Source organism: Phascolarctobacterium faecium DSM 14760 (genome assembly GCF_003269275.1).
In the GTDB taxonomy this organism is placed as follows: Bacteria; Bacillota; Negativicutes; order Acidaminococcales; family Acidaminococcaceae; genus Phascolarctobacterium; species Phascolarctobacterium faecium.
In genome coordinates this window covers 346,029-403,699 of sequence record NZ_QLTS01000001.1, presented here as the reverse complement: position 1 = coordinate 403,699, position 57,671 = coordinate 346,029, and the positions used below count along the sequence as shown (strand labels likewise).

55 protein-coding genes (2 of these 55 cut by a window edge) are annotated in these 57,671 nt (G+C 42.5%); 48 read left to right on the top strand and 7 right to left on the bottom strand.

Going from position 1 to position 57,671, the window contains the following annotated elements; translation table 11 throughout:
• Both C8D73_RS01900 and C8D73_RS01895 read right to left on the bottom strand, forming a co-directional pair.
• Positions 1–1,009: the 5' portion of an acyltransferase gene (locus C8D73_RS01900; RefSeq protein WP_113077146.1), read on the bottom strand. 131 nt of this gene lie to the left of the window's left edge; 1,009 of the gene's 1,140 nt are visible here — the first part of the coding sequence; it begins with the start codon at positions 1,007–1,009; its stop codon lies beyond the left edge, outside the window.
• Between the two features lie 135 nt (positions 1,010–1,144).
• Entirely contained in the window at positions 1,145–2,323 is a 1,179-nt protein-coding gene (locus C8D73_RS01895; protein WP_113077145.1) for an ABC transporter substrate-binding protein, read from the bottom strand.
• A 364-nt stretch (positions 2,324–2,687) separates the two neighbouring features.
• Between C8D73_RS01895 and C8D73_RS01890 the strand changes: the two genes are divergently transcribed.
• The 13 genes from C8D73_RS01890 (at position 2,688) to C8D73_RS01830 (ending at position 17,050) form a co-directional block, all read left to right on the top strand.
• Positions 2,688–4,082 carry a sodium:solute symporter family protein gene (locus C8D73_RS01890; protein ID WP_113077144.1) on the top strand — a complete coding sequence of 465 codons (1,395 nt, stop codon included), beginning with the start codon at positions 2,688–2,690 and terminating at the stop codon, positions 4,080–4,082.
• Positions 4,083–4,237: 155 nt separating this feature from the next.
• The gene (locus C8D73_RS01885) at positions 4,238–7,642 is read left to right on the top strand and encodes a DNA polymerase III subunit alpha (RefSeq protein WP_113077143.1); all 3,405 of its coding nucleotides are present in this window, start codon (positions 4,238–4,240) and stop codon (positions 7,640–7,642) included.
• Positions 7,643–7,747: 105 nt separating this feature from the next.
• Positions 7,748–8,545, top strand: coding sequence for an electron transfer flavoprotein subunit beta/FixA family protein (locus C8D73_RS01880; RefSeq protein ID WP_021717625.1), 798 nt, complete (start codon positions 7,748–7,750; stop codon positions 8,543–8,545).
• Between the two features lie 11 nt (positions 8,546–8,556).
• Complete coding sequence (locus C8D73_RS01875; RefSeq protein WP_021717626.1) at positions 8,557–9,747, top strand: electron transfer flavoprotein subunit alpha; 1,191 nt, start codon at positions 8,557–8,559, stop codon at positions 9,745–9,747.
• 24 nt (positions 9,748–9,771) lie between these two features.
• The gene (locus tag C8D73_RS01870; protein ID WP_021717627.1) at positions 9,772–9,966 is read left to right on the top strand and encodes a hypothetical protein; all 195 of its coding nucleotides are present in this window, start codon (positions 9,772–9,774) and stop codon (positions 9,964–9,966) included.
• A gap of 18 nt (positions 9,967–9,984) precedes the next feature.
• Positions 9,985–11,733: a pyruvate kinase gene (pyk, locus tag C8D73_RS01865; protein WP_113077142.1), complete on the top strand. Its 1,749-nt coding sequence runs from the start codon at positions 9,985–9,987 to the stop codon at positions 11,731–11,733.
• A gap of 18 nt (positions 11,734–11,751) precedes the next feature.
• Positions 11,752–13,116: a hypothetical protein gene (locus tag C8D73_RS01860; protein WP_113077141.1), complete on the top strand. Its 1,365-nt coding sequence runs from the start codon at positions 11,752–11,754 to the stop codon at positions 13,114–13,116.
• Between the two features lie 166 nt (positions 13,117–13,282).
• Positions 13,283–14,485: a type II secretion system F family protein gene (locus C8D73_RS01855; protein WP_021717630.1), complete on the top strand. Its 1,203-nt coding sequence runs from the start codon at positions 13,283–13,285 to the stop codon at positions 14,483–14,485.
• Positions 14,486–14,495: 10 nt separating this feature from the next.
• The gene (locus C8D73_RS01850; protein ID WP_113077140.1) at positions 14,496–14,879 is read left to right on the top strand and encodes a type II secretion system protein; all 384 of its coding nucleotides are present in this window, start codon (positions 14,496–14,498) and stop codon (positions 14,877–14,879) included.
• A complete protein-coding gene (locus C8D73_RS01845) occupies positions 14,860–15,336 on the top strand; it encodes a pilus assembly FimT family protein (RefSeq protein ID WP_113077139.1) in 477 nt (158 codons plus the stop codon). The genes C8D73_RS01850 and C8D73_RS01845 overlap by 20 nt, the downstream gene beginning before the upstream one ends.
• A gap of 10 nt (positions 15,337–15,346) precedes the next feature.
• Positions 15,347–15,646, top strand: a complete 300-nt coding sequence (locus C8D73_RS01840; RefSeq protein WP_146739213.1) for a hypothetical protein — start codon at positions 15,347–15,349, stop codon at positions 15,644–15,646.
• Positions 15,630–16,133 (top strand): hypothetical protein, encoded by a 504-nt coding sequence (locus tag C8D73_RS01835; RefSeq protein ID WP_021717634.1) that lies wholly within the window; start codon positions 15,630–15,632, stop codon positions 16,131–16,133. The genes C8D73_RS01840 and C8D73_RS01835 overlap by 17 nt, the downstream gene beginning before the upstream one ends.
• On the top strand, positions 16,130–17,050 hold the full coding sequence (locus tag C8D73_RS01830; RefSeq protein ID WP_113077137.1) for an LbetaH domain-containing protein: 921 nt from the start codon (positions 16,130–16,132) through the stop codon (positions 17,048–17,050). Before C8D73_RS01835 ends, C8D73_RS01830 begins: the two co-directional genes overlap by 4 nt.
• Before the next feature lie 56 nt (positions 17,051–17,106).
• Here the strand turns inward: C8D73_RS01830 and C8D73_RS01825 are convergent, their stop codons facing one another.
• Positions 17,107–17,772 (bottom strand): metal-dependent hydrolase, encoded by a 666-nt coding sequence (locus C8D73_RS01825; RefSeq protein WP_021717636.1) that lies wholly within the window; start codon positions 17,770–17,772, stop codon positions 17,107–17,109.
• Between the two features lie 147 nt (positions 17,773–17,919).
• Here C8D73_RS01825 and C8D73_RS01820 point away from each other — a divergent pair, with 147 nt between their 5' ends.
• The 8 genes from C8D73_RS01820 to pepT all read left to right on the top strand — a co-directional run bounded on the left by C8D73_RS01820 (position 17,920) and on the right by pepT (position 24,800).
• Positions 17,920–19,014, top strand: coding sequence for a glucosaminidase domain-containing protein (locus C8D73_RS01820; protein ID WP_197714919.1), 1,095 nt, complete (start codon positions 17,920–17,922; stop codon positions 19,012–19,014).
• 64 nt (positions 19,015–19,078) lie between these two features.
• Positions 19,079–19,543, top strand: coding sequence for a tRNA (uridine(34)/cytosine(34)/5-carboxymethylaminomethyluridine(34)-2'-O)-methyltransferase TrmL (trmL, locus tag C8D73_RS01815; RefSeq protein ID WP_021717638.1), 465 nt, complete (start codon positions 19,079–19,081; stop codon positions 19,541–19,543).
• A gap of 18 nt (positions 19,544–19,561) precedes the next feature.
• Positions 19,562–19,921: a 6-carboxytetrahydropterin synthase QueD gene (gene queD / locus C8D73_RS01810; protein ID WP_021717639.1), complete on the top strand. Its 360-nt coding sequence runs from the start codon at positions 19,562–19,564 to the stop codon at positions 19,919–19,921.
• A complete protein-coding gene (gene folE2 / locus C8D73_RS01805) occupies positions 19,921–20,700 on the top strand; it encodes a GTP cyclohydrolase FolE2 (protein WP_113077136.1) in 780 nt (259 codons plus the stop codon). The genes queD and folE2 overlap by 1 nt, the downstream gene beginning before the upstream one ends.
• On the top strand, positions 20,697–21,890 hold the full coding sequence (folP, locus tag C8D73_RS01800; RefSeq protein ID WP_113077135.1) for a dihydropteroate synthase: 1,194 nt from the start codon (positions 20,697–20,699) through the stop codon (positions 21,888–21,890). The genes folE2 and folP overlap by 4 nt, the downstream gene beginning before the upstream one ends.
• On the top strand, positions 21,872–22,339 hold the full coding sequence (gene folK / locus C8D73_RS01795) for a 2-amino-4-hydroxy-6-hydroxymethyldihydropteridine diphosphokinase (RefSeq protein WP_021717642.1): 468 nt from the start codon (positions 21,872–21,874) through the stop codon (positions 22,337–22,339). Before folP ends, folK begins: the two co-directional genes overlap by 19 nt.
• Before the next feature lies 1 nt (position 22,340).
• On the top strand, positions 22,341–23,564 hold the full coding sequence (locus tag C8D73_RS01790; RefSeq protein ID WP_170123150.1) for an ATP-binding protein: 1,224 nt from the start codon (positions 22,341–22,343) through the stop codon (positions 23,562–23,564).
• Between the two features lie 12 nt (positions 23,565–23,576).
• Positions 23,577–24,800, top strand: a complete 1,224-nt coding sequence (gene pepT, locus C8D73_RS01785) for a peptidase T (RefSeq protein WP_211305763.1) — start codon at positions 23,577–23,579, stop codon at positions 24,798–24,800.
• 345 nt (positions 24,801–25,145) lie between these two features.
• Here pepT and C8D73_RS01780 read toward each other — a convergent pair whose 3' ends face one another.
• On the bottom strand, positions 25,146–25,838 hold the full coding sequence (locus C8D73_RS01780; RefSeq protein ID WP_113077133.1) for a DNA alkylation repair protein: 693 nt from the start codon (positions 25,836–25,838) through the stop codon (positions 25,146–25,148).
• Positions 25,839–25,919: 81 nt separating this feature from the next.
• Between C8D73_RS01780 and C8D73_RS01775 the strand changes: the two genes are divergently transcribed.
• Complete coding sequence (locus C8D73_RS01775) at positions 25,920–26,753, top strand: deoxyribonuclease IV (RefSeq protein WP_113077132.1); 834 nt, start codon at positions 25,920–25,922, stop codon at positions 26,751–26,753.
• Positions 26,754–26,802: 49 nt separating this feature from the next.
• On the opposite strand, the gene C8D73_RS01770 is transcribed toward C8D73_RS01775, so the two are convergent.
• Positions 26,803–27,009 (bottom strand): DUF1858 domain-containing protein, encoded by a 207-nt coding sequence (locus tag C8D73_RS01770; RefSeq protein ID WP_021717647.1) that lies wholly within the window; start codon positions 27,007–27,009, stop codon positions 26,803–26,805.
• Positions 27,010–27,175: 166 nt separating this feature from the next.
• On the opposite strand from C8D73_RS01770, the gene C8D73_RS01765 reads away from it, so the two are divergent.
• The 19 genes from C8D73_RS01765 to C8D73_RS01675 all read left to right on the top strand — a co-directional run bounded on the left by C8D73_RS01765 (position 27,176) and on the right by C8D73_RS01675 (position 50,232).
• Positions 27,176–27,670: a YbaK/EbsC family protein gene (locus C8D73_RS01765; RefSeq protein WP_197714921.1), complete on the top strand. Its 495-nt coding sequence runs from the start codon at positions 27,176–27,178 to the stop codon at positions 27,668–27,670.
• Positions 27,671–27,798: 128 nt separating this feature from the next.
• The gene (gene rlmD / locus C8D73_RS01760) at positions 27,799–29,175 is read left to right on the top strand and encodes a 23S rRNA (uracil(1939)-C(5))-methyltransferase RlmD (RefSeq protein WP_021717649.1); all 1,377 of its coding nucleotides are present in this window, start codon (positions 27,799–27,801) and stop codon (positions 29,173–29,175) included.
• Between the two features lie 99 nt (positions 29,176–29,274).
• Positions 29,275–30,399, top strand: coding sequence for a radical SAM protein (locus tag C8D73_RS01755; RefSeq protein ID WP_113077131.1), 1,125 nt, complete (start codon positions 29,275–29,277; stop codon positions 30,397–30,399).
• 14 nt (positions 30,400–30,413) lie between these two features.
• Positions 30,414–31,220 carry a TrmH family RNA methyltransferase gene (locus C8D73_RS01750; protein WP_046430047.1) on the top strand — a complete coding sequence of 269 codons (807 nt, stop codon included), beginning with the start codon at positions 30,414–30,416 and terminating at the stop codon, positions 31,218–31,220.
• Positions 31,221–31,317: 97 nt separating this feature from the next.
• Positions 31,318–31,965 carry a CatA-like O-acetyltransferase, family 3 gene (locus C8D73_RS01745; RefSeq protein ID WP_021717652.1) on the top strand — a complete coding sequence of 216 codons (648 nt, stop codon included), beginning with the start codon at positions 31,318–31,320 and terminating at the stop codon, positions 31,963–31,965.
• A 124-nt stretch (positions 31,966–32,089) separates the two neighbouring features.
• Positions 32,090–32,206: a hypothetical protein gene (locus C8D73_RS11515; protein ID WP_349196054.1), complete on the top strand. Its 117-nt coding sequence runs from the start codon at positions 32,090–32,092 to the stop codon at positions 32,204–32,206.
• Positions 32,207–32,246: 40 nt separating this feature from the next.
• Positions 32,247–33,533 (top strand): L-cysteine desulfidase family protein, encoded by a 1,287-nt coding sequence (locus tag C8D73_RS01735; protein ID WP_113077130.1) that lies wholly within the window; start codon positions 32,247–32,249, stop codon positions 33,531–33,533.
• A 38-nt stretch (positions 33,534–33,571) separates the two neighbouring features.
• Positions 33,572–34,972, top strand: coding sequence for an AsmA family protein (locus C8D73_RS01730; RefSeq protein ID WP_113077129.1), 1,401 nt, complete (start codon positions 33,572–33,574; stop codon positions 34,970–34,972).
• Between the two features lie 34 nt (positions 34,973–35,006).
• On the top strand, positions 35,007–35,585 hold the full coding sequence (locus C8D73_RS01725; RefSeq protein ID WP_113077128.1) for a cache domain-containing protein: 579 nt from the start codon (positions 35,007–35,009) through the stop codon (positions 35,583–35,585).
• 23 nt (positions 35,586–35,608) lie between these two features.
• Positions 35,609–37,273, top strand: coding sequence for a bifunctional diguanylate cyclase/phosphodiesterase (locus C8D73_RS01720; protein WP_113077127.1), 1,665 nt, complete (start codon positions 35,609–35,611; stop codon positions 37,271–37,273).
• Positions 37,236–37,715, top strand: a complete 480-nt coding sequence (locus C8D73_RS01715; protein ID WP_113077126.1) for a GNAT family N-acetyltransferase — start codon at positions 37,236–37,238, stop codon at positions 37,713–37,715. The genes C8D73_RS01720 and C8D73_RS01715 overlap by 38 nt, the downstream gene beginning before the upstream one ends.
• A 103-nt stretch (positions 37,716–37,818) precedes the next feature.
• On the top strand, positions 37,819–40,896 hold the full coding sequence (locus C8D73_RS01710) for a PD-(D/E)XK nuclease family protein (RefSeq protein ID WP_113077125.1): 3,078 nt from the start codon (positions 37,819–37,821) through the stop codon (positions 40,894–40,896).
• Entirely contained in the window at positions 40,889–44,236 is a 3,348-nt protein-coding gene (locus tag C8D73_RS01705) for a UvrD-helicase domain-containing protein (RefSeq protein WP_113077124.1), read from the top strand. The genes C8D73_RS01710 and C8D73_RS01705 overlap by 8 nt, the downstream gene beginning before the upstream one ends.
• A 587-nt stretch (positions 44,237–44,823) precedes the next feature.
• Complete coding sequence (locus tag C8D73_RS01700) at positions 44,824–45,021, top strand: hypothetical protein (protein WP_113077123.1); 198 nt, start codon at positions 44,824–44,826, stop codon at positions 45,019–45,021.
• A 271-nt stretch (positions 45,022–45,292) separates the two neighbouring features.
• Positions 45,293–46,603, top strand: coding sequence for an ABC transporter substrate-binding protein (locus C8D73_RS01695; protein WP_021717659.1), 1,311 nt, complete (start codon positions 45,293–45,295; stop codon positions 46,601–46,603).
• Between the two features lie 69 nt (positions 46,604–46,672).
• On the top strand, positions 46,673–47,551 hold the full coding sequence (locus C8D73_RS01690) for a carbohydrate ABC transporter permease (RefSeq protein ID WP_021717660.1): 879 nt from the start codon (positions 46,673–46,675) through the stop codon (positions 47,549–47,551).
• Positions 47,541–48,368 carry a carbohydrate ABC transporter permease gene (locus C8D73_RS01685; RefSeq protein ID WP_113077122.1) on the top strand — a complete coding sequence of 276 codons (828 nt, stop codon included), beginning with the start codon at positions 47,541–47,543 and terminating at the stop codon, positions 48,366–48,368. Before C8D73_RS01690 ends, C8D73_RS01685 begins: the two co-directional genes overlap by 11 nt.
• Before the next feature lie 3 nt (positions 48,369–48,371).
• On the top strand, positions 48,372–49,475 hold the full coding sequence (locus C8D73_RS01680) for an ABC transporter ATP-binding protein (protein ID WP_113077121.1): 1,104 nt from the start codon (positions 48,372–48,374) through the stop codon (positions 49,473–49,475).
• Positions 49,459–50,232: a sugar phosphate isomerase/epimerase family protein gene (locus C8D73_RS01675; RefSeq protein ID WP_021717663.1), complete on the top strand. Its 774-nt coding sequence runs from the start codon at positions 49,459–49,461 to the stop codon at positions 50,230–50,232. The genes C8D73_RS01680 and C8D73_RS01675 overlap by 17 nt, the downstream gene beginning before the upstream one ends.
• Positions 50,233–50,340: 108 nt before the next feature.
• Here C8D73_RS01675 and C8D73_RS01670 read toward each other — a convergent pair whose 3' ends face one another.
• Both C8D73_RS01670 and C8D73_RS01665 read right to left on the bottom strand, forming a co-directional pair.
• Positions 50,341–51,219, bottom strand: coding sequence for a DMT family transporter (locus C8D73_RS01670; RefSeq protein WP_113077120.1), 879 nt, complete (start codon positions 51,217–51,219; stop codon positions 50,341–50,343).
• 52 nt (positions 51,220–51,271) lie between these two features.
• Positions 51,272–52,144: an SPL family radical SAM protein gene (locus C8D73_RS01665; protein WP_113077119.1), complete on the bottom strand. Its 873-nt coding sequence runs from the start codon at positions 52,142–52,144 to the stop codon at positions 51,272–51,274.
• A 347-nt stretch (positions 52,145–52,491) separates the two neighbouring features.
• Between C8D73_RS01665 and C8D73_RS01660 the strand changes: the two genes are divergently transcribed.
• The 7 genes from C8D73_RS01660 to C8D73_RS01630 form a co-directional block, all read left to right on the top strand.
• Positions 52,492–52,998 carry a helix-turn-helix domain-containing protein gene (locus C8D73_RS01660; protein WP_113077118.1) on the top strand — a complete coding sequence of 169 codons (507 nt, stop codon included), beginning with the start codon at positions 52,492–52,494 and terminating at the stop codon, positions 52,996–52,998.
• A 153-nt stretch (positions 52,999–53,151) separates the two neighbouring features.
• On the top strand, positions 53,152–53,628 hold the full coding sequence (locus C8D73_RS01655; protein WP_021717667.1) for an NfeD family protein: 477 nt from the start codon (positions 53,152–53,154) through the stop codon (positions 53,626–53,628).
• A gap of 16 nt (positions 53,629–53,644) precedes the next feature.
• The gene (floA, locus tag C8D73_RS01650; RefSeq protein ID WP_021717668.1) at positions 53,645–54,646 is read left to right on the top strand and encodes a flotillin-like protein FloA; all 1,002 of its coding nucleotides are present in this window, start codon (positions 53,645–53,647) and stop codon (positions 54,644–54,646) included.
• Between the two features lie 44 nt (positions 54,647–54,690).
• A complete protein-coding gene (locus C8D73_RS01645) occupies positions 54,691–55,128 on the top strand; it encodes a hypothetical protein (RefSeq protein WP_113077117.1) in 438 nt (145 codons plus the stop codon).
• A 46-nt stretch (positions 55,129–55,174) separates the two neighbouring features.
• On the top strand, positions 55,175–55,855 hold the full coding sequence (locus C8D73_RS01640; RefSeq protein ID WP_113077116.1) for a hypothetical protein: 681 nt from the start codon (positions 55,175–55,177) through the stop codon (positions 55,853–55,855).
• A gap of 27 nt (positions 55,856–55,882) precedes the next feature.
• Entirely contained in the window at positions 55,883–57,367 is a 1,485-nt protein-coding gene (gene pap, locus C8D73_RS01635; RefSeq protein ID WP_113077115.1) for a polyphosphate:AMP phosphotransferase, read from the top strand.
• A 35-nt stretch (positions 57,368–57,402) separates the two neighbouring features.
• A protein-coding gene (locus tag C8D73_RS01630) for a radical SAM protein (RefSeq protein ID WP_113077114.1) crosses the window boundary here: on the top strand, positions 57,403–57,671 show its start. Its footprint extends 1,468 nt past the window's final position; the window shows 269 of its 1,737 coding nt (coding positions 1–269); its start codon is at positions 57,403–57,405; its stop codon lies off the right edge, out of view.

Sequence of the window (57,671 nt, the reverse complement as noted above, 5' to 3'; positions counted from 1 at the left end):
AAAGAATTTTTTTGCTTGTCATAACAATTCCGCCAACGTGACAAAGCCTGCTGATGATATCCATCCAAAAGGGATGGATAAGATAAACAATAAGCGAGTTTACTGATAAGAGATGAATAAACTTTCTGATAGGATTCGAAAGACTTGTTTTGGCAAAGACTGCACAGAAAAAAATCAGAGAACCTATTGTGTAAAGGAACCCCTGCAGACTTAATTGCTGAAGAGTGTTTACCAGAATGATCAGACTGGAATTATGATAAAAATAATAATAGTAATAACTGCCCCCGATAAACAAGAGCGTAAAGATGTAGAAGACACTTACTTTTGTGAAATGTCTGATAATAAATTTTATAAAAGTATTATAATAAACTGCTGCCAGGCCGCCTGACATAAAAATAAATAAATAATGCAGAGGCAGGTAATTTAGACGATAGTTAAAAAGGTTTTGTAAAAATACTGGTAAGTCAGTACTTTTAAGATTGGGATGACAGGTCCAGTAGTTGAAGACGATCTGCAGTAAGAACAGCAGCATAAAACCAAGTTTAAGACTGCTGTTTTGGAAAAAAGAAAATAATTTATGCCATAATGGGAAAGTAAAATAAAACCATAGCAGTATGACCATAAAATATAAGTGGTAGCAGGCTAAACCATAAAAGAGCAGGAAAAGGATATTTGCTGGCTGCCAGTTTATACATCCTGGCATAACAGCAGAAAAGTAAAGCAGATAAAACAGTGACCAGATAACATAGGGAAGTCCGACACTTTGCAGCCGTTTTTTTAAAAAAGGCAGATAAGCTATAGTAGTTTCTGGTCGGTATTGGCAGAATAAACCATAACCGGAGATAAAAAAGAATGCGGGAACACTATAGCGTGAAAGTATTTCCAGCAGCATATATAAGAAACTATTGGGATAAGGTGCTTCTAGGACAAAAGAACCAACGTGGATACCGATGACTCCAAGCATACAGATACCGCGCAGGTCGTCAATTATTTGATTGCGTTCCGGCATAAGATACTCCTTTTGAAAGTAGATTTATTGATTTATATATTATACTCTAAGCCTGCAGGGATGGCAAAGGAAAGTATGAACAAATAAAAAAACAGACTCGTAAGAGTCTGTTTTTAGGAGGTTATAAAACAATGTTTAAGGATTAACTGTTGCGCGGTAAACCTGTTTGCCATCTTTAAATCCAACTATAACAGCACTTTTTACTGCATCGTGGGAAGCGTCTAAAGAGGTTTTGCCTGTTACTGCCTGAAAATCTTTGGTAGCAGCTAATGCTTCTGCTACTTTTGCTGATTCATAGACACCTGCGCGTTTGATGCTGTCGGCTAAAAGCATGGCTCCATCATAGCCAAGCACTGCGGGCGCGTCAGGTTTTTGCTTATAAGTTTTAGCATAAGTATCTACGAAAGCTTTGGAAGCTTCATTGGTAGAATCCGGGCTGTAATGGTTTGTGAAATAGGTATTGTTAAGAGATGATGCACCTGCTATTTCGACTAATTTAGGACTATCCCAGCCGTCACCGCCGATAATAGGAACAGTAATACCTAGTTCACGGGCTTGCTTGCATATTTTACCTACTTCTTCATAATAACCAGGTACATAAATTACTTCAGGCTTTGCCGCAGCTATTTTTGTCAAAACAGCTTTAAAGTCCGAATCTTTTTGCAGATATGATTCTTCAATGACAACTGTACCGCCTTTTTCTGTATAAGCTTTTTTGAAAAATTCAGCCAGACCTTTGGCATAGTCACTGCTGTTATCAATGTAAACAGCAGCTTTTTGGAGCTTCAGTTCATTTAAAATAAAATTAGCACCGACAGTACCCTGAAACGGATCGATGAAGCAAACTCTGAAGGTATTTGGTTTTACCTTACCTGTTTTTTCATCTAAGGTTACTTTTGGATTAGTGGCTCCAACTGCAAGAAAAGGAACCTTAGCGGCTTCACTTACGTTAGAGGCAGCTATGGCACTGGAACTGGCAAATAATCCCATAACAACGGGAGCTTTATCCTGATTGACCAGTTTACTCATTGCATTAGCAGCTTCTGCAGGTTCAGATTTATTATCGGCAACGACCAGTTCAATTTTTTTGCCAAGCAGACCACCGGTATCATTTAGCTGCTGTACGGCAAGTTTGATTCCATTTGTAATGGATGTTCCGTAAGTAGCGTTATTACCTGTCAGCTCAGCAACAACGCCTATTTTAATAGTGTCTGCTTTCTTGTCGCTGCCTGTACTGCAGCCGCTGACTAAAACTGACATGGTTATAAGGGCACCGCCTATGGCAAGAGCCAGTTTTTTCTTAGTAAATTTCATGATAAATCCCCCTCATAAATAAATTAATAATTACGAAGAACAACAAGGTATTGTACTGGAGAGAAAAAGTCGAATTAAAAGCTTTGACTTCTCGAAGCTGCAGTACTGGAAAACAGTACGATAAAAGTACCTTGATACTATTCGATGAGATAATTGTACTTTGCAAAAAAGCAAAAAGCAAGAAAAACTTGATAAAGCATAAAAAATGAAGAAAAGTGTAAACAAAGGTATAGTTTCCATATCAGAATAGTATAATGAATTACCAGATTTACGGCAGGATTTAAATATTTAACAGCGAATTAAGATTTATAAAACAATATATATTCAAAGATGAAAGCAATATTTTAACAAGGGTGTGGAAGGTATGCAGTTAACAACAGTACAACTTGTGAGTATAGTTATAACACTGGTTTTAACGATTTTGCCAGGTATATATGCCGGTCGTAAAATAAAATCTGCTGATGACTATGCCTTAGGTGGACGCAGTGCCGGGATTGGTATGGTCGCAGGCAGTATTATAGGAACTATTGTTGGCGGTGCTGCTACCATAGGCACAGCACAGTTAGGCTTTCAGCTGGGACTAACCGCTTGGTGGTTTACTTTAGGATCTGGCATTGGGTTTATCATCATGGGACTGTTTTATGCCCGTCCGCTGCGTAATAGCGGTCTGATGACGATTTCTGAGTTTTTAGTTGTAAACTTCGGGAAGAAAGCTGGTCCGATAGCGAGTTTATCGGCTACGGCAGGTATATTTTTCAGTATTGTTGCAAGCATGCTTACGTCAATACATTTAATAGTGGGCCTTTTTCATGTAAGCCTGGTGGCTGCTGCGTCAATAATAATTGTTATTGTTGCGGCACTGGTTTTTTTTGGCGGTATCAACAGTTCTGGAATGGCTGGTATTTTTAAAATATTACTGGTTTTTGCAACTGTTTTTGTAGGAGGCATTCTTTCTTATAATGATTTGGGAGGATTGACGGGAATTCGTGAAAGTTTTCCTGCGTTTCCATGGCTCAGTCTTTTTGGTAAGGGCATTGAAGACAGTCTTTTTAGTTTATTTTCTATGGTGATTGGGGTTATTTCTACACAGACCTATGTACAGGCTCTGTTTTCGGCCAAGGATAGTGCAACGGCAGCAGCAGGCTGTGTCACAGCTGCATTGATTGTTATTCCTGTCGGGTTACCGTCAGTGATGATAGGTATGTATATGCACGCGATGCATCCGGAGATTAACGCTATTGATGCACTGCCGTTTTATCTATGTATATATTTGCCTGAATGGCTGGGGGGCATTGGTATTGCAGCATTGCTGCTGTCTTCGCTTGGTTCTATTTCTGGTCTTGCATTAGGAATTGGGACGATGATTTCACGAGATATTTTTAATGATTTATTCGGTCTTCGCGATGTAAAAAGATTATTGTGGATTAGTAGATTTTCAGTGCTGGCAGTTACATTTGGCGCAGTAATATTCGTTTTTCATTATCTTGATTCACTGGTTTTGCATTGGAATTATTTGTCAATGGCATTGCGGGGGGCAGGAATATTTTTACCATTGACATTTATTGTGTTTTTTAAAGGCTTAGTGCAAAAAGAGGCTGGCTTTGCCGCAATGATTGCTGGTATAATGGTAGCCTGCCTTTGGCCGTTTATTTTCCCGGATTCGGCAAATGCCTTATTCCCAAGCTTGGCTTTTAATTTGTTGTTTTTAGTACCGGGAGTATTATGGAGTTTATATAAAAATAAAGATAGGAGAGTTTGATGTTCAGCATCACTTTGCCGCTATTGGCAGGTGATGCTTTTGCTTGAGTAGCAGTGCATCCTTAAAGCAACTGGTGTTTGCCTATATCTGTTGTGGTATAATATATGGTATAAAATTAATAAAAAAATCGATGCTTTTTCGGAAGGAGGACTGTTGTGAGCGTAAATTTTACACATCTGCATGTCCATACTCAATACAGCCTGCTTGACGGTGCCGCAAAAATAAGTGATCTGGTTGCTTATGCTAAAGAAATCGGAATGAAGAGCCTGGCGATAACAGATCATGGTGTAATGTATGGTGTCGTTGATTTTTATCAGGAGGCAATGAAGCAGGGAATCAAGCCTGTTATAGGCTGTGAAGTATATTTGACAAATGGATCACGATTTGAAAAAACTAACCGTGATGGGATGTACCATTTGATTTTACTGGCAGAGAATGACGAAGGTTATCACAATCTGATGAAGCTGGTTTCACTTGGACATTTAGAAGGGTTTTACTATAAACCTAGAATTGATAAAGATATTCTAAGACAATACAGTAAAGGTATTATCTGCATGAGCGCATGCATTGCCGGTGAGATTCCTGTGCAAATACTGCGAGGCAATTTAGAAGGAGCTGAAAACAGTTTAAAGGATTATCTGGACATTTTCGGGAAAGACAATTTTTTTCTGGAAATTCAGGATCATGACCTTGAAGAAGAACATACTGTTAATACTGAACTGAAACGCCTGGCAAAAAAATATGATCTTGGTTTAGTGGCTACTAATGATTCTCATTATGTGAAGCGCGAAGATGCAGATGCACAGGATGTATTGCTGTGTATTCAGACAACAAGTACTGTAGATGATCCTAAAAGAATGAAATTTCCTAATGATCAATTTTATTTAAAAAGTGAAGCTGAGATGCGCGAAAAGTTCGGTGATTGTCCTGAAGCTTTAGAAAATACAGCGAAGATAGCAGAGCGCTGCAACGTGGAATTGAGTTTTGGTCATTTATTGCTGCCGGAATTCCCTATTCCAAATGGATTATCGGCAGAGGAATATTTGCGTAAGCTGTGTTTAGATGGGATGCCGGGGAGGTATCCTGAGCCGACGCAGCAGGTTTTAGATAGGCTGGAATATGAATTAGGTATTATCAATAAAATGGGCTATGACTGTTACTTTCTGATTGTTTGGGATTTTATAAGTTACAGCCGCAGAAATGACATACCTGTAGGACCTGGCCGCGGAAGTGCGGCAGGCAGTATTGTCGCTTATCTTTTAGGGATTACTAATATTGATCCGCTGAAATATGATTTGCTGTTTGAACGTTTCTTAAATCCTGAACGTGTAAGTATGCCTGATATAGATACAGATTTCTGTTATGAAAAAAGGCAGCAGGTTCTGGATTACATTATTAATCGTTATGGACAGGAGAAGGTTGCCCAGATCATAACTTTTGGTACCTTACAGGCTCGCGCGGCGGTTCGTGATGTTGGCAGAGCGTTGGAAATGCCTTACAGCATGGTGGATAATGTAGCAAAACTTATTCCGCGTGATTTGGGTATTACATTAGAGAGAGCGCTGGAGGCCAGTAATGAGCTGAGAAGTTTATATGAAAACGATGCGAACATCAAACGCCTGATTGATCTTGCTCAAAGCGTGGAAGGCATGCCGCGTAATTCAGGTACTCATGCGGCGGGAGTTGTTATTGCCCCGGATGATTTGAAAAAGTATGTGCCGCTGCAGTTGTCGAATGAAAATTTTATTACAACTGAATATGATAAAGATAAGATTGAAAGTCTCGGACTTTTAAAGATGGATCTTTTAGGGCTGCGTACTTTGACAGTAATTGGTGATGCAATCAAGTTTATTTATGAAACTACTGGTGATAAACTTGATATTGATAAAATTCCTCTTGATGATGAAGCAACGTGCAGCATGCTGAGAAAGGGCGATACTCAAGGGGTATTTCAGCTTGAATCAGGCGGAATGACGAAACTGGTTATGGATTTGGGACCGGAAAGTTTTGAAGATCTTATTCCTTTAGTTGCATTGTATCGTCCTGGACCATTAGGAACGGGAATGGTAGAAGATTTTATTGCAGGACGTCATGGTGAAAAAACTGCAGAGATGCTGCATCCTTTATTGGAACCGGTTTTAAAAGATACTTTTGGCGTTATTCTTTATCAGGAACAGGTTATGCAGATCACTTCCGTTCTGGCAGGCTTCAGCCTCGGGCAGGCAGATATTCTGCGGCGGGCTATGGGCAAGAAAAAGGCTAAGGAACTGGATTCTATGCGTGAAGCCTTTATTGATGGAGCTCAACAAAAACATGGTATCAGCCCGCAGCTGAGCAGTGAAATTTTTGCTCTCCTACAGCATTTTGCCGGTTATGGGTTCAATAAATCGCACTCTGCCGCGTACGCATTAGTTGCTTATCAGACTGCTTATCTTAAAGCACACTGGCCTGCAGAATTTATGGCAGCTTTTTTGACCAGTGTCATCAGTGACAGCGAAAAGCTGAGCTGGTATATAAGTGTGTGCCGCAGTATGGGGCTGAAGATTTTACCGCCGGATGTTAATGAAAGTGGCCGAAGCTTTTCTGTAAATAAAGACAGGGTTATCCGTTTTGGTTTAGCAGGTGTGAAAAATGTAGGTGAAAATGCGATCGGCAGCATTTTACAGGCACGTAAAGAGGGACCTTTTAAATCTTTGATGGATTTCTGTAAACGGGTGGATAATAGAGCTGTTAATAAACGAATGTTGGAAAATTTAATAAAATGTGGCGCGATGGATTCCTTTGGTTATAAACGTTCCGAGTTGTTAGCCGTTGCAGAACAGGCTATGGACATGGGCAGTAATTATCAAAAAGATTATCAGAGCGGACAGATGGGGCTATTTGGTGATGACAGTTTTGCTGATGTTAATGAGCTAAGAATACCTGAATTGGAAGAAATCCCCAAACGCACGATTTTGCAATATGAGAAGGAACTGATCGGTTTTTATGTAACCGGTAATCCTTTAGACGCTTATGTCGGTTCCTTGTATTATTACACTCCATTGCGTAAAATATCAGATGCCAGTGAAGTGCTTGACGGTAAATATTTCAGTGTTGCCGGCATAATTTCGGATTGCCGGATAAGAAATACGCGTCAGGGTGACAGTATGGCGATTTTAACATTAGAAGATTTTAACGGAAAGATGGAGATTGTGGTTTTTCCAAAAGTTTACCGTGACGCTGCCAGGCTGCTTTATCAGGAGAATGCAATCAGCGTGGAAGGAAAACTCAGTATCGATGAACGTGAACGAAAAATTCAGGCGTTAAAGATTAAACCTCTGCAGGAAGTGCCTCCTGATTTACATATAAAGATCATGAAAAAGGATGAAAATGGTATTGTCCAAAAAGGCTTAAAACAGATTTTTGAAAGTTTTTCGGGCGATACACCTGTCTATCTGCATCTGATAGATTCAGGAAAGATGATCAAAGTGGAGCGCTGCTTTTGGGTGGATGGGAAGAATGCCGGTGTTTACCAGGCTTTAGATGATTTATTGGGAGAAAATTGGTATTTAAAGGGGTGAAACCTTGTTGAAAAACAGGGTTTTGCTTGCCACAGTCAAGTAAAGAATGTTACAATAATAAATATGTAGTTAAAACCTTTGGCATAAATATAGAGGAGGGCTCACATGAATATCGTAGTATGTATCAAACAAGTTCCTGATACGGCAGAGGTAAAAATTAATCCTGAAACCAACACACTTATTCGCGATGGTGTTGAAAATATTATGAATCCTTTTGACCGTCAGGCATTGGAAACTGCCTTGATCCTTAAGGACACCAGCGGAGCGAAGGTTACCGTCGTTTCGATGGGACCGCCGCAGGCGACGGATATTTTGAAAGAGGCCATTGCGATGGGCGCTGACGACGCTGTTTTAATCAGTGACAGGGCTTTGGCTGGTTCTGATACTCTGGCTACAAGTGTTGCTTTAGCAGCTGCTGTACGTAAGGTAGGAGAGTGCGATTTGGTTTTATGCGGTAAACAGGCAATTGATGGTGATACTGCTCAAGTTGGACCTGAAATGGCCGAACATCTTGGCATTCCACAGGTTACCGGGGCTTTAAAAGTAGCGTTGGGAGCAGATGGAAGACTGCTTGTTGAACGAGAGAATGAAAGCAGCTGCCAGACTTTGGCTGTTACATTGCCGGCTGTAGTTACTGTTACTAAATCTGAAAAAGAACCTCGTTTTGCCAGTATCAAAGGAAAAATGAAAGCAAGAAAAGCAGAGATTCCCGTAATGGGTGCGGCTGAGTTGGAGATTGATCCGAAAGTGATAGGGTTATCAGGTTCTCCGACTAAAGTTTTGAAAATCTTCACCCCGTCCGTACCACAGATCGAAAGCGAAATAATCAATGAAGAAGATACAGACAAAGCTGTTGATATGCTGATCGAAAAATTGGTACAAGCGAAAATTATTACTCATTGAGGTGAATGAAGATGGCTATTTGTGTAGATAGAGAAAAATGTATCGGCTGTGAATCCTGTATAGCAGTATGCCCGGTTGGCGCGCTCAATATGGTTGACGGTAAGGCTAATATCGATCAGGACACCTGTATCGCCTGTGGCGCCTGCATAGGGGAATGCCCTGTTGAGGCAATTGAACGTGAAGAGATTGTCCGTGAGGTAAAGAATAAAGAAGGTAAAGATTTATGGGTCAATGTTGAATTAGAAGACGGAGAGCCTGTTGGTGTTGTTTATGAATTGCTTGGTGTCGGCGCCGAATTGGCGGCTAAAGCAGATCAGAAATGCTGCGCTGTTTTGATTTGTAAAGAAGCTGGCAGCTTGCCGCAGAAACTATTTGCAGCCGGTGCTGATATTGTTTATGTTGTCAGCGGACCTGAGTATGCAGAGTATAATACTGATATTTATACTAATGCTTTTTGTGAATTGGTTGAAACCTATAAACCAAATGCTGTTTTATGCGGAGCTACTGTAGATGGCCGAGATCTTGCTCCTCGTATCGCCGCACGTTTAGGCACAGGTCTTTGTGCTGATTGTACGGCATTGGATATCAATGGAGAACTGGTAGAATGGACACGTCCTGCTTTGGGCGGTAATATTCTGGCTACGATAATCTGTGATGAGCATCGTCCGCAGATGGGCACTGTACGTCCTAAGGTCTTTAAGGCAAAGGATGTCGATGCATCTAGAAGCGGCGAAATTGTAAATTATACTGTAAAAAATGCTGTTACATCTAAGGTAGAGTTGGTTCGCAAAGAGATTTTGGGGGCCAGTGGCGCTATTAAAATAGAAGATGCGGAGATTATTTGTTCAGGCGGTCGTGGATTAGGCAGCTGTGATAATTTCAAAATGCTTGAAGAATTGGCTGCTTTATTTGAACATGGCAGTGTTGGGGGGTCTCGCGCTGTTGTCGATGAAGGTTGGGTAGATCATGCGCATCAGGTTGGTCAATCTGGAAAAACTGTAACGCCTAAAATTTATTTTGCGTTTGGTATTTCCGGTGCTATACAGCATTTAGCTGGTATGTCTGCTTCTGATATTGTTATTGCCATTAATAAAGATGCCAATGCACCAATTTTCAAGGTTGCTCAATATGGTATCGTAGGCGATGCACGTGAAATTTTGCCCAAGCTGATCGCTAAAATCAAAGCTGTTAAAGAGGCTTAAGCTTTAAACTTGGAGGAAAAACCTGTGTGGAAGGTAGTATACATTGCGCAGACCGCTGAAGCGGCTGCCAGGATCAAAGAAGTATTAGCCGCGAACGGTTTTTTGACGCAGACTAAAACTACGAATTCCAAGCACGGTGGCGTATATGAAATCAGTGTGCCGCTTTCCGAAGCTGAAGATGCGTATGAGGTCATTTGCGAAAACAAGTTTCAGTTGTAATTCTAAGGAGGCCGGGCAATGAAGAAAACAAAAATCATTTGCACCGTTGGTCCCAGTACTGATAATATCCCGCTTTTAGTTTCTATGCTGAAAGCGGGAATGGATATGGCCCGCTTTAATTTTTCACATGGAAGCCATTCTGAACATGCCCAAAGATTGGGGCTTGTCAGAGAGGCGGCTGAAAAAGTCAATAAACCGATCGCTATGATTGCCGATACCCGGGGGCCTGAGATGCGCCTGGGTATTTTTGAACATGATAAAATTACGTTGCAGGAGGGCGAATCTTTTTGTCTGACAACGAAGGAGCAGATCGGTAATGAACAGATTGCTTCAGTTAATTATTCAGGTTTACCTGATGAATTAAAAGTAGGCGATGCTATTTTATTGGCTGATGGATTACTTTCTTTAGAGGTAGAACGCATCAACGGAACTGAAATCTATACGAAAGTAGTGCATGGTGGACAGCTGGGCTCACGTAAAAGAGTCGCCTGTCCGGGTGTGGAATTAAAACTGCCTTTTTTGTCTGAGCAGGATATAAAAGATATTACTTTTGCAATAGAACATGATATGGATTATATTGCAGCGTCTTTTGTACAAAAGGCAGAGGATGTTCTTGCGATTCGTAAGGTTTTAGAAGCCGCAGGATCGGGGATGGGGATTATTTCCAAAATTGAGAATCAGGCAGGTTTTACGCATATTGATGAAATCATAGAAGTTTCTGATGGCGTGATGGTTGCGCGTGGTGATTTGGGAGTAGAGATTCCCGCTGAATATGTTCCTTTGGTGCAGAAAGAAATTATCAGGCGCTGTAATAAGGCTGGTAAGCCTGTGATTACAGCTACGCAGATGCTGGAAAGCATGGTCAACAGTTATCGTGCAACCCGTGCAGAGGCCAGTGACATCGCTAATGCTATTTTTGATGGAACTGATGTTATTATGCTGAGCGGTGAAACTGCTTCAGGTTCATATCCGCTGGAAGCAGTTCAGACGATGGCCAAGATAGCATTGCGAACAGAAGAGGCATTGGATTATGCCGCTATTTTTAAAGGAAAAGGGATTAGTGATAAAATACATTCTACTGAGGCTATAAGTCATGCTACAGTGCAGATTGCACAGGAACTGGATGCAGACGCTATTGTTACGGTTACTGAATCTGGTTTTACGGCTCGAATGATTGCTAAATACAGGCCTAAGTGTTATGTTGTAGGCGTTTCACGGATACCTGCAAGGGTAAGGGCGATGCAGTTTTACTGGGGAGTAAGGCCGCTTTTGGGGCCTTCTAGTGATAATACTGATGAAATGATTGAGATATCATTGAAATGTGCACGTGAACACGGTTATGTCAAAGACGGTGACTCGGTTGTCATTACAGCTGGAGTTCCTGTCGGTAAACCAGGTTCAACGAATTTGATTAAGGTGGTTAATGTGGGAAATAAATTAGTAAGCGGTGTTGGTATAGGTAAACGTTCGGTTACAGGTAAAATATGCACTGCTGTTACATTGACAGATTTTAAAGAAAAGTTTAAACCTGGTGATGTTTTAGTAGTTGGAGTATTGCCGGATGAAGCGGCAGCTTATGCGTCTAAAGCAGCTGCTATTATTGCAGAGGAGGGTGGACTGACATCTTCAGTAGCCATCATAGCAATTAATTGTAGTATTCCTGTAGTTGTTGGCGCTGAAAATGCGCTTAACCTGCTTAAAGACGATATGGAAGTAACTGTGGATACTGTAAGCGGTATCGTTTATGAAGGTGCTATCAATATTTAATAGAGGATAGAGGTAGAGATGGCTGAAGAATCAACCAGGATAGTTCATGGTCCTACGTTTAAAAATCTTTTAGATAATGTAACTAAGCTGGAAAAACAGACACAGAAAAAAGACCTGTCTTCAGATGAGAAAAGTGTTCTGGCACAGGATCTGCTCAGTTGTCTTCTGGATGCGTTAGATATGCAGTCTGAGGCGGTTATGTCGCAAAGCGTCAAGGAACAGATGTCATTGACGATTGAGCGAATAGTACGCCGTTTTAAGCTTTTGGCAGAACAAGGAATAGCCTGCGAAGCCTGTTTGGAGAAATTAAAGAACTCCTGCATCTATTTCATGCGTGCTAAACATGAAATTTTAGCAAAAGAGATAGTAGCTGTTTTTCAGCCTGTTTTAGTGACAAATTCGCATCTGCGTGCAGAAGGCATACGTAAATTGGGTATGCTTGGCTGCCTGGCAATGAAAGATGGACTGCCGGAGGTAACGATACAGTGTGCGAATATAGTGGTTATTGTAAGCAATGAATTAACAGAAACAGATGCTGATTTGGAACAGGAATTGCTGCAGATGCTGCAGGATATGGCAGTTATGGCTGCTAGAATGCGTGATGAAGCCAGATTTTCTGCTATTGTATCCAAAGCTGTTGTACGTTACAGTGCAGAGAGTACTGTCTATGCCGGTTCTAAAATGGTAGAATTTTTGCTGACGCTATTTTTTACGGCTTCGGACAGACGTTATGTTAATGCATTACCAATGTTGCGTTGGATGAGTTTGTTATTGACCAATAATAAATCATTAACTGCAGGAGAATTACAGTATTTTGTGCGTGAATGGACACAGCTGATTGCACAGATTGCCCGGAGAAAATGGGAAAATGAGACCAGGCAGTTAATGGACGGATTATTTGTTTTTCTGGTGCGTGAAAAAGATTTTGCCTTAACGCGTAGTACGCTGATGAATATTGCCTTACATTTTCAAATGTATGCAGGCTGGGATGGTTTTGCTAACGCGTTTAAATTATATGCTCCGTGGCAGAATTTTATGCTGGTTTTACTTGATCAGGCTGTTTCCAGCAGGCGCAGTCAGCAGCAACGGGAACAAATAGGCAGTTTGGTGCTGCGTACTCAGCGGGATTTGATAACTGCTGTGGCGAGACTGACTATGCAGGAAGAAATGACTGTATACGGAGAGTGGCTGCAGTTTGGTTTATTTGCTGCTAAAAGTGAAAAAAATAAGATCAGAGTACGCAGACTGGTACAGTTAACAGTGGGCTATTGGGCTTCTCAGCAGCCGCGTACAAGCAGAGAACAGCTTAAACATTTACTATATGTCTTTGAACCAGATTTGGTAAAGGGAAAATATCTGGAGCTGTTGGAGAAAGTAAGATAGCTTAAATATCTGAATTGGTAAAAATAATAGTTAATAAAAAAGACGTTTTTCCTTGGAAAGACGTCTTTTTTATTTTCTCGTTCACTATTTTTTCACAAATATCATTAGAATGAGAGGGAGTATAGTGCAAGAATAAAGAATACCTGAAAATAATGGAGGTGTAACAATGCAGTTGTACCGCTGGCGAGCACGCAGTATGGCAGGAAAACTTTACCAGGGAAGTTATTTAGCTGACAGTAAACAGGAAGTAGCAGCATTTTTACACGAAAATTATGATTATATTACTGGGATAGAAGAAGTACAAAGTTTCACTGTTAAAATAAGCCGTTTGTTTAATAGTGGTAAAGTTAATGACAAAGAACGCAGCCGTTTTTTTCAGCAATTGGCAGCCATGATTGGCAGCGGTATTCCGTTGTGCAGAGCATTGGAACTTTTAAAAACACGCTGCCCGGTTTCTTTAACAAATGTCTGCTGTTTATTGATTGCTGATTTACAAGCTGGAAAAGCGTTGTCTGCTGCGATGAAAAAACACGTACATATTTTTAGACCTGTTACTGTGTCAGTAATTGAGGCAGGAGAACAAGGGGGCATCTTACAGGAGATGTTGTCTGAACTGGCTGTTTATTTTGGGCAGAAGGAAGAAATAAACAGATTTTTAAAGAATATCTGCTTATATCCATGTTTGGTATTATCATTAGCTATAGTAACTGGCTGCTTATTTGTAGTTAAATTACTACCATTGTTTGCCGACTTATATCAGTCTTTTGACCTTGTTCCAACGTTGCCTTTACAGGTAATGATGTTTGTACGTGAAATTGCTGTTAAATATTGGCAGGCAGCAGCGTCTTTAAGTTTATTTATTTTATATTATTTATGGCAGCGAAGGTATAGTCTGCTGAAATGGTGCTTCTGCCTGCCTCTTATCGCAGGTTATCGACAGACGTTTTTGGAAATACGATTTTGCAAAATACTGTCGTTGCTTCTTAATAGTGGAATTTCGTTACCGGTGTCGATAAAAACTGCTGCTGCTGGAAGTGCGGATAAAAAAATGACTGCAAAAGCAATGCTTTTTTCAGAAGCGATCGTTCGCGGCAGCGATATTACCAAGGCAGCAGCATTAGCTTCTCCGCTTTTTAGTTCACTGACCATAGAATTTTTAATCGTCGGAGAAAGTTCAGGGGCTTTAGCAACGATGCTTAAGGAAGCAGCATTATTACTGGAGCAGGATTTTACCGCAAGTTTAAAAAATTTTAAAGTTTTATTGGAACCTGTACTTTTAATTATTATATCGTTAGTGATTGGTGCTATGATTTTTACAGTAGCGTCACCTTTACTGACTTTTTTAACGGAAATACCTGAATACGAATGATGGAAGTGTTATGATGAATTTTTATAAAAATTTATGTGGAAGAAAAGGTTTCACTTTGATTGAACTGGTGGCTGTAACGGCTATGTTGGGTGTGTTGGCTGGAATGCTTCTGCCGTCTATTGATTCAGCTAATAAAAAAGCTAAAAATGCCAAACTGAAAAATGATCTTTTAACAGTGGACAGTGCGATTCAGTTATATAAAATGGAAAAGGGTAAATGCCCAGAAAAATTAGAAGATTTGGTGAGTGAATACATTGCCAGAAATAAAGGTTTTCAAGATGCTACTAATACTGTTTTTTCTTATGCCATTGCTGATAATGGACTGAATTACATCCTTAAAGGTAATAATGCCGAAGGAAAAGAAGTTGTTTCAGATGGCAGCAAGCAGTCGTAATAATTATGGATTTACACTTGTTGAAATACTGCTTTATATCAGCTTTTATGGCTTAGTTATGGCATTATTGATTCCTTGTGCAGAGGGTATTATTAAAGTAGACAACCGTTTGGAGATGGAAGGGTTTTGTCAGCGACTGGCGGCGGAAGTAACTGCGTTGCAGCAGGCAGCTCTTTGGGGAGCGGGCTTACAGAATAAGTTGACTGTTGATTTAGACCAACAGTGTTATTATGTTTATCGCGAAGGTAAAATTGTAAAAAAAGTAAGGCTTCAGGAAATCGGGCAGGGAAGTCTGTATTTTTACAGTCCTAATACTTCAATAATACGCTTTTCTGCAGAAGGTGCACCGCAGGTTTATTTTTCGGTTTTAATAAAAAATAGACGGCAGCCACAGCTGGTAAAAAAGTTTGAAGTACAGCCTGTAACTGGAAGGGTCGTTGTAAGTGAAATTAAATAAGCAGGGATTTATGTTGATTGAGGTGATGATGGTTTTACTGCTTGTCAGTATTACCTGCTGTTCATTATTGACAGGTTATAAGGCTTGCGTTTTAGCAATGCAGCAATATAATCGGCTGGAACTGGCATTTGAATTGTTGGAAGTAAGGAACGTGGAGGCGGCAGATGCTTTAGCGGCAGAGCAGGGGCTGTTTATTGAACGTAAGGAATTTATTGATAAGTTGCAAATTAAACAGGAAATAATTACAGTCAGAGAATGCAGAAATCAAAAGGTGCTTGTTAATAAGGTGCGTTATGCATTGTCGGAATAAAGGATTTTTATTAGTCGAATTAAATTTGGCTTTAATATTTATTATAACGACGAGCCTGCTGTTTGCAGGCGGGGTGCGACAGCTGCTGCAGGGCTGGCAGCGTATACAGTCTGACATTATGCTGCGGCGGGCTGCAAATTACAGTTTCTCATTACCTGAGAGAGAATTGTTTTTACATGCAGCAACAGTAACAATCAGTAATACAGGGTATAAAGGCAGCAGTAAAATAATTTGTCAGGATGTTTTTGGCAGTCGTCAGATAACATTTTATCTGAGTGGTAATATTTTATATCGTCAAACTAAAAGTAATTCTTTGAAAGGCGTTAATGTTTTGTCTTTAGCATCTGTAAAGATCGAAGAGTTTCGGGCAGAACGTTTGAATTACAGAGAATTGATGCTGACCATAAAAATCCAGGATACTAAAAGCGGAAGAAGGATAACCAGCAGTAAGGTACTGCTTTTAGGTAATGGAGTCATTGAAGGATGAAAATAAACAGATATAGCAGAGGCAGTGTAAGCATTGTTGTATTGTTGGCATGTGTTGTGTTGAGCGGAGCTGTTCAGGCATTATATTATTCGTTGCGCGAAGAAATTGAGGCTGAAAGCAAAATTGTTTTACATAATCAGCTGCAGGCTGCAACTGGTGATGTTATGAGTTGTGTGCTGAGAAAAGAGCAGAGTAGTAATCTGACAGAAAGCTTTAGGCTTGAAGAGCAAATGTTATATCCTGGTCAAAAAGTAATGCAGACAGAAGTTGTTTTAGAAAGAGCTGAAAGTCTGCCAGGGCGTAAAGTGAGTGTTATTTCAATAGCAGATGATATGCAAATAAGATTGGCAGAGGTTTGTTTACAGCCGCCGTTAGGACGCGGACAGGAGTTTTACGAAAATACTTTAACTGCTGGTCGTAAGATAAATGGTGATTTCAATAAGTATAATGATTTAATCTGTGTTGGTGAAGCAGGTGATATTTTAGAGACATTGGACATAGGCGCTTATAAAAAATGGAGCCGCTATAGTTTTTTGACCGATGACGAATATCGCCAGTTGGGGTTCGGTAAGGGAATTTATTATAGTGATGATTTATATGGGGCAAGGTTACCTTGTATAGTGGAAGCATTAAAGGGGGATGCTTTCCTGATTTCCGAAAAGAATATTACTATAGAAAACAATTTACATTTGTTGGGAAGAGTAACGATAGTAGTTGGTGATAATCTGATTATTGGTGATAATGTGCAAATGGAACGGGCGTTACTGATAGTGAAAAATAATTTAAGGATTGGTACTAATTGCAGAATAAAAGGGATTGTAGCAGCTGGAGGTGAAATAACTATTGGTGTTAATTTTTCACTGCAGCGTCGTGAGGATGTTTTGGAACCTTATTTTGCAGCGATGTATTTAGAATGAATATAAAAATAACCTTGCCTATGGCAAGGTTATTTTTATATTTAATTATATCTAAATTATTTTAATTCAATACTTTCACCTGGTGCTACAATTAAAACTTTAGATTTAGTGCTTTTTTCGACAGCTTCTTTAAATTTAACTGGATCCTGAGCAATCAAAGGCCATGTATTATAATGGATTGGAATTACATATTCAGCTTGTAAGAATTCGGCTGCAATAGCTGCGTCTTTTGGTCCCATTGTGAAATTATCACCAATGGGGAGAACTGCATAATTAAAGGCATCCAATCGTTGTAAAAGCTGCATATCGCCAAATAAAGCGGTATCGCCGGCAAAATAAAGTTTAGTACCATAGAAATCGACAATAAAACCGCAGGCATGTCCACCAGGAATGCCGCTGCCATGGAATGCTAAAGTAAGGCGCACTTTACCAAAAGGAAATTCGTGCGTCCCACCCAAATGCATAGCATGGTTTTCCACGCCGGCTTCACTAACAACTCCGCAAACCTCAGCCGTGGAAATAATTGTTGCATTGCACGCTTTAGCAAGCTCTATTGCACTGCCAAGATGGTCGAAATGGCCATGAGAAACAAAAATATATTCAACTTTAAGATCATTGATATCCTGGGTGCTGCCATCGAGATAAGGATCAAAAATAATAGTATGTCCTTCATGTGTCATAGTGAAACAAGCATGATTGATGAACTTAAAAGTAGTGGGCATAATTTATCAACTCCTTAAAAAATTCTTTATTTATATTATAACATAGAAGATGCGTATTTTTTGTGAAGAAGCTGAATAAAACTTTACAGTATCAGTAGAAATGGGGTAAAATTTAACTATCAATATATAATAAGCAGGAGAAGTGACGTGAACTTAAAAAAACAACAATTAATAGCTATTTCTTTGGCTTTTTGCTGTGCTGCGGTGATGCCGCTTCAGGCAGAAGCGAGGAAGAAAGAGAATAAAACCAATGAAACTCAGCCTGTAGTATCATCTGTACCGCAACCACGCAGTCAGAAGCAGGTATTGATACAGAATACCCCGACCGAATCGCGGCGTATTACAACGCCTAATCAATCTAAGGTACAGGTGCGTACTATTGCGGCAGCGCCGCAGTTGACTGCGAAAGAAGCTAAAAAGGCGGCTAAAGAGAAAGAAAAAGAAGCGAAAAAGAAGTCTAAAGAAAAAAATAAAACTAAGCAGCAAAAAAACGAGACTCCAATAATCAACAGAAATAATGATAAAGCAGGCAGTTCTGCCACCGCTCAAGGAACTTTGCCTAAGACGGTTGTAAGTCCTGCCTTGCCGGTCGGTTATCAGGAAATTGGTATTTTTGGAGAAGCGGTCGCCAGTAAATCTCAGGCTGTGGCTTTGCTAAAACAAAATAATCCGGATTTAAAATTGACCTGCAGTGCAGAAGAAATTGTTGATTTATACTGGCAGGAAGCCAGTCGCGAAGGAGTGCGCCAAGATCTTGCTTTTGCCCAGGCTCTTGTAGAAACAGGTTTTTTCCGTTTTGGCGGCGATGTGAAGCCGGAACAGAATAATTTCTGTGGACTTGGTACTACAGGCGGCGGTGTAAAAGGGGCACATTTTAAGACTCCTGAAATTGGTGTACGTGCACATATTCAGCATTTATTAGCCTATACTACGCAGAAGCATCCTTCGACGAAGATCGTTGATCCGCGTTATGATTTGGCTCATGCTATCAGATTAGAGCGTGGATTGTGTGATACCTGGTATAAGTTGAACGGTACCTGGGCCATGAGCCCTAATTATAGTGAAAAAATTATGGGAGTATGGCAGAGAATGCTGGGAATAGAAGCTGTAGAAACAAAATCTGAAAAATATAAAAATGAGCATGATAAAAAAGATAACAAGGTGAAAGAGGAAGTAAATACGACAGAAGATCAGCATAAAATGCGTGAACTTGTTGATGAACTGTTGAAGAAAAATAAATAATGTAAGTGCACAGTCAGGTGACTGTGCATTTTGCGTTTCTAAAATTTGAAGAGGTGAACATTTTATGCATATCGTTTTAGTAGAACCAGAAATTCCGGGTAATACGGGAAATATTGCACGTTTATGTGCAGCGACAGGTTGTCATTTGCATTTAGTGCGGCCGTTAGGATTTTCGGTCGAAGATAAATATTTAAAACGTGCTGGATTGGATTATTGGGACCTGGTAGATGTGCACTACTATGACAGCGTTTATGAAGTGCTGGAAAAGTATAAGGATAATGCTAAGTTTTTGCTGACAACAAAAGCACATAAGCGGTATACTGAAGTATGCTACGAAAAGGATAGCCTGTTGATTTTTGGTAAGGAAACGGCAGGATTACCTGAGAAACTGCGTATGGAATACGAAGACTGCTGTGTGCGTATCCCGATGATTGCTGAAGCAAGATCGCTTAACTTATCAAATTCAGTTGCTATCGTTGCTTATGAAGCTTTGCGGCAGCAGGATGATTTTGCCGGCTTGACAGTTTAATTATTTTGGAGGTGGGCTATGTTTGTTTTAAAAGAGTTTGAATTTGATGCGGCTCATTATTTACCAGAATATAATGGTAAATGCGAAAGACTGCATGGGCATACTTATAAATTAGTCGTGAAAGTAGAGGGAACTCCTGATAAGGAAGGCATGGTAATCGACTTTATCCGTCTTAAGAATATTGTCAAGGAAGAGGTTTTAAGTAAATTGGATCATGCCTGTCTTAATGATATTTTAAAGCAGCCTTCAGCAGAAAATATTTCTGTTTGGGTGTGGCAACGTTTACAAAAAATGCTGCAGGGGCCCAACTATAAGCTTTATGAAGTTGAAGTCTGGGAAACTAAAACCAGCGGCTGTATTTACCGAGGTGATCTATAATGAAGGATGTACAGGGTGAATTAGATCGTCGTAATATACCGTTGAAGCATGTTGGCATCAAAGATCTGCGCTGGCCGATAGCATTGAAAGATAAAGAAAGGGGAACGCAGAACACGGTCGCTACAGTAAGCCTGGCGGTTGATCTTCCTCATGATCTGCGCGGAACGCATATGAGTCGGTTTGTAGAGTGCCTGCAAACGCTAGGACCAGTGACATTAGGTTCTTTAGAAAATATTCTTGACCATTTGAAGGACCGGCTGCAGGCAGAAAAGGCTTTTCTGCAATTAAATTTTCCATATTTTATTTATAAAACGGCTCCTGTCAGCGGTCAGAGAGCACCGCTGGATATCGATTGTGTTTATACGGCTGAAAAGGATGAGCAGTTTTCATTGCGCATTTCTGCGGAGATTCCTATTCAAACCTTGTGCCCATGCTCGAAAGAGATCAGCGCTTATGGCGCTCATAACCAAAGAGCTTTGGCTAAATTGGAAATTAGATCTGCTGAAATGGTTTGGCTGGAAGAACTGGCTGCTATTGCTGATGCAGGAGCAAGCGCGCCTGTTTACGGTCTTTTGAAACGTCCTGATGAAAAGTTTGTAACTGAGCAGGCCTATGATAATCCGCGTTTTGTTGAAGACGCGGTCCGCGAAATTGCTTTGCGTCTGGAAGCCGATAAACGCATAATATGGTATAAAGCAACTGTGGAAAGCATTGAAAGTATCCATAATCATAACGCTTTTGCTTGTGTCGAAAAGGGTTGGAAGGACGTGGGGATATGATTCTGAAGCTGGAACCGCAAACACTGGCCAATGAATTCAGTCAATTGGGTATTCATCCTGCCAGTGAAGCGATTTTTTTGCATAAAAGTGAAATTGTTCCCTTAAAAATTTTGGATATCCGTACTCCTGCTGCCAATATTATCAAACAGGAAATGCTGGCTTGTGGTGGAGATTGTGCAATTCCAGCCGGGTGTGTAGTTTGTGCTGAAGAACGGGTAGATGTAATTCTTCTGGGAACATATAAACATTATGCTAGGCTGCTGGAAAAATTAACGCAGATGCCTTATTTTGGTATGGCAGGAATAAAAAGTGAATTGATGGCTATATTAGATGCGCCGATTCCTCAAACTATTTTATCTGACGGCAGGACACTGAATTATGATAAAATGTTGGTGATGGGTATTTTAAATATTACACCAGACTCGTTTTACGCAGGTTCGCGTGTGCCGCAGTTGGAACAGGTAGTGGAAAAGGCAGGCGAAATGCTTAGACAAGGGGCGGCTGTTTTAGACATTGGCGGGGAATCTACCCGCCCTGGCAGTGATGCCGTAACTGCAGACGAGGAACAAAAGCGCATTGTTCCTGTTATCAAGGCATTGAAAGAGCGTTATCCGGCTTGTGTTATTTCTATCGATACTTATCGTGCCTCGACGGCAGAGGCGGCTTTAGCAGCCGGCGCAGATATCATTAACGATGTTACTGCGATGGAAGGTGATGCTGCTATGTCTGACTTAGTTGTCGGCAGTAAAGTACCGATTATTTTAATGCACATGCGAGGCACGCCTAAAAATATGCAGCAAAACTGCGAGTATAAAAATGTAGTAACAGAGGTTGCAGCTTATTTGCTGCAACGGGCTAAAATCCTGGAAAACCGTGGCGTGGCAAAAGAAAAAATAATTTTTGATCCCGGCATTGGTTTTGCTAAAAATATTGAACAAAATCTGCAATTGATGCAGGGGCTGAAATCACTGACAGGTTTAGGCTATCCTGTATTGCTTGCTGCTTCACGCAAAAGTACTATTGGAAGTGTACTCGGCGGAATTCCAGCAGAAGAACGCCTGGAAGGTACGATTGCTGCCAGTTGTCAGGCTGTGTATGCAGGAGCTCAAATGGTACGAGTGCATGATGTACAGGAAAATCTGCGGGCTATAAGGATGCTGGAGGCAATTTTATGTCCATCGCATATATAGCTTTAGGCAGTAATTTAGGTGATAAGGAAGCTAATCTCAGACAGGCTTTAAAAATGCTGTTGGTCAAAGGACTGCAAATAAGGTCTGTATCAAGCTTTTTTAAAACTGAACCTTATGGTGTGACAGATCAACCTGAATTTATTAACGCTGTTGCTTGTGTGAAAACTGATTTAGCACCAGAAAAGTTGCTGAAGCTGCTTTTGGATACTGAACTGGAAATGGGTCGGGTGCGATTACGGCATTGGGGTGAAAGAAATATAGATTTAGATTTACTTTTGTATGATGATCTGATCTATTATAGTGAAAAACTGGTGCTGCCGCATCCTGATATGCAAAACAGACTTTTTGTACTGCAGCCGCTGTCAGAAATTGCTGCAGATAAAATACACCCTGTTTATAAAAAAAGTATTCAGAACCTTCTAAAATCTTTGACAGACGGAGATGAATGAGATGAATTGCTGCGCTAATTTAAGTAACCTGGTGATCTACCGAGCTCTGTTATCCGACCCGATCGTAAATGCTCTGCGCAGGCCTAAAGAATTTTTTGCGCCGGAACTGGAAGGTTTGCTGCTGGTTGCTGCTGAAGAAAAAGGCCTGACAGGGATTATTCCTTTGGAGTATTTGCTGTCGGCAATCGTGCATGAGCAGAATGTGTTTTCTGCTGTTGCCGAAAAAAATGACGGTAAAATTGGTGAAGGACTGGCAAGAGCTGCAGCGCATGATATTGTAATTATGCGCGAGTTCGTCGATGATGTTTTTAATCGTTATAAAAACCATCCACTGCTGGGAAACTATACGCCGACAGTGTTCAGACCTTTGCCGGGACGCAGTAAGCTGGAAAAAATTTTACTGCATGCTGAAGGTGATGCAAACGGGCGGCAAGCGGTAGAAATTTTATGCAGTTATTATAATGACTATGGTTATGGCGCAATGCTGGACAACGGTGCCTTTGCCTGGAATGGCGAACTGGAATGCCTGTCTGGTACTAAAAACTATTCTGATATGACTTTTGATAAGCTGTATGGTTATGATTATCAGAAAGAAGAATTGATACGCAATACGGAAGCTTTTTTAGAAGGAAAGCCTGCTAATAATGTATTGCTTTTTGGCGATCGTGGTACTGGCAAATCATCATCTATCAAAGCTCTCGGCAATGCATTTTTTGAAAAAGGTCTGCGGATGGTTGAAGTAAAACGCCATGACTTTGCCGGATTGCCAAAGGTGATGCAGGAATTGAGCCGTTGGGGCAAAAAATTTATCGTTGTTTTAGATGATTTGTCTTTTGAAGAATTTGAAGTGGAATACAAAGCGTTAAAATCCATTTTAGATGGTGGGCTTGAAGTAAAACCTGATAATGTGTTGTTCTATGCTACTTCCAATCGCCGTAATATTATCAAGGAAGTGTGGCAGGATCAGAATATGAACGAGCTGCATAGCCGCGACAGTATTAACGAAAAAATTTCTCTGGCTGACCGTTTCGGTATAAAATTATTTTTTGATTCGATGGATCAGGAGCAGTATTTCCGTTTGTTGGAAAATAAAGCTGAAGCCGAAGGGCTGGATATTCCAAAAGAAGATCTGCGTGCTGCTGCGGTAAAGTGGGAAATGAGTCACACCGGGCGCAACGGCAGGATTGCGCGACAGTTGTTAGACTATCTGCACGGCAGATCTTAGGAGTATATAAAAATGATTGAACTCAGTAAAGATAAGATTATTGAACGTTTTCGAAGCTACGTCGCTTTGGATACGGCTTCTGATGATAAATCAGAAACTTCGCCCAGTACGGCAAAGCAGTTAAAGCTGGCAAAACTACTGAAGTCTGAACTTTCAGGTTTGGGTTTGGATGACGTAGCACTTACAGAATATGGTTACGTACTGGCTGTATTGCCGGCTAATACGAATGAAAAACTGCCTGTTATCGGGTTGCTTGCTCATATGGATACCAGTAATGAAGCATCGGGAGCGAATATCAAAATGCAGGTGCATTCTGCCTATGACGGCAGTGAGCTGGACCTTGGCAAAGGGGTTAAATTGAGCCCGAAGGAGTTTCCAGAATTAAAAAATTATCTGGGACAGGAAATTATAACCTCGGACGGTACGACTTTGCTGGGAGCCGACGACAAGGCTGGAGTATGCGCTATTGTTTCAGCCTGTGAGTATTTACTTGCACATCCGGAAATCAAGCATGGCAAGATACTTTTGGCGTTTACCCCTGACGAAGAAATAGGACGGGGAACGGAGCATTTTCCTCTGACAGATTTTAGTGCTGATTTTGCCTACACAGTTGACGGCGGCGCTGTTGGTGAATTGAATTATGAAACCTTTAATGCCTGCAATGCCACGGTGACATTTTATGGAGTTTCGGTACATCCTGGTTCTGCTAAAAATAAGATGCGCAACGCTGTGACGATGGCAGCCAAGTGGCAGATGCTGCTGCCTGCCGGCGAGTGTCCTGAATATACTGAGCTGTATGAAGGGTTTTATCACAGTCTGCGTATCAATGGCGGTACGGATAAAGTTGAGCTGGAAATGATTTTGCGCGATCATGACAGGAAGAAGCTGGAAGATCGTAAAACACTGCTGCTGCATATGGTGGATTGTCTGAATGCTGAATACGGCGCGGGCAGCGTTGTTTGTAAAATGGAAGATGTCTATTGTAATATGAAGGAATATATTATGCCTGTTTATGAAATAATTGAACGGGCTGAAAATGCAATGCGTGCAGCTGGAATCGAGCCGCATCTAGTACCGGTACGAGGTGGTACTGACGGTGCAAGGCTTTCAGAAATGGGGTTGCCATGTCCCAATATCTTTACCGGCGGGCATAATTTCCACGGGCGTTTTGAATATTTGCCGGTGCCTTCCCTGCTAAAATGTGTGGAAGTGCTGGTTAAACTGGTGCAAAAGTAGGCGGAATGATGGGCGCAGAGAAATAAAACAGAAAAACTGACATTTGCAGCTTTGCTGACGGCAGTATTTGCCGTTACGGCGCTGCTCTTTAAAGGTTTTGTTATTATACCTATACCATCAATAACGGAATTAAGGCCTGTTAATGCATTTCCTTTGATTTTTGGTCTGTTGTTTGGCAATTAGGAGCTGTTGCCTCGGCTTTCTGTATTCTTTTTCTTCAACTATTCCAATGAAATCGGTCAGTTGGCGATTTTGATACCCATGAGTATTTTAGCAGTAGCGATGCTGCTGAGCATGGCAAAATAATAAAACTCCCGTCTTGAATAAAGACGGGAGTTTTATTATTTATTTACGCTTCATATTTTGCAGCAGGGCTTTATCTGCATCGCTGACACGGAAGGATTCACGACATTTCTGAAGGGCTTTGTTGTAAGTAAAGTCATCAAGTTCATTATTTTGAAAAAGTACCATTGTTTTAGCTCGCTGCTTGACGAAGCACAGCGATAAAGCCCAGGCTACGGCCATTTTTACGTAATAACCTTCGTGTCGTACATTGTTCAGTTCTTTCAGTGTACTGTCGATATATGTGTCATCATTGTAATAATTCATCAGCATTACAACAGCAAACCGCAGTTCATATTCTCTGGGAGAAGCAAGATATTGCTGCAGAAATTCGCGTCCCTGAGCCTGATTTTTTTTGAAAACTTTCAAACCGCCGCAGGTAACATCACAAACAGCCCAATTGTCGATGCGGGGAACAAAAATATTGAGATTTTCCAGCAGCTCAGTAAAATCAATTTTCAGTAAACCTAAAATCATACCGCATAAGGTTGCTTCTTCACTGTAGACAAAAGGTTCGTATAAGGCTTTCTGCAGATAAGTAGGGTAATCTCCATCCCGGAGGATTTCATTTGCCAGTTTTCTCAATACAGGGATACGGATGCCGATGATGTTATCGATACCGGGACAAAGGGCACTGTGAAATTTCTGATATTTGGTGTCCTGCAGGCTCAGCAGGTGTTCTCGTAATGCTTGCATGGTCAAACTTTTCCTTTCAACAGGCTTGATATGTTATAATTATAACGTATTTTTAAAAGCTTTGTAAATCTAGGAGGGTCTATGCTCAATATTGGTTGTCATTTATCGTCGGCAAAAGGCTATTTGCATATGGGAGAGGAGGCACTGGCTCTTGGTGCCAACACCTTTCAGTTTTTTACACGTAATCCACGCGGAGGCAGAGCCAAAGCGATCGATACAGAGGATATCAGGGCTTTACTGGCGCTGATGCGGGAGAATTCTTTTGCGCCGCTCCTGGCACATGCGCCTTATACACTCAATGCCTGTTCGGCAGATTCTAAAATAAGGGATTTTGCACGTATGGTAATGACTGAGGATTTGCAGTTGCTGGAGCTGCTGCCTGGTACAAGATATAATTTCCATCCTGGCAGTCATGTAAAACAGGGAGCAGAGCAGGGAATAATCATGATAGCAGAATTGCTGAATGAAATCCTGCGTCCTCAGCAGCAGACAATGGTGCTGCTGGAGACTATGGCTGGTAAAGGCAGTGAAGTTGGGCGAAACTTTACGGAACTGCGTTCGATTATCGACAGAGTGGAGTTGCAGGGAAAACTGGGGGTATGTCTGGATACCTGTCATGTTTTTGACGGCGGCTATGATATAGTTAATGATTTGGAAAGTGTTTTGGAGGAATTTGATAAAATTATTGGTTTGAAACGTCTTTTAGCTGTTCATATCAATGACAGCCTGAATATTTTGGGCAGCCATAAGGACCGGCATGCAAAAATAGGTCAGGGGAACATTGGATTGGAAGCGCTCAGCGCTGTCACTAATCATCCTCAGCTGAAAGACTTGCCCTTTTATTTAGAAACACCGAATGAATTGCCTGGGTATAAAGCTGAGATAGCTTTATTGAGATCATTGTACAAGTGGTAATAAAAAACAGTCTGACGTTTAAACGTCAGACTGTTTTTTATTAAGAAGATCATTTTGCAGCAGCAACAGCCTTGTTGATGTCGGCAATAAGCGCTTCAACATCAATGCCGTGAGCGCCTGCTCCCTGGCCGATGGTTTCGTAATGAGCTGCCATGCAGCCAACACAGCCCAGACCATATTTAGCAAACACTTCCAAAATTTCAGGATGTTGTTGAACAGCATCGATGATGCCGGTATCTTTAGTAATGATATCCATGGATAAACCTCCTTTAACAGGTACTTTGATTTGTCAGAGAGACTTGTCTGTGTTAAAATTACAACAGATGCCTGTATGACTTCATGTATGGATATATTATAGCACAGAAAGTATAAAAATAAAGCTGTTAGTTGTGGCAGAATTGCAAAAGAAATGTGAGGGATGGATGATGGAAATGGAAGAGCATGCAGAAGAATATGAAACAAGTTTGAAAAGAGTGCAGGAAAGCCTGCAGGCTTATCCGGAACTGGAAATAAAAATATTGCCGGGATCAACACATACTGCGGAATTGGCGGCTCAGGCTTTGGGCACAACGCCGGGACAGATAGCCAAAACCTTGTGTTTTTTAGCTGATGGCAAGCCGATTTTGATTGTTGCCTGCGGCGATAAGAAAATAGACACAAAAAAATGGGGCCGTGCCATCGAAGCGAAAAAAATCAAAATGGCAGATGCGGAAACTGTAATGCAAATCACAGGTTTTGCGCCCGGAGGAGTATGTCCGTTTGCCTTGCGTCAGCAGGTTTCAGTTTATCTGGATAATAGTTTGAAAGAGTATGACATTACTTTTATTGCTGCAGGGACACCTCATTCAGCTTTGCCGATCAGTGCTGAAATGCTGGAAAAGGTAACTGGAGGTAGTTGGGTAGATGCAACTAAATAATAGCTGATTATTTTGGCAGAAGGTGAAAAAGTTCGCTTTTCTGCCATTTTATTTAAACTGTAAAATGAAGAAACTGTATAGATTTGTGGTATAATTTAGTTGTTGAAAATTTAATTTAGGAGAATTTTATGAGCGTTGATAATAAATTTTTAGTGCGTGATAAAATAACTTTAAAAGTAACAGGATTAGGAAGCAGCGGTGAAGGTGTGGGCAAGACTGATGGATTTACGGTCTTTGCACATGGCGCCTTAGCAGATGAGACAGTAGAAGTAGAGCTGGAACAGGTGAAGAAAAATTATGCGTCAGGGAAAGTAACGGCCATTCTGGAAGCATCACCTGAGCGGGTAGAACCATTATGTCCTGTTTATGAAGCCTGCGGTGGTTGTCAGCTGCAGCATTTAAACTATACGGGGCAATTAAAGGCTAAAGAACAGCAGGTTCGCGATGCGCTTTTTCGGATCGGGCATTTACAGGAAGTCAAAGTTCTGCCGATCATCGGTGAAGAAGATCCATGGCATTATCGTAACAAAATGCAGTTCCCGGTTGCATTTGAAAATGGAATTTTGGAAATCGGATGTTATGCTGCGGCTACACATAAAGTAGTCGGCGTTGAAAACTGTCTGATCCAGAAGCAGCGTAACAATGACATTATTGCTGTTGTCCGTCAATGGATGCGGCAGTATGAAATCTCTGCTTATGATGAAAAAACAGGTAAGGGCGTAGTCCGCCATGTTATGGGCAGGGTTGGTGTTAACACTGGTGAGGTTATGGCAGTTATCATTACTGCCGGTTACGATATTCCACATGGCAAAGAGCTGGTCAAAATGCTGCGTGATGCTGTTCCGGGCTTGAAAAGTGTAGTGCAGAATATCAACAAAAAACAGACCAATATCGTGATGGGTAATAAAACACGCTTATTATATGGTAAAACGACGATCAAAGACCGTTTGGGAACTTTAAAATTCAATATTTCTGCGCAGTCGTTTTTTCAGGTAAACAGTGCCCAGGCTGAAAAACTTTATAACAAAGCGATTGAATTTGCGGCTTTGAGCGGTGGTGAAACCGTTGTTGACTGTTACTGCGGAACCGGTACAATTTCTCTGTATTTGGCAAAACATGCCCAAAAAGTTTATGGAATTGAGATTATAGCTTCTGCTATTGAAGATGCAAAACGTAATGCTGAAGATAATCGCTGTGATAATGCTGAATTTATTTTAGGGGATGCTGCTGTTAAAATGCAGGAACTGGTAGAACAGGGTGTGCGTCCCGAAGTTGTGCTGCTTGATCCGCCTCGTGCTGGCTGCGAAGAAAAAGTGCTGGCTGCTATTGCGCAGGTCATGCCACAGCGTATAGTTTATGTTTCCTGTAATCCGGCTTCGCTTGCCCGCGATTTGGCTTATCTGGAACAGAACGGTTATCAGGCTGAAGTTGCCCAGCCGGTAGATATGTTCCCGATGACGCATCATGTAGAGACTGTTGTATTGATGACAATAGTAAAAAAATAAAATTATGGAGCCCGGTTGCCAGGCACTGCAATTTACGCAGAGCGGAGAGCAATGGATTGATTAAGTAGATTGTATTGTAGACAAGGAGCAGTAACAGATATGAAGATTTCTAAGAAGGATGCTTTGTCATGGTTTGAATTTTTTGCACAATTGCCTGCAGGGGAACAGCTTCTGGTTAAACAGCAGGAAATTGTTTATGCCACATTCGCACAGATTGAGGCAGTTGTTATAAAAAGAAAAGAAGAGCTTATGGAACAAATTCCCGGTTTGAAAACATTAAAGGACAGAACACTTTTTGTGGGACCAGATGAAAAATTTCCTGATGGGTGCCGTTCATGTCTGTTGGGCAGCGGGCTGACAGCTATCAGAAAAACCAATAAATGCAATCTGCAGTGCAGGTTTTGCTATAATTATGGCGAGCTGGATGCTATTGAACCGGTAGGAGAGGGGATTTGGGTCATTGGCGGGACCAAGTTTTATGAAAATGACATTGATCTGTTGTTGGAAATCCATAAAAAACCTACAGGGGTTGCCTATGTATATTTAGAACCTTTTATGGAAATCGAGAAATATTATAATATTATTCAAAAATTTAACAAGGCTGGTATTTATCAGCATCTATATACTAACGGCACTCTGGCTACGGAAACAACGCTTAAAGCATTGGGGGAGGCTGGCCTGAATGAGCTTAGATTTAATTTAGGAGCTTCCGGTTGTGCTGATAAGGTCATTGAAAATATTGGCATAGCAAAAAAGTATATCAAAAAAGTCGGCATTGAAACGCCTATGACCAATGAGTTTTTTGAAAAATTCTTTTTGAAAAAACAGGCTGTTTTGGACACGGGATTAGATTTTATTAATTGTGCGGAGCTGCATTTGAATCCCAATAATATTGAGAATTATTGGGGTGAAAAAATGTATATTGCCCGCCATGGATATATATCACCAATCTGGAGCCGCGAACTGACACTCAGATTTATGGCAGCCGCAGCAAAAGAGAAATGGAATTTGGTTGTACATGATTGCTCTAATGATACCAAGTTTGCCAGAGATTTGAATTTAGGTACCAAAGAGGGTAAATGGTTCGGGGCCAGCAGTTATACGTCTGAATTTTTAGAGATCCCCTATGCCGTATTTTTGCCGGTCCTGCGTGATGAAGAATTTCATTTTTTAGTTGAAGAAGAGCTGCCAAGCGGCTATAACCCGGGAGAGATGCTTTTCTAAGAAAGAGTGGCATAATGGCAAATATTATAGAAATAAATGACATTTCTGCTCCTGAACTGGAAGTATTCACAAAATTGACTGAAAAGCAGCTGCGCCATAAGCTGGAACCGGAAAAGGGCATCTTTATCGCTGAAAGCGGCAAAGTCATAGAGTTGGCGCTTGCTGCTGGCTGTGAGCCGATTTCCTTGTTGATGGAGCGCAGACATATCACGGGACAGGCCCAAAATATTCTTGCTCGGTATGAGGATGTTACAGTCTATACCGGGGACAGGGATGTGCTGGCTGGACTGACAGGATATAAGCTGACCCGCGGTATCCTGTGTGCTATGCGTAGGCCCAGGCTGCCTTCAGTACAGCAGATATGTTTTCAAGCCAGGCGGGTGGCGGTATTGGATAATATCACGGATGCAGCCAACATAGGAGGAATATTCCGATCGGCAGCGGCGTTAGGTGTTGATGCGGTACTTGTGATGCGCTCCTGCTGTGATCCTTTATGCAGAAAAGCAGTACGTGTCAGTATGGGAACGGTATTTCAGATACCTTGGACTTATATAGAAAACAATGTCAAAGAGCTGGGAGAATGGGGCTTTAAAACAGCTGCAATGGCTTTGTGTGAGCATGCTGTCAGTATAGATGATCAGGCGCTGATGGCAGAGGGCAGGCTGGCTTTGGTTTTTGGTACAGAGGGCTACGGCTTATCTCAGGCTGCGATTGATGCGTGCGATTATGTTGTGAAGATCCCTATGGAGTACAATGTGGACTCACTTAATGTAGCTGCTGCAAGCGCTGTGGCGTTTTGGCAATTGCGATGTCAACAATAAATTGGAAAAAAGATTCTTTGGAATTATTTGAATACTTAATTTATGCAAACTTGTTAAACGGCCAAAGTTGATTTGTGTTGTGTAAAAGGTGGTAATTATGGATTATAAAGTTTTAGATATGGAAAAGTATTATCGTAAGGATATTTACAGGCATTTTACGATGGACTGTAAATGTTCGGTTATGATTACATCCAAGATCGATGTTAGTGAACTTGTTGCATATTCAAAACAAACTGGAACTAAATTTTATATCAATTTTCTGTATGTCCTGACCAAGGCGCTGAATACCAGAGATGACTACAAAATGCGGTATTTGTATCAGGAAGATAAGTTAGTCGTATTTGATAAAATCAACACTGCGCATTATGTTTTCCACGAGGATACGGAGACTTTTACAGTAGTTTATACAGAGTTCAGCGAAGATTACCAGGCTTTTTATGACAGATGCTGCGCTGATATGGAAAAGGCTAAACAGACCCGCAGTTATGGTCTGGACGGCAGTAAATTAAACTATTTTGATGCTTCCTATATTCCCTGGTTGTCATATGAAGCACTACATGTAGAACTGCCTGACGGACATCTGCATTTCCCTCCGATTATAAACTGGGGAAAATATCACAGTGAAAATGGCAGATTGCTGATGCCTGTGACGGTGAGAATGAATCATGCGATTGCTGATGGTTATGTAGTTTCCAAAGCATTTTTATTGCTTGAGAAAGAAATTGAAAGATTGGTTGAAGACTGAACTAATGGATTAGAACCATCGTTTCACATTGCTTTTAGAGTTATGTTATTTTAAAGCGCTGTAGCTTGGCGCTGCTTCGAAAGTAGTTCCGGTGGATAAATTCAGTATAGTCATCACTTTGGTGATGGCAGCGGTATTTTTACATGAACAATTTACTGTAAAAACAATTATCGGTTCTGTCCTTATTACTTTTGGGGACTTTTATTATGATTTTATAAAGAGTCACAGGTCAGATGTATAGAATAATTAAGAATAAATCATAAATACAGAGGGGTAAGCAGATGATAACAAGGCAAAAATACCAGGATTATATCAATGTGCTGAAAGAGGAATTGATTCCGGCGATGGGGTGTACTGAGCCTATTGCTATTGCTTATGCCGGAGCTATTGCCAGAGAGCATTTAGGCTGTTTGCCTGAACGTGTAGAAATTGAGGTCAGCGGTAATATCATCAAGAATGTAAAAAGTGTTATTGTACCGAATACAGGGGGACTGCGCGGTATTGAAGTGGCAGCGGCAGCAGGTATTGTGGCAGGAGATGCCGCGAAGGAGCTTAAAGTTATTTCGGAAGTGAGTACAGAAGCAGTTGCCGTAATTCATAAATTTTTAGAAAGCACACCAATAACAGTTAATTTTTCTGATAGTAAAAAAATCTTTGATATAATGATCACTGTTTATGGTAATGGCCATTCTGCTTATGTACGCATCTGTGAGTTTCATACAAATATAGTGGAAATAAGAGAAGATGATAAATATGTGCTGCAGAAAGATATTGCAGTCGAAGACAGTTTGGGCTTTACAGATCGTGGATTTATGAATGTACAGGAGATTATTGAATTTGCTGATACTGCAAGAATAGAAGATGTTAAGGATATTCTTGATCTTCAGATCGAATGTAATGTTAATATTTCAGAGGAAGGCTTGGCTGGCGATTATGGAGCTAATATCGGTAAGGTCCTTTTAAAGACTTATGGAACGGATGACGTAAAAATAAGAGCTAAAGCCAAAGCAGCTGCCGGTTCTGACGCCAGAATGAACGGCTGCGAGATGCCAGTCGTGATCAATTCCGGCAGCGGTAATCAGGGGATTACTGCCTCCATACCAGTTATAGAGTATGCTAAGGAGTTGGGTGTTTCTGACGAGAAACGTTATAGGGCCTTGCTGGTATCTAATCTGATCACGATCCATTTGAAGTCAGGTATCGGCAGGCTGTCGGCTTACTGCGGTGCAGTCAGTGCCGGCTGTGCCAGTGGTGCCGGTATTGCGTATCTGTATGGAGGCGGTGTTGATGAAGTTTCTCACACGATCGTCAATTCTCTGGCAATAACTTCCGGTATTATCTGCGACGGCGCTAAAGCTTCGTGCGCTGCTAAAATAGCTACGGCTATCGATGCAGGTATATTAGGTTATCATATGTATAAAGAAGGGCAGCAATTTTACGGAGGCGATGGTATCGTCAGCAAAGGTGTTGAGAACACTATAAAAAATGTGGGGCAGCTGGCTAAAGAGGGAATGGCTACTACTGATCAGGAAATTTTGAAGATTATGACGAAAACACAGAGTATTTAAGCGTAGCTGAAACAGTCCGCTCAAAGGATAGTGATAATATGCAGATAAAAAAGAAATATATTTATATCGCTTTGGGACTGTGGGCGCTTGTGACAGTTACTTATTTTACTTTGTGTAAAATAGCCAGTGATCAGGCTATGCTTATTTTTAATAAAACTATGTCTGCTCAAAAAGTGCTCAAAGGCTCGGTGACGCTTGGCAGTATTGATGCCGACATTTGGGGGCGGGTAGAGTTTCAGAATCTTGTCTGGCTTGATATTGACGGTCAGCCTATCGTACATGTGCCGCAGGGACGTTTCAAGGTGCGGACATGGGATATTATTACCAGAAGTATCAGTACATCTACTATTAAGGAACTGGAATTGGACAACGCTTTGTTTGCCGTAAGATTCAACAGAAAGATGCAGTTGGATATTTTTGAGCAGGCACAGGCCAAAAGAGTTATTGACCGGGCTGAACAAAAGGAAGCTGTTTTGTCAGGAAACGAAACAGCAGCTGAACTTGAACATATAGCGCAGGAAAAGATCGTAGTAAAGGAAAGGCATCCTGGAGACAGGCATGAATTGAATCTGGATTTAGAAAATAAGCGGCTGAAAATGCGTGTTGTTTTTAATAACTGTACCTTAACTGCCGGTTATCATAACCGTTATTTTGTACTGAATGAAGTTAATGCAATAATTGATATTGATACGCAGAAAAAGCTTACGATTGATTTTGTGACTGGAAAATTTGGCGGCACTATGGTTGGCGATGGGGTGGAAATAAAGGGAAACATCAATTTAGCGCAGCAGATTCCCCATTACGATCTGCATTTGGAACTGTATAATGTGTTACCTGCCTCATTGGGGATCGCAGATATCAAAGATACGGTTTCTATCACTGCTGCCGTCACCGGCGAGCTTCCAAGCCCTGTTATCGATGGTCATTTGACTTTTAAAGAATTGAATATTCCGGGATTGCATTTTTCTAAGGTCAGAGGTGATTTGCATTATGAAGATGCACTGCTGAAATTCACTAATGTAACAGGAAATGTTTTTGGCGGCACAGTCGAAGCTTTTGGCGATTATCATCTGGATACAAAATATTATAATATTGATGCTTTGGGACATGATTTGCTGGGCAGCATTGCTGCACGTAACGGTAAAATAAAATGCAAGGTAGAACTGGATTTTAAGATTCGTTCCCAAGGTGACCCTAAAACTGCTTTGACCTATGGCAGTTTTAGGTCTGGAAAAGGGTCATATTATATAATACCTTTCGACAGTATCAGCGGCGAGTTTTCCAATCAAAATAAACGTCTGGAGTTTAAAAATGTTGTCATTGAAACAAAAATGGGGACAATCAAAACAGATGCTTTTGAAATAGTGAAGGGTAAGCTGCATATTGGCGAGATCTATTTGGAAGAGCCTGAGAGCGGACAAACTGTTAAAATAATCTGACTGAAAATGTTTCGGAAATTGGAGGAAGACAGCGATGGGCAAATATAAAAGGCTTTATGGCACGCTTTTGTTGGGTTTGATTGCCATTATTATTTTGTTGACTGCTGTTTTTTCCTATAGCAGAAGCATTGAAGAAAGCTATAAAGAAGAAAACATCAATTCACTGAAAGAACTTTCCAATCAGGGAGCATTGATGCTGCATAACGAAATCAAAAACAAGCAGAATCTTTTAGCAGAACTTTCACATGATGTCAGCCGGATTTTTGTTAATGATCCCCAGGCAGCAGCTGCTTATTTGAAGGAAGCGGCTGAGCGTAACAGCTTTAAGCGGATTGGAGTAGTATTACCTGATGGACGTGCTTATACGACTGATGGTATTCAACTGAATATTTCAGAACGTGAATATTTTGTCAAGGCACTTCGTGGGCAGACGACTGTTTCACGCAATCTTGACGATTATACTGACGGCGGACGGATAGCTGTTTATGCAGTACCTATTCTTGAAGATGACAGTAATAAGCCGAGCGGGGTTTTATTTGCGACCTATAGCCTGGATACTTTCAGAAAAACTATTGAAGTATCTTTTTTGGCGGTGCCGGATATTCTTATGTAGTACAGGAAAATGGCGACGTTGTAGTGGATTCACAGCATACAGAAAGCTTCAAAAACTTTAGGAATGTTTATGCTGCCCTGCTGACAGCAGACCCGGTAAATAATAAAGACAGCGCAGAAAAACTCTGGCAGATGATCAACAGCAAAAAAGGCGGTTATATTGAATTTTATAACGGCAGTCAGAAATATATGTACTGTTCACCGATTGGTGTAAATAACTGGATGCTGCTGACGGTAACTCCAGCCAGTGTTATTGAAGATAAGACTAATATGGTTCTGAATAAAACTTATTTGCTGGGTATTTTATTGATTGCGATTTTTTTACTGTTTATCTGGCATATTATGCGTATTCACACCCGCAATCAAAAGGAACTAATGGATATCGCTTATGTCGATGAAGTTACTGGCGGGCATTCTTTTGCCAAATTTTTTAAAGAAGCAGAACTGTTATTGCCTGAAACAGATAAGAAAACAGCTATCATAAGTATGGATATCGACGGCTTTAAATATTTCAACGATATGTTTGGCTATGGAGAAGGCAATGACCTTTTGCGTTATATTTGGCAGGAAGTAAAAGCAAGCCTGAATGAAGGCGAAATATTAGCGCATGGTGTTGCCGATACATTTATTTTTTTGCTGCGATTTGATACGAGAGAAGAACTGCTTTGGCGTATCAATGATTTATGTCTGCATTTGAATAACTATATTACAAAAAGCGGACAGGTCTATAAACTATCCCTTTCTATGGGTATATACGAGGTTGACGGTGAAACTGATGATATCGTCAGTATGGCAGACAGAGCTTATATTGCCCGGCAGACAATAAAAAATAAAGGTGACACAGCCTGGGCTTTTTATGACGGAGCCGTACGTGATAAGCTGTTGCACGAAAAAGAAATTGAAAGTCAGATGGAAAAAGCTTTGGCTGAAGGCGAATTTATTGCTTACTATCAGCCCAAGTACAGTACCAAAGAGCAGAAACTTATCGGTGCAGAAGCTTTAGTACGCTGGCGCAGAAGTAACGGTATTATTGTTCCGCCCTATCAATTTGTGCCGCTTTTTGAACGTAATGGATTTATCAATAAGGTTGACCGTTATATGTTCGAACTCGTCTGTCGCCAGCAGATGCGTTGGCTTAAACAGGGGCTTATACCTGTGCCAATATCAGTCAATATGTCGCGGATGTGCCTGTATGATCCGCATATTGTTGACGAATATATCGGTGTTTTGAATGGAAGCGGTTTGTCTGCTGCTTATATAAAGCTGGAGCTGACGGAAAGTGCCTTTTTTGAAAATATCAGTATTATGAATAATGTTATCGAAGCATTGCATAAAGTTGGCATCAAAGTCTTGATGGATGATTTTGGAACCGGTTATTCTTCGATGATGATGCTTAAAAATGTAGCTATCGACGTTTTGAAGCTGGACAAAAGCTTTGTCGACGATATTGGGGATGACCGCAGTGAAAAAATCATTTCAAATATCATTTATCTGGCTCATTCTCTGCAAATAGAAGTGACTGCCGAAGGAGTAGAGACTGCAGCGCAGTTTGAATTTTTGAAAAGTGTTGGCTGTGATTATATTCAGGGGTATTATTTTGGTAAACCGCAGCTGGCTGAAGATTTTGCGGCGTTGCTGCAAAAAGAATTTTATGATGGAAGTGATGCGGGTGCTGATAAGAAAGGCTGAATTACAGGATGTAAGAGCTGTGTACGCTCTGATTTGTGAATTAGAGGAGCAGGATTTGCCGCTGCTGGAATTTGAAAATATCTTCGGTAGTTTATTGAAGCTGCCGGAACATTTTCTCATGATTGGTGAAATTGAGGGCAGAACCGTTGCATTTTTACATTTGCGCGTAGAAGGACAGCTGCATCATGCCGCAAAAATAGCAGAGATTTTAGAATTTGATGTGGAGCGATCCCATCGCGGCAGGAACTTAGGGCAGCAGTTTTTTGCTTATGCGGAGAAGCTGGCCCGGGACAATGGTTGTATTCAGTTTGAACTAAGCAGTAATATGCTGCGGGAAAAGGCGCATTGCTTCTATGAACGGCAAGGCATGCATAAATTTCACTATAAATTTACGCTCCCTCTGTCTGGAAAAACAGTAAATGAAAATAAGTTAGGTATTTAAAAGCAACGGCTCTGTCAGCTGTTGCTTTTTGTCTGTGCTTAATACTGGAAACTGCTGTTTTGTGGTACAATAAATATATAATTTTATTGAGCGGAGAAGAAAAATGATCGATTTATATACAGTACCGTTAGGTGCTACGGCCAGGGATTTTTTTTCGGCAGAGGCAGAAAACAAATATAGCTATGATGAAGCGTTGCTGGTGCTTCCAAGCAGATTGCTTGTGAATCATGCCCGCCGGTCAGGCAGGGCGCAGGCAGTTAATTTTGAATATCTGCCCAACCGTATCGTAGCATTAAACAGACAGCTGCTGGATTTGCCGCCGGAAGTAAAATTGGAAATGATTTCCCGGAGGACACAGGAACTGCTTGTGGGTGATTTGCTGCACCAGCTGGCTAAATTGCAGGGCCTGGACTATTTTAGTAAACTGGCAGATAAAGAAGGTTTCGTTAAAGCTGTTACCGGGCTTTTGGGTCAGCTTTCACGCAGTGGGTCGACACAGGAAGAAATTACTACGGCGCTGCTGGAATGGGAACAGCGCAATCCTGCCTATGTGATGAAGGACCGTGAAGTAGCGGCACTTTATAACCTTTATCGCAATAAGCTAAAACAAAAAAACTGGTATGATGTAGAGGGTTTATACCGGTTAGCAATAGCGGTTTTAGAAAGACCGCAGGCCAAGCTGCCTTGGCAGCAGTTATATTTCAGCGAATTTTATCATTTTGATGCTTTGCAGCGTTTGCTTATAAAATCTTTGTCACGGCATTGTCAGATCAGTATCGGTTTGATGTACGAGCCCAAACGACCGGAAATATTTGCTGCTGTAGAGCGGAGTTTCGGTTATTTAAGCGGTTTTGCTCAGCTGCATGATCTGCATATGGAAGGTTCAGTACGAAAGCCTGATCTGCAGCACTTAACGGCTAAGTTAGGTGCTGGAAGCTGCCAGACGCTGGCTGTTGCTGACAGTATAAATTTTATTGAATCAGGAGATAGTGAAGGTGAACTGCGGGCAGTGCTGCGTTCTATAAAAGCTAAGCTGCAGCATGGCGCCGCTTATAATGATTTTTTGGTTGCTGTACGTGATTTTAAGACTTACAGCGGTATCAGAGCTGTTTGTGATGAATATGGTATACCTGTTACTTTACCTAAGATCGCTTCTCTGAGTGCTCAGCCTGTCTGTGAATTTCTGCGTTTACTTTTGAACGTAGCTGCCGGCGGCAGTGAAGCTATCGCTGCTTACTGGCGTCTGTTAAAATGCGGCGTTGTAAAGCTGGTCTATAGCTTTGACGGAGAGCAGCTCAACAGATTGAAACAGGAATATTTATATAATGATCTGCGGCAACTGCGTAAGGCAGTTCGTGATAAGGCTGATGCCAATGAAAATAAGCAGTGGTCAGCTGATTTAGGCGAACTTGAGTTGCTGCTGGACAAGGTGCAGCGGCGAGATACGGCGGCTGCTTATGGAGAAACATTTAAAACAATATTAGAAGCTTTGGAGCTGCCTGTTAAGGCTGGCGAAAATTATAAAAATGGCAGGGCAGATCTGCTTGAGGTTAAAAATATAGTAGAGACAGTACGGCAATTATCCGAAGTTTTGGATACACTGAGTGAAGATTATCAGAATGGCGGTTTGGAAAGTGTGCCTTTAAAAGCGGAGGAATACAGCCAGCTGCTGATTTCTGCCTGTTCCGAACGGCAAATCATTTTAACAGCGGCCGACAGTGAAGGTATTTTATTCGGAGAAGCTGCTAATCTGCAGGGGCTGCTGTTCAAGCATGTTTACATTATGGGACTGCGCGAAGGTGAGTTTCCGCGCAGTAAAAATGAAAACTGGATCTACAATGACAGAGAACGGGCCGAATTGAGCGGTGTCGGCGTGGAATTGGATAATACTGCGTGTGCTTATGCTGAGGATAAATTCTTTTTTGCCGCAGTGGCAGCAATGGCAACAGAAACTCTGACTTTGAGCTGGTACAGCGACGATACAGCTGGCGCTTCCGCATATATTGAAGATGTGGAACGATTATATGCAGCCGGGTGTATAACCAGAAGCAGAGCTGGACGTATAGGCTGGCAGGAGGCTTTGTCTGAGCAGGAGCTGCTGCTGGGGATTACCCAAAAAGATACCTGCCATAATTGGTTGTTGGAGCGGTTGGGAGCAGATTGGACACTGCGCAGCAGTATCGAAAGAATTCGTGAGCAAGGCGATAGTGTTTATAAGGGAGTTTTTGAAGACGTACAGCTGCAGCGGGCTATTAATGAAGCTGTTGGCGGTTTATTCAGTGCGTCGCATTTAGAAACCTATGCTCAATGCCCATACAGGTTTTTACTAAGCTATGTCTGGAAACAGCAGCAATATGAAGAACTTACAGAAACGGTGGAGCCTGCTGTTGAAGGCAGCCTGCTGCATGATGTTTTAGCACGATTTATGGCGGGACATTTGCACGAAAAGCTTACCAAATATCCGCCGACTGAGCTTATAAGTCAGCTTGATGACATTATGACGTCAGTTTGTGATGAATATATTACTGGGAAAAAGATTGCCGTTACAGATTTCTGGCCTTCGCAGCGTCGGAAGCTGAATTTGCTGCTGCGCCGCTGGCTGCAGCGGGAGCTTGTATACCAGAAAAAATGGGAACCTTTTGTACCAGTAAAAATAGAATGGGATTTTGGGCGTAACGGCAGTGCTCCGTTGGTGCTGGAGGTCAACGGCGGAAAAATTTATTTGAACGGACGTATCGACCGTATCGACAGTGACGGTAATGGTATTTTTGTTACGGATTATAAACGCAGCCAAACTCCGTCGGGCAGTGAGCTGACAGAAGGACTGGATTTGCAGATTCCGGTATATCTTATGGCGCTTGCAGCCTTAGAGCCTCAGAGCAAAGTGCTTGGCGGCGGTTACTATTCACTAAAGGAAGCGAAACGCAAAGGCGGTTTTGCCATGCAGACTTTAGGAAAAACGCCTTTTACAACAAATAATAAACCGTTCAGTGATGCAGAAGATCAATGGCTGGCTTTTGCAGATTTTTGCCGTACGACTGTCAGAGGATATATCAATACCTTGCGGCAGGGGAATTTCCCGCCGGCGCCGCGTAAAAACTGCCCTGAGTATTGTCCTGGGAAGGATATTTGCCGGGCCTACGGCGAACTGGCAGCAGAAGGCGGTGAAGAAAATGTTTGATTTTACTAAAGCCCAGCAGGAAGCGATAGAGACGCTGGATAGAAATGTATCTGTGTCTGCCGGCGCCGGCAGTGGTAAAACACGTGTTCTCGTAGAACGTTTTGTCAACATTCTTCGACAGAGCCTCAGGCAGGGCGGCAAACAGGTAAGTGCTGCCGATATTCTGGCTATTACCTTTACGCGCAAAGCCGCGGGTGAAATGAAAGAAAGGGTTCGCAGACGTTTGGCGGAATTGGAGCAGGAGGATGCTTTGCATGCATCTTTCTGGCAGCAGCAGCTGGAACTGCTGGAACAGGCGCGTATCAATACTATACATGGTTTTTGTAACAGTCTGTTGAAAGAAAATCCCGTGGAAGCAGGTCTTGATCCTGCTTTTCAGGTAGCTGAAGAAGTAGAAATGGATGAATTTTTACTGCGCACTGTGCAGCAGTTTGTAAAACAGGGACTGCGCCGCGGTGACAGTGATATTTTACGTCTGGCTGATGAATATACCGCAGCTGATGTTGTAAAACAGCTATTGCTTGCCATACCTAAAATGGATGCGATTTTGAACTTTGGTGATTTGTTACAGCCGTATCAGGCAAAGATGAACGAGAAAAACGTATTACAGGTACAACTGCAGGAGCTGCTATTGGAACTGGCAGAAGACAAAATGAAGGTGAAAGCCTCAGCTCATAGGCAAAAGCTGGAATTGCTGCGCGAACACCTTCCGGAACTTTTAAAGGCGGCAGCAGACAGCAGCAAGCCTGAAAATATGACGCTTTTAGACAGCTATGTGGGTACTCTAGCTGCAACAAGCAGTGATAAAGCAGTGGTCAAAGCGGCTAAAGAAATTCTGCAGCAGCTGCATTTGCTGGCGGCAGACGCAGCTGCACTGAAATTGATACCCTGCTGGCAGCAGGCTCTGGTGAATTGCAGTGCTTATCTGCGTGAACAGCAGGAGCTTAATAATATGCTGGGCTTCGACGACTTGGAAAGCAGGGCCTTGGAGCTTTTAAAAAATAACCGCCAGGTTTGCAGTAAAAACAGCAGCCGCTATCAGTATATTATGGTCGACGAATTTCAGGATACTAACGAACGCCAAAGAGAACTTGTTTATTTGCTGTGCGGCGGTGATAAAGACAGGCTGCTGGGACATAAGCTGTTCGTAGTAGGTGATGCCAAGCAATCAATTTATCGTTTCCGCGGCGCTGACGTAAGTGTATTTGCCCGTGTCAGGCGCGATATAGAAGCTGCTGGCGGCAGTAATATCGTTTTAGATGATAACTTCCGTACAGTTGATAAAGTGCTTGATTTATGCAATTTGGCCTTTGCGGCATTATTAGGTGAAGACAGACAGCAGGACGTTTATTTTGAAGCGTTGAATGCCAATCGTGCGACTGATATTTTGCCGGAAATGCTGGTAATCGCATACGATAAAGAAAGCAAAGCCATCCGCAGGGAAGCGGAGGCAGCAGTTATAGCAGAACGGATACTGCAGCTGCATACCGAAGAACAAATATCCTACAAAGATATGGTAATACTACTCGGTGCATTAACATCGGCTAAAAGTTTTGCCTCTGCTCTGCAGCAGGCGGGTATACCTTATACTATCGTTGATGGTAAAGGTTTTTATGAACGACGGGAAATCATTGATTTGATCAATTTACTGGTATTTTTGGAAGACAGCAGCCGCAGTCTGGAGCTTGCTGGTGTGCTGAGGTCGCCATATTTTGCTGTTGATGATGAAAGCTTGACAGCACTTTTTCTGGAGCTGAACAAGCAGAAGGAGCAGACAGTTACCTTATGGCAGCTGCTGCAGAAGGATGCATGGCTGTTGATCGATTATCAGAAGCGTTGCCATCTATTGACTGCTGCGGAGAAACTTCGGCAGCTGCGGCAATATGCGGAGACGACGCCATTGCCGGAATTGCTGCATACTATTGTTGACGTCTTGCAACTGGAACCGCTTCTGACAGCGCAGGAATTTGGTCTGGAAAAGCTTGCTAATATAAAAAAAATGATTGCTTTGGCTGAGGCCTATACCATAGAAAAACATGGGACGCTGGCAGAATATCTGCTGCGGCTGCAGCAGCTGCGCCAGGCCGGAGCAAGAGAGGCTGCTGCTGCAGATACGACTGGCTGCGATTTCGTGACGATTATGACGATCCATAAATCCAAAGGCTTGGAATTCCCTGTAGTTTTTGTACCCGCGCTTGATGCCAAGGGCAAAGGCGATACGGATATGCTGAGATTTAATGCAGACGCAGGTTTAGGCATTAAAGTTGATATCGGCGGTGAATTGCAGGATACAAGCGTCATGCTGGCAATCAAAGACATAGAAAAGCAGTTGGATAGCGCTGAAAAACAGAGGCAGTTATATGTTGCAATGACAAGGGCGCAGGACAGGCTGATCCTATCAGGGACTTATGACAGCAGCAGCAAAAGCAGAAGTGAGACATGGTTCAGCAGCCTGCGCAATATTTTACAGGAATATGATCATTTCCTGTTAAAGGAATATGCAGCTGATAAAAAAGAAATTTCTGTTAACGCAGCAGCAGAGTTGGAGAAGGTTATTGTAACAGATGAACTGCTGCAGCGGATCAAACCGCTGCCGGAATACGGGTTGGAGTGGCAGCGCAGCTTGTCAGCAACAGCGCTGCAGACGTATCTTGATTGCCCCCGCTGTTATTATTATCAATATATTTTGCAGATGCCGGGGTATGAAGCTGTAAAGGTAACTGATTCAGACGGTTATCTGCCGGCGGCACTGCAGGGGACTGTGATCCATAAGGCTTTGGAATTACTGACGAACGGTTACGAACCGGAACAGGCTTTCAGATCAGCGCTGCAGATAAATAAGGTACAGGGAAGCGCTGCACGGACATATGATATATATATGCAATATATTAATGGACCTCTTTATCAAAAGCTGCAGAATGCTGAACGTAAGGCTGAAATTAGCTTTGAACTACCGTTGCTGCAGGAATATGGGATTGCTGCTGCTTTCAGCGGTTATATTGACTGTACTGTTTTTAACAGTGACGGTACGCTGAGGATCGTTGACTATAAGACAGGCGTGCCGCCGGAAGCAGGCGAACCTGCACCGGGTTATATTTATCAGTTGGCACTGTATCAAAAGGCAGCTGCAGAATTATGGCAGCGTCCGGTGACATTGGCCGAGTTGCACTTTTTACAAAATAATTCCTGCTGGCAGCTGCAGGATTGCAGTGATAGATTGCAGGAAGTTGCTGAGTTATGCAGGGATATTTTTTCTAAACGCAGAGAAAGTGAATTTACTGTGAAAACGAAATATTGTAAAAACTGTCCGTTTGCCTACTTCTGCGCAGGCCAAGAATAAATAGTTGAAAATTAATAAATAAAAAACACCTGTGAATACAGGTGTTTTTTATTTATCTGTAGTTGTTCAAATTTAATATTTTCATAGGTTAAAGAAGCGCAACAATGACGATACATACAGTATTTTTAATAATTCTATTCACTTGTATCTATAAATCACAAACATTCCCTATAGTTAACAAGAATGGCAAAATATCACAATAAATTAAATCTGAAATTAATTATGTAAATAAAGATATCTTGCATACTCAAAACAAATATGTTATTATACCTAAAAATATCTATAAAGAAAAATAAAAATTTAAAAAGACAAACTTTTTTCAATAATATAAATTAAAATTTACAAATTATAAATTTTTGCAATAAGAGGAAGTTTAAAAAATATCTGACAGAGATAGTTTACTTTTAAAAAAGTGTAACTGACGGGTGTCCTTAGCAATAAGCAAAAACAACGTCGTTAAAACGGCGCTCAATAATTGGTACCCCGATGAATATAAAGCTCAAAAGCCTTGTAAGGGAGTGATAAAGTGAAAATTCCATTGAAGTAAGCTCAGACCAAAAAATATTCTGAGTTTGGGGTGATCTGCTATGAAAGAAAAAGAAACAATGAACACAATTGAAACAAAAGCTAAAAGCATCGTCGGTTCTCTGGTGATGATTTGCCCGGTTGGCGGCAAAGAATTCGTCTGTAATAAAGCTCATCATGTTTACACGGCTTTGATAAAAAGAAAACGCTACTATTATTGCAGGTACTCCTGCTTTAAGAATAGACCGGGAGCTAAGTAGTATTTAGACTGATGATTTGGCTGATTGACATGGAAATGCTTTAGTTAAGATATAATTTCCCCGACTGTTATACAGTCGGGGGTTTAATATATTGAAGTTTTAAAGAATTAAAGGACGGTGGAACTTGGATAAAGTTTTACTGTTTTTTTATTTTTTCTAAACATATTTTTGCAACAAACTTTACAAATCTTTAACAAAAACAACGTTTAGATTTAATCAAAATTCGTTATCATACATAACAGAGCTCGTAACTAAAAAGTGGAGGGTAAAAATGATGATGAAGAAGAAACTTGCGGCACTGCTTTTGGCAGCTGCCAGTGCGATGGTCTTTACCGGCTGCGGCAGCAGTGATAATCAGTCTAAAGGCGGTGTTGACAAAAAAGTGCAGATTGAATATTGGCATGTAGCCTCCGAAAGCTTCGGCGGTACAACGGTTAAAGAACTGGTTGCCGATTTTAATGCCAAGCATCCCAATATCCAGGTTGTCGAAAAATATAACCCTGATATGTATAAAGGGTTGACACAAAATCTGCAGGCAGCTATCGCTTCCGGTAAAAATCCTGACGTTGTGCAGATGGGCTGGTCTTATTTGAACTATGCCGCTGAAAATCTTAAATACACTGACCTGCAGCCGATGATCGAAAAGCAGGCTCCTGAAGACAAAAATTTCTTGAAAGAGAATTATCTGCCTAATGTTCTGGCATTGGCTCAGACTGATGACGGCAAACAGATCGGTATTCCATATTCTATAAGTGTGCCTGTCCTGTTCTATAATCCTGAAATTTTTACTGCAGCAGGACTTGACCCCAATAATCCGCCTAAAACCTGGAAAGAGGTAGTGAGTGCGGCAAAACAGATCAAAGAAAAGACCGGTAATATGGGCTTTTTTATGCAGGAATATGCTGATAACTGGACTCAGCAGGCCATTATTGAATCTAACGGCGGTTCAATGCTGAAAAATGAAGGCGGCAAAGTCAAAGCCGGTTTCGATACTCCCGAAGCAGCAGCAGCTTATCAGTTGTTGGCTGATATGGTCAAAGACGGCAATGGCCTGCATGCTACTAATGAAGAAGGGTTCCAGGCTTATCTGTCCGGTAAGTTGGGGATGGTTTGCACTACTATTGGCAAACGTGCCAATTTTGAAAAAAGCGCCAAGTTCAAAGTTATGGCAGCTCCTTTCCCACAGTTTGAAGGCAAAGAATTGAAAGTGCCGGCAGGTGGTAACTTCCTGATGCTGTTCTCAAAAGATGCCGATAAACAAAAAGCAGCATGGGAATTCATTAAATATATCGAATCTCCTGAAGCGCTGGCTAAATGGAGCACCGGTACAGGTTATCTACCTCCGCGTAAAGGCGTAGCAGACGACCCCAACGGTTTCAAAAAAATGATCGAAGAAAACAAAAATATCCAGGTTGCCTTGTCTACGATGCCTAATCTGGTAAAATGGGCCAGCTTCCCTGGCGCTAACGGATTACAGGCTGAACAGCTCTTGATTGACGCACGCGATATTATACTGAGCGGCAAAGAAACTGCCGCCCAAGCGCTGCACGAAACTGCAGAAAAGATCAATAACTTACTGTAATACAAACGATTGAACCAATCAGGATGCTGCTTGTTGCGGCATCCTGATTTTTACCAAAGGAGAGTTGTTATGAATAAAGCCAAGTGGCCTGCGTTTTGGTTCTTACTGCCGGCGGCTCTGCTGTTTGTTATTTTCTTTTACTGGCCGTTGCTGCAGAATCTGTATCTTAGCTTCTTCAGCTGGAATATGATCAGCCCGACGATGAAATATGTGGGACTGAGCAACTACATTGATATTTTAGGCAGCAAAGAGGTGTACAAAATCATTGGGAATACGGTAATTTTTGTGCTTATTATGCTGCTGTTCAACTTTGTCTTGCCGTATCTTTATTCGTTTATCCTCGGGCATCTTCTTCAGCGGGGAAAAATGTTTTATCGCTCTGTTTTGTTTCTGCCGGCAACTTTATCCCTGGCGGTGGCAAGCATTCTGTTCCTGTGGATCTATAATCCTTTGGCCGGACCGCTTAGTATAGTGCTTGCGTGGTTTGATATGGAATCGCCGCGCTGGTTTAAGGAAAATCTGCTCGTTATTTTTTCTATCTGTACTATCATTGGCTGGAAAGTATTTGGTTATAACCTGATCGTGATGCTGGCAGCGATGGTTGCCGTGCCAAGGGAAATGATCGAAGCAGCCAAGCTGGAGAACGCTTCGAACTGGACGATCTTTAGACGTATTATCATACCGATGACTTCTTCTACTGCAATTTATGTTTTCACGATCACTGTAGTTTTCGGTCTGCAGTATGTACTGGTACCTGTCAATATGCTGACGCAGGGAGGACCGGATCAGGGCAGTTCCAATTTGGTATATATCGTCTATCAGTATGGTTTTATTTTCTTCCAAACCGGTAAATCAGCGGCTTTCGCTATTATCACCATGTTCTGTTATATGGCGTTCCTGTATCTGAAAAATAAATATCTGGAGAAAAAAGTTTATTATGAAAACTAAAACACATCAAGATCTTTGCTGGCATCTGCCTTTGCTTGTGGCAGTATTTATTCAGCTGTGGCCGATAGTTTTTATGGTTTCCACATCGCTCAAAGATATGGACCAGATTTTTCAGGCAACACTCAATCCATTGCCTCTGCCACCGACATTGAATAACTATCTTACCGTATTAGGCAATTTTCCGCTGTTTACTTATATCTATAATACATTTTTCATTGCTGCGTTCGTAACAGTATTCAAAGTGCTGACCAGTGTTTTGGCAGCTTTTGCCTTTATCTATTATGACTTTAAATATAAAGAAACAGTTTTTAACAGCATGCTGCTGACCTTCTTTATTCCGATAACGGTACTGATTATGCCGAATTATTTGCTGATGAGCAGGCTGGACCTGCTGAATACTCCCTGGGGTGTTATGCTGCCGCAGTTTGTTGATGGTATGGGTGTGTTCCTGATGCGTCAGACGATGCGCGGCATACCCAAACCATTGCTGGAAGCCGCTGTTTTAGATAATGCCGGCCCGCTGCAGGTATTGCGCAAGGTTGTGCTGCCGCTGATCAAACCGTCGATAATAGCAGTCGGTATCCTGTTTTTTATCAACTCATGGAACGAATACTTTTGGCCGCTGCTGGTACTGCAGGACAAAGAAACCTATACCCTGCCGCTGGCACTGCAAATGTTTATCAGCGCTGAAGGCGGCAGTGAGTGGGGGATAGCTATGGCTGTCGCTACTCTGACCAGTCTGCCGCCGCTGGCATTATATCTCGTCTGCCAAAAATTTATACTCAATACCTTTATGCAATCGGGGGTCAAAGGATAATATATGAACAGTATTGTATTTGAAAACGTCTGTAAATCTTACGGCGATGCTAAAATCGTCAAGTCTTTGAATCTGGAAATAAAAGAAGGCGAGCGCCTGATTTTGCTGGGGCCTTCCGGCTGCGGCAAAACTACTACGCTGCGAATGATCGCTGGTTTGGAAGATATTACCAGCGGTCAGCTGAAAATGGGAGGCAGAGTAGTTAATGATATTGCTCCCGGTGAACGTAATATTGCCATGGTTTTTCAAAGCTATGCGCTGTTTCCGCATCTTTCTGTCTGGGATAATATCACCTTTGGCCTGCATATCCAAAAGCTTCCGGAAGCGGAAATCAAAAAAAGAGCCGATGAAGCCTTAGAAATACTTAATTTAAGAGGCTATGAAAACTATAAGCCCAAACAGCTTTCAGGCGGGCAGAAACAGAGAGTGGCCTTATGCCGTGCCCTTGTAAAGCAATCACCCTACTTTTTACTGGATGAACCGCTGTCCAATTTGGACGCTCAGCTGCGGCAGCAGGCCAGGACAGAACTGGTACGTATTCATGAGATCTATAAACCGACAATGATTTATGTAACGCATGATCAGGTAGAGGCAATGACTGTCGCCGATCGTATCGTTGTGCTGAAAGATGGCGAACTGCAGCAGATAGCCGCTCCGGATACGATCTACCGTCACCCGGCTAATACATTTGTTGCCGGTTTTATTGGCGCCCCGTCAATGAATATCCTCAAAGCACGTTTTAACCGTGATTGTATTTGTATCGGCAAGGCCGTACTGCCGGTACCGGAGCTGTGGCGTCAGGTGATCGGACAGCGCAGAGACCTGCTGCTGGGTATCAGGCCTGAGCATTGCCGTTTAAGCGAGGACGCTGCTGTGCAGGGAAGTATAACTTATGTAGAAAATACAGGTAATCAGCGTACTGTTGAATTACAGCTTGAGAGTGGTGAGAATATCAGCGTTACAGTAAGTGACCGCAATGCGGATGTACAAAATTCCAGCGGGATCTGTTTCAGCTGGGACGATGTGAGTCTGTTTGATGTGACAAGCGGCAGGAATATTGGCTATATAGAAAAAGGGGAGGTTTTTACTGATGCAATGGGCAGTTAGTGATCTGGCTTTTGGCGGTTTCAATAAAAAATATCTCAGCGGTTTGCCGTTGACCTATAATATCGAATTTTTTTATGAATTCGGGACCGACCATTATTGGGATACGGTATTGCTGCCGCTGGCGCAGAATAATAAGGAAAAAAGAACATTTTCTATCCATGGTCCCTGTGTTGCTGTAAATCTGGCAGACAGCAGTGATGAATATTATTTAAAAGCCTACGCTCAAACCTTTACCTATGCCCAAAAGATCAAAGCAGAATTTGTAGTTGTGCATACCAATGAAATTTACCATGGTGAGGTTGCCGCAGTTAAAGAACTGGTCTATCAGCGCTTGGCTGAAGTGATCAGCCTGGCACAAAGCTACGGCGTTCAAGTTGTTATAGAAAATGTGGGTCTGCGTCCCTGTGGATCACTGCTTTTTGATTTTGAAGAATATCTGGCACTGTTTGAACGTTATCCGCAGGCTCTGGCACTTTTGGATACGGGACATGCCCACGTTAATGGCTGGAATCTTCCTGAAACCGTGAAACGGCTGCAGAAAAAGCTGTTGGCTGTACATGTGCATGATAACGATGGCAGCGGAGACAGCCATCAGCCTGTAGGACTGGGAACGATCGAATGGGAACCTTATTTTGCTTCTATCAGGGATTATGCACCGAATGCACTGCAGATATTGGAATATGCTTATATTGAGCCGGGAGTTCTTACCGAACACCTGCATAAGCTGGAAAGCCGTTATGGTGCACTGCGATTTTAAGTATAAGATGTAAATAGTGATTTTTAGTTTAGTAAAGCATTTGATTTAAATAGTGATAATAAAAAAGCAAGCCGCTAGCGGCTTGCTTTTTTATTATGCTTTTGAGCTTTATTTTGACTGCAGCCACTGCTGTTTTTCAGGATTGAAGCATTCTCCAAATATGGCGCCGCCAAGTATAAGTACGGCTCCTAGCATTTGTAAAGGCAACAGGACTTCATGTAAAAAGAGTACAGAAAAAACAACTGCAGACAGTGGTTCCAGATAACCGCATATGGCAACGGTCTGGACTGGCAAGTCTGTAATAGAAGAAAAATATAAATAACAGCCGATTCCTGTATTAAGCAAGCCGAGCAGTAAAACCGGTATCCAGTCAATCGTTGTCAGTGACAGAACAAAGTTTTTCTGCATACTGACAAATGCGACGACGATAAAAGAGCCGATGACAAGTTGCAGCAAAGAATTTTCCAAACCGGATTTAGGTTTGGCTTTTTTATTTGCTGTTACCATCAGTGCATACATAAACGCAGACATTAAGCCGCAGAAAAGACCCCAAATAGTTTTACCTTCGTCCAGCGCCTGTAAGTTCACTAGGCACATCCCGGCCAGAACAGTTAAAAAACCAGCTATTTTAGGCCAGGTCAGAGTTTCACGAAAAAGAAAAGGTGAAAGAATCATAACGATTACCGGACCGCAGTAATAGGCTAAAGATGCTATGCTGATCCCGACCTGCTGATAGGCTTCGTAAAGCAGCATCCAGCTTGCTCCCATAGCTGACGCCGAAATGAAAAGATAAAGGCAAGTGTGCTTATTCCGGTAAAAAGTAAACCTTTGTCTGGAAACCGTAAAAACAGTTATAAGAAAAAGGCTGCCAAGCAATAGACGCAGCAGAACGATTTCGTAGCTGGGCAGATTGATATTACTGGCAACGATGCCGTTGGAACCAAATAACAAAAGCGCAGCAAAGTATTTATAGTAAGATGATTTCATAGAAATACAAAACCTTTCTTCAAATTGTTTTTATACCAGCCTGCAGTAAAGTTTATTCAAATAAACTTTGCTGCAGGTCTGCCTGATTGCTTGGAAAAGTGCTCAGATAGGCAAATAACTGCTGATTATCCTGAATGATACCATGCTGACGGCATTTTTGCCGCAGCAGCTGCATCAGCTGTTTACTGTTGGGACTGTCGATAACGTACTGATTTCCGTAGGTGTCGATATAGCGTTTTTTCAGTCCGGGGAAGTGTCTGTCCAGCTGCTGGTAAAAGTATTCGCGGTTGCCGTCGCGCAGCGTCAGCCCCATACCGAAACAAATAATGCCGTAAACGCCGGCTTCGATACAGTAATATAAAATACCGCGGAGATTAGCTTCGGTATCGTTGATAAAAGGCAGAATGGGAGCAAGCCAGACTACAGTCGGGATACCTGCGTCACGTAATTGCTTTAAAGCTTCGAAACGCTCACGGGTCGTACTTACATACGGCTCTATTTTTTTGCACAATTCTTCGTCATAGGTGGTCAGAGTCATTTGGACTACGCATTTTGCAGACGCGTTTATTTTTTGCAGCAGATCAAGATCCCTCAGGATCCGGTCCGATTTAGTCAGCACTGTAAAACCGCAGCCATATTTATAAACAAGCTCCATAGCCTGCCGCACGCTGCCGAGTTCGGTTTCCAGAGGAATATAAGGATCTGTCATCGACCCGGTGCCGATCATACATTTTTTGCGCTTGCGCCGCAGGGCTTCTTCCAGCAGTACAAGAGCGTTTTGTTTGACTTCGATATCTTCAAAAGCATGCGGCATCTGATAACAGCTGCTGCGTGAATCACAGTAAATGCAGCCGTGTGAGCAGCCGCGATACAGGTTCATACCATTTTTAGCTGAGAGGATGCCTTTTACTTGCACATAATGCATAGCTGTACCTTTCTGTGTCAGGACAGGCGAAGCTGCCGAATAAAAAATATCAGAGTTGTTTAATGGCTTTTATTATACCATATCTGCCAGGACAGTAGTGTGAAAGTGTTGTGCGGACGGGCAGCAGCACTGTTTGCTGGAGGTGATTTTGGCGATTATCAAAACGTAAGAGCAATAACGGAACCGGACGGCGGCGTAAAAAAGTTCTTGTATGTCTTGTGGGGGTTACAACAGTGCTAAAATTATAGAAAATATTGTTTGGTAAATGTTCTGCAAGTAATAGCAGATAAAGTGCTGATAAATTTAAAAAATATGATCTGATTACATTAAGATGTGAGGCGGGCAATATGTACGATGAACGCTGTTTGAAAATAATCGGCGCTAATATCAAGCTGCTCAGGACATGCCGCGGTATCAGCCAGGGTGAACTGGCCCGGGCTTTGGTTATCAGTCAAACGCATCTGAGCAATATTGAGTGTTGCAGAGTCGCAGTTAATTTCCGTGTTTTACTACGTGCCGCTAATGCGCTGGAGTGTACATTAGATGATTTGCTGCAGCTGGAATTTACGGAACTGACGAAAACAGTGATGGAGGTCAGGGAATATTTCTCTGCACAGGACGGTTATGCGCTGAATGTCACCGGGAAGCTTGTCATTAAGGAAAAAAGCCCAGAACCGGAGCCTTCGTCAGATAATTACGCCCCGTCCTCCGACAGTAAATATACGGGGACTCTGACGAATATTAAGGCTGAAAAAATGCAGCAGGAAGAATACCGTAATCTTGATAAACGCCGCCGCAATACGATCGAACAGGCGTCGGTATCAGTTGAAGGCGACGGTATTAAGCTGGAATAGGCTGCTGCGGAAAAGAATATGAACAATCAAATAGCAGCATCAAGAACAAACCCCGCCGCCGGTGGGGTTTGACTTTTGTAAAAGAATAGTGAAATTTGCCTGTTAGGTAAGTTTTTTGGTATAATATAACGATACGAAGGGAGGTAAAAGCCTATGCCAATCGAATATATTTTACTGGGCGTCGGGATCGTGCTTTTGGGAATCGAAGCAGTGGTGCCGGGGTTTGGCTTTTTTGGCGTTACGGGTCTGATCTCGCTGCTGGCAGGCTCATATTATCTGCTGGGCGGCGGCGCTGAGGCCGCGTATATTTTGCTTGGTGTTGTACTGGCACTGGGCGCAGTAGTTGCCCTGCTGTTTGTTTATCTGCCCGCCGAAAGCAAGTGGAATCCCTTTGTTTTATGGGAGAAACAAGAGAACCGTCACGGTTATACAGGTGCCGAGGATCACTCGCAGTATCTTGGTAAACGTGGAGAGGTCGTAGCACCGCTGCGTCCTGCGGGAACTGTCATCATCGACGGCGAACGTGTCGACGTGGTGAGCTTTGGCGATTATATCATGCCGGGCGCATTGGTAGAGATCGTGAAAGTGGAAGGCAATAAACTGTTTGTTCAGGAAGTAAAAACTAACTAGTAAAGGAAGTGTTGTGATGTTTGATTTTTTGTTTAACGGCGGGTTCATGTTTATCCTGATCATTGCCGGTATCGCCGTATTTTTGAATTTTGTACCGCTGGCGCTGTGGATCTCGGCTATCGCTGCCGGTGTCAACGTTGGTATTTTCAATTTAGTGGGTATGCGGTTCCGCCGCGTGCCGGCTTCCCAGATCGTGCTGCCGCTTATCAAAGCCAATAAGGCAGGTCTGGACGTCAATGTCAATCAGCTGGAAGCGCATTATCTGGCAGGCGGTAACGTTGACCGTGTCATCGATGCGCTGATCGCTGCTCACAGAGCTCAGATCCCGCTGTCTTTTGAGCGTTCCTGCGCTATTGACCTTGCCGGACGTAATGTGCTGGAAGCAGTACAGATGAGCGTTAACCCCGAAGTAATTGAAACGCCGGTAGTTTCGGCAGTTGCTAAAGACGGCATCGAACTGAAGGTCAAAGCCCGCGTTACCGTACGCGCCAATATTGACCGTCTGGTCGGCGGCGCCGGTGAAGCGACTATTATCGCCCGTGTCGGTGAAGGTATCGTTACTAATGTTGGTTCTGCTGTTAAACACAGCGATGTATTGGAAAATCCTGATTTCATTTCGCGTACCGTTTTGGCTAAAGGACTTGACGCAGGTACTGCTTTTGAGATCCTGTCTATTGATATTGCCGATGTCGACGTAGGCCGTAACATTGGCGCCGCTTTGATGACTGACCAGGCTGAAGCCGATAAACGAATCGCCCAGGCCCGCGCCGAAGAACGCCGCGCAATGGCAGTTGCTAAAGAACAGGAAATGAAAGCCTATACCCAGGAAATGCAGGCGAAGGTCGTCGAAGCTCAGGCCAAAGTACCGACTGCGTTGGCAGATGCTTTGGAAAACGGCCGTTTAGGCGTGATGGATTACTACCGCATGAACAATATCAATGCTGATACTGATATGCGGAAAATGATTGCCGGTTCCAGCCCTGAAAATAGCGGCGAAAAAGGCAGCAACCCGAAATAAGCCGACTGTATGAGCCGGTTATTGTATTGAGATGAGGCGAATGTATGGACAATTTAATGCTGTTTTATCCTCTCATCGTACTGTTGTTTTTTATCTTTTTCGATGTCCGTAACCGCAAGAAGCGTCCTGCGCCGCCACCGCAGCAGCCTGCTGATTGGCAGACGCAGCTGCCGGAGGAAAGGCAGGGGCGCGGCTATGAAGGTGAGGACGAAGAAGCTGTACCGTGGTATGTGGAGTTTCCTGAAGACCGGGCGCCCAAAAAGCAGCCTGAGGCGGAAAATACCTGTCAGGAACCTGCACCGGCAGCAGAAGCTGCTGTTCCGGAACCCTTGTATAAACGTTTTGAGCCGCAGAAGCCCCAGCCTGCCTTTAAAGGCTTTCGCAGCCGCGGGACAGTAGCTGAAGATGTACGCTATGGCTTTGTGATGGCGCAGATATTGGACAAACCTCGGTCGCTGAAACCGTACGATGATAGTTTTTGATAATTGGGCAAGATTATTTTTCTAACGAAAGAAGTGTTGTTAGTTAATGAATAAAAAACTTGCTGCTGTACTGCTGGCTGGAGCGCTGCTTTTTGGGGCCGCTCCGCTGCAGGCACAGGAAAGTTCTTCAATCGATGCCGTTACTGCCGGCGTAGCCGATACAGGCAGGGCTGACAAAGAGGCAGAGAAAAAAATAACTGCTTCGACAGTGCCTTATTCGGTGGCGGTGCTGCCGTATATCGACCAGTCGGGCATGGATGAAAAGGGCCGTAAGGTAGCGGCTAATTCTATCAAAGACGCGCTGAAAGAGAAATATCCGCCTGCTAAAAAAGGCGGCGTGAATACCGTTGCCAGTGCCAAAGCTGTTGCTAAGGCGATGCAGAACCATCCGTTTGAAAACGCTGACGCGCCGGTATTGGCAGAGCTTGTTGCCGTTGGGAAAGAGCTGGGCGTCGACCGTGTGATCTACATGGAGATGGAGCCGCCGCGCAACAAGGAAACCGGCTTTATGGTTATCGTCGGCAGTCAGACTTATAGTTCAGTCATTACCATGAAGCTGAAATGTGTGGATGTAAAAACTGAGAAATATCTGTTCAACAGGATCGTGGAGGAAGTTGGGTCATCGTCGGCCGTAGCTTTTTGGAAGATCGGCGGCGCGAGCCAGAGCAGGGCAGTAAAGAAAGGTGTTGCTGCCTGCATGACTGAATTTTTAACTGCTTTTGACTGATAATCTATAGAGAACAAGGTGATATTGGTGTTAGAAAAAATCGATTTAAAACAAAGCCTGAAAAAAGATGCCTATAATGAAAAAATGAGTTATTTTGAAACCAGGCTGGGAGAACTGCAGCGTGCTTGCCGCGCTGCTGGTATTCCTGTAATAATTTTGTTTGAAGGCTGGCGTGGGTCACAGCGCAGCGTCATCATCAATCATATGATGCAGCAGATGGATGCCCGCGGGTTCAGAGTTTATTCGGCTTCAAAAATGGCGGATGAAGAACCGGACCAACCTTTTTTTGAGCCTTTCTGGCGGCAGCTGCCGGCAAAAGGCAATATGGCTGTGTATTACCGCAGCTGGTACTATCTGAAAAATGAATATACCTTTGACCGCGATGCGGATCAAGTTAAAAGAATAAATACGAGCTACAGGCATATCAATGCTTTTGAAAAGCAGCTGACTGATGATAATTATGTGCTGCTGAAATTTTTTGTACACGTTTCCGAAAAACAGCTGAAGGCTAATGTGCAGAAGGCTGAAAAAACCTATGGTAAAGGCTGGAACAAGGTCAGCGAAAGCGATGATGATTTTGTAGATTATCAGCGGTATCTGGAAATCTACGAGAAAATGTTTATCGACAGCGACCGGCCTAATGCCCACTGGTATCTGATCGCCGGCGACGATACGCGTTTTGCCGAGGTCTCGATATTTGATGTGATCGTACAGCGGCTGGAACTGGCGCTGGCCGAAGCGGAAGCCCGCAGACAGAAAGCCGGGCAGCAGCTGGTGTTGCCGCGTACCGAGATCTACGACGTTTTATCAAAGGTCGATCTGTCCAAAGAAATCGCAAAAGCGGAATATAAAGAGAAACTGGATAAATACCAGTCCAAACTGAGTATTTTGCAGTATGAAATGTATAAAAAGGGTATTCCTTCGGTCTTTGGCTTTGAAGGCTGGGATGCAGGCGGTAAGGGCGGAGCGATCCGTCGGCTGACGGCAGCTCTCGATCCGCTGGGGTATTCGGTGAACCCGGTAGCGGCTCCCAACGTGGTAGAGAAATCTTTTAACTATCTATGGCGTTTTTGGACACGCTTTCCCAAACAGGGAGAGATCGCCATTTTTGACCGTACCTGGTACGGCAGGGTCATGGTAGAACGTATCGAAGGCTTTGCAACGCAGGATGAATGGGGGCGGGCCTATGCCGAGATCAACGAGATGGAAGCCCAATGGGCGGAATACGGTACGGTGATAGGCAAATTCTGGCTGCAGATAGATAAAGACGAGCAGTATAAACGCCTTAAGGAGCGGGAGCAAAATCCGAACAAGGAATGGAAGATCACTGACGAAGACTGGCGCAACCGTGAGAAATGGGATGCCTATGAAGCGGCTGTGAACGAAATGCTGGTGCGCACAAGTACTGATTATGCACCGTGGACGATAGTGGAAGGCAATAATAAATATTATGCCCGCCTGAAGGTGTTGAAAACGGTGATCGAAATGTTTGAAAAACGGTTGAAGGACTAACAGCACACTGAGAGAGTATAAACGAGGTAGACAAGTTGACCTGGGAGCTTAAAAATGCGTTGAAAGAAATAGTTGCCCGCGAGAGCGGGGTACAGGTATTTGCGCCTGGCGCGCGGAGGCCGGTGGCCTTTATTTACCCCAATACTTATCATCTGGGGATGTCGAATCTGGGACTGCATATCCTGTATCAGCTCATCAACAGCCGCGGCGATTCAGCCTGCGAACGTTTCTTTCTGCCTGACAGCAAGCTCTTAGCAGAGCATAAACGCACGAAAACGCCGCTTTTATCACTGGAAACACAGAG

Coding starts and splice junctions, on each gene's coding strand:
- C8D73_RS01895 (WP_113077145.1), bottom strand. CDS start 2,323: ATGAAATTTACTAAGAAAAAACTGGCTCTTGCCATAGGCGGTGCCCTT.
- C8D73_RS01890 (WP_113077144.1), top strand. CDS start 2,688: ATGCAGTTAACAACAGTACAACTTGTGAGTATAGTTATAACACTGGTT.
- C8D73_RS01880 (WP_021717625.1), top strand. CDS start 7,748: ATGAATATCGTAGTATGTATCAAACAAGTTCCTGATACGGCAGAGGTA.
- C8D73_RS01875 (WP_021717626.1), top strand. CDS start 8,557: ATGGCTATTTGTGTAGATAGAGAAAAATGTATCGGCTGTGAATCCTGT.
- pyk (WP_113077142.1), top strand. CDS start 9,985: ATGAAGAAAACAAAAATCATTTGCACCGTTGGTCCCAGTACTGATAAT.
- C8D73_RS01860 (WP_113077141.1), top strand. CDS start 11,752: ATGGCTGAAGAATCAACCAGGATAGTTCATGGTCCTACGTTTAAAAAT.
- C8D73_RS01855 (WP_021717630.1), top strand. CDS start 13,283: ATGCAGTTGTACCGCTGGCGAGCACGCAGTATGGCAGGAAAACTTTAC.
- C8D73_RS01850 (WP_113077140.1), top strand. CDS start 14,496: ATGATGAATTTTTATAAAAATTTATGTGGAAGAAAAGGTTTCACTTTG.
- C8D73_RS01845 (WP_113077139.1), top strand. CDS start 14,860: ATGGCAGCAAGCAGTCGTAATAATTATGGATTTACACTTGTTGAAATA.
- C8D73_RS01840 (WP_146739213.1), top strand. CDS start 15,347: ATGTTGATTGAGGTGATGATGGTTTTACTGCTTGTCAGTATTACCTGC.
- C8D73_RS01835 (WP_021717634.1), top strand. CDS start 15,630: ATGCATTGTCGGAATAAAGGATTTTTATTAGTCGAATTAAATTTGGCT.
- C8D73_RS01830 (WP_113077137.1), top strand. CDS start 16,130: ATGAAAATAAACAGATATAGCAGAGGCAGTGTAAGCATTGTTGTATTG.
- C8D73_RS01825 (WP_021717636.1), bottom strand. CDS start 17,772: ATGCCCACTACTTTTAAGTTCATCAATCATGCTTGTTTCACTATGACA.
- trmL (WP_021717638.1), top strand. CDS start 19,079: ATGCATATCGTTTTAGTAGAACCAGAAATTCCGGGTAATACGGGAAAT.
- queD (WP_021717639.1), top strand. CDS start 19,562: ATGTTTGTTTTAAAAGAGTTTGAATTTGATGCGGCTCATTATTTACCA.
- folE2 (WP_113077136.1), top strand. CDS start 19,921: ATGAAGGATGTACAGGGTGAATTAGATCGTCGTAATATACCGTTGAAG.
- folP (WP_113077135.1), top strand. CDS start 20,697: ATGATTCTGAAGCTGGAACCGCAAACACTGGCCAATGAATTCAGTCAA.
- folK (WP_021717642.1), top strand. CDS start 21,872: ATGTCCATCGCATATATAGCTTTAGGCAGTAATTTAGGTGATAAGGAA.
- C8D73_RS01790 (WP_170123150.1), top strand. CDS start 22,341: ATGAATTGCTGCGCTAATTTAAGTAACCTGGTGATCTACCGAGCTCTG.
- pepT (WP_211305763.1), top strand. CDS start 23,577: ATGATTGAACTCAGTAAAGATAAGATTATTGAACGTTTTCGAAGCTAC.
- C8D73_RS01780 (WP_113077133.1), bottom strand. CDS start 25,838: ATGCAAGCATTACGAGAACACCTGCTGAGCCTGCAGGACACCAAATAT.
- C8D73_RS01775 (WP_113077132.1), top strand. CDS start 25,920: ATGCTCAATATTGGTTGTCATTTATCGTCGGCAAAAGGCTATTTGCAT.
- C8D73_RS01770 (WP_021717647.1), bottom strand. CDS start 27,009: ATGGATATCATTACTAAAGATACCGGCATCATCGATGCTGTTCAACAA.
- C8D73_RS01765 (WP_197714921.1), top strand. CDS start 27,176: ATGATGGAAATGGAAGAGCATGCAGAAGAATATGAAACAAGTTTGAAA.
- rlmD (WP_021717649.1), top strand. CDS start 27,799: ATGAGCGTTGATAATAAATTTTTAGTGCGTGATAAAATAACTTTAAAA.
- C8D73_RS01755 (WP_113077131.1), top strand. CDS start 29,275: ATGAAGATTTCTAAGAAGGATGCTTTGTCATGGTTTGAATTTTTTGCA.
- C8D73_RS01750 (WP_046430047.1), top strand. CDS start 30,414: ATGGCAAATATTATAGAAATAAATGACATTTCTGCTCCTGAACTGGAA.
- C8D73_RS01745 (WP_021717652.1), top strand. CDS start 31,318: ATGGATTATAAAGTTTTAGATATGGAAAAGTATTATCGTAAGGATATT.
- C8D73_RS11515 (WP_349196054.1), top strand. CDS start 32,090: ATGGCAGCGGTATTTTTACATGAACAATTTACTGTAAAAACAATTATC.
- C8D73_RS01735 (WP_113077130.1), top strand. CDS start 32,247: ATGATAACAAGGCAAAAATACCAGGATTATATCAATGTGCTGAAAGAG.
- C8D73_RS01730 (WP_113077129.1), top strand. CDS start 33,572: ATGCAGATAAAAAAGAAATATATTTATATCGCTTTGGGACTGTGGGCG.
- C8D73_RS01725 (WP_113077128.1), top strand. CDS start 35,007: ATGGGCAAATATAAAAGGCTTTATGGCACGCTTTTGTTGGGTTTGATT.
- C8D73_RS01715 (WP_113077126.1), top strand. CDS start 37,236: ATGATGGAAGTGATGCGGGTGCTGATAAGAAAGGCTGAATTACAGGAT.
- C8D73_RS01710 (WP_113077125.1), top strand. CDS start 37,819: ATGATCGATTTATATACAGTACCGTTAGGTGCTACGGCCAGGGATTTT.
- C8D73_RS01705 (WP_113077124.1), top strand. CDS start 40,889: ATGTTTGATTTTACTAAAGCCCAGCAGGAAGCGATAGAGACGCTGGAT.
- C8D73_RS01700 (WP_113077123.1), top strand. CDS start 44,824: ATGAAAGAAAAAGAAACAATGAACACAATTGAAACAAAAGCTAAAAGC.
- C8D73_RS01695 (WP_021717659.1), top strand. CDS start 45,293: ATGATGATGAAGAAGAAACTTGCGGCACTGCTTTTGGCAGCTGCCAGT.
- C8D73_RS01690 (WP_021717660.1), top strand. CDS start 46,673: ATGAATAAAGCCAAGTGGCCTGCGTTTTGGTTCTTACTGCCGGCGGCT.
- C8D73_RS01685 (WP_113077122.1), top strand. CDS start 47,541: ATGAAAACTAAAACACATCAAGATCTTTGCTGGCATCTGCCTTTGCTT.
- C8D73_RS01680 (WP_113077121.1), top strand. CDS start 48,372: ATGAACAGTATTGTATTTGAAAACGTCTGTAAATCTTACGGCGATGCT.
- C8D73_RS01675 (WP_021717663.1), top strand. CDS start 49,459: ATGCAATGGGCAGTTAGTGATCTGGCTTTTGGCGGTTTCAATAAAAAA.
- C8D73_RS01670 (WP_113077120.1), bottom strand. CDS start 51,219: ATGAAATCATCTTACTATAAATACTTTGCTGCGCTTTTGTTATTTGGT.
- C8D73_RS01665 (WP_113077119.1), bottom strand. CDS start 52,144: ATGCATTATGTGCAAGTAAAAGGCATCCTCTCAGCTAAAAATGGTATG.
- C8D73_RS01660 (WP_113077118.1), top strand. CDS start 52,492: ATGTACGATGAACGCTGTTTGAAAATAATCGGCGCTAATATCAAGCTG.
- C8D73_RS01655 (WP_021717667.1), top strand. CDS start 53,152: ATGCCAATCGAATATATTTTACTGGGCGTCGGGATCGTGCTTTTGGGA.
- floA (WP_021717668.1), top strand. CDS start 53,645: ATGTTTGATTTTTTGTTTAACGGCGGGTTCATGTTTATCCTGATCATT.
- C8D73_RS01645 (WP_113077117.1), top strand. CDS start 54,691: ATGGACAATTTAATGCTGTTTTATCCTCTCATCGTACTGTTGTTTTTT.
- C8D73_RS01640 (WP_113077116.1), top strand. CDS start 55,175: ATGAATAAAAAACTTGCTGCTGTACTGCTGGCTGGAGCGCTGCTTTTT.